This window comes from Bacteroidota bacterium, from assembly GCA_016194975.1.
Taxonomy (GTDB): Bacteria; Bacteroidota; Bacteroidia; order Palsa-965; family Palsa-965.
Genome location: JACQAM010000028.1, coordinates 1 through 51,439, shown reverse-complemented (window position 1 = coordinate 51,439; position 51,439 = coordinate 1). Strand labels below are relative to the sequence as shown.

Genomic DNA, 51,439 nt, shown 5'->3' with positions numbered 1-51,439 from the left:
TGTTATGCGCCATTTTTTTCCATCCTTCCCTGCCCGCCCACGCACGACCCATTTTCCTTTAGCAGGCGGGGTTGCATTTCTTGGTCGTAGTCGCTCCACTATGGCCTGCAAAATGCGTCTCGGCTGAACAAAAATGGCATCATAACAATTCCAAAAAATGAATTTTAAACATCCTCTAATGGTTTCTGATTTTTTCTCTCTCCAGGCAATTTCATTTTCCTGCAAGATATTTTTAAACGCAAAAAAAGAGGACACAAGGCCCTCTTTAAAAAAAAATAGTACGGGGATCAATGAGTAACGGTGAATTTTCCGCTCACTAATTGTTTTCCCGCTGTGTAACGATAGAAATAAATTCCGGCTTCCATAGAAGAAACATCAACAAGAGTGCGGTGTTCGCCGGCAGCGATAGTTCCCATATCCAGTGTGGAAATATTTTCTCCGAGCATATTGTAAATTTCAAGTTTCACATTTTTCTGTTCTCTCAGATCGAAATTAAAATTCACTTCATCATTCGCCGGATCAGGAAAGGGTTTATCGAATCCGGATGCACCAGCAAGATCATGAACGGAAACCGTTACCACTTCTTTGTCAAACATAGGAACGCCATGCGCGGAAATTCCTTCTGCATTCCAGGCAAGATTTGCAGCAGAATCATTTGCGCTCACAACGATCTGTGGTTTTGGAGCAGCGAGATTCGTCGTTACATCATTGTATTGTGAAGTGACGATCGTCCATGCGCTTGCTGAAGTAAGATTCAAACCTGTTTTCACAAGAAGAAGTTTAGCAAGAGAGGAATCGTAGTAAGTAACTTCAAACATGGAATTAGCAGTGGAGAATGTAACATCGCCTTCCACATCGGTATTCACCGTATTGTCAATATCAAGTCGATGCCAGTTGGAAAGTGTAGCATTCACAGAGATCGGAGAAATAAGAGACAGCGCATCCCAGTCGGTAGAAGAATATTTCCGGTCGACCGTGATCATGGAAACAACCTGTCCGCTATCTGCATTCACATTATCATTTTCGCAAGCGATATTCGGATAACGCATAAGGCCTCTCATTCCTGCATCTGCAGAATCGGGATAAATTGCAGTGGTGAAAGTTGTTGTCGGATCAGAAGAAGTATAAATGAAACCGACATTTCCGATATCGTCCGTTGACAAAACGCGCGATTCAAATGCTACAAAATAACGGCCGTTGTTCCGGTTCGGAGAATAGCCATAAGCAATATCTGCTTTGCGCAAATAAGCTAACGTTGCGAATGCAGCCTGCCGGTTAATGTAAGTTGTGCCGCTGTCAACCGAAACTGCATAGATAAGTGAATCGGCAGGAGCGGAAGTCCGTGTATAAATTACTGCAACGCTGTAACCGGTAGAAACAAAAGAGGGATTCACATAATCAGTTGCAAGAGCAATATCATACATCGTATTCGCGCTGCCTTCATTGAAATTTTCACCCATGAATGCTCCGGTATTTCCATTGAATTTATCAACCCATGCCGAATAGCTACCGCCATTATTAAGAATTCCGGCAATGTAAAATGAAATAGTTCCCACTGTATTTCCTGCAACAACAAGATCCAGTGAAGGATAATCAATTCCGGCAGATGTTACACCGAAGAAAGGTGTCCATGTGAGTCCTCCATCTGTTGATTTAGCTGCACCAAGTCCGCCACCTGTTGCATCATTCATGGAATACGCTGCGAAAAGCCATCCGTTGAATGCAGCAGCGATCTTCACATTCCTGAAATTCGTTGCCGGAATATTAGTGATGATCACATCTGTTGACAGCGGATCGAAAGGTGTTCTCAATGCACTTACATTGTGCTTGTTTGATTCGACGGGCCTTCCTGCAAAATAATTTATTGCAGAATGATTGGCGCGAAATGCAGAATTTGTAACCGTCTGCTCGTTGCTGTGCGGGAAAGAAGTGTTTCTTCCCAACTGTGAAAATGCGGGAGTAGCCAGCATCATAATAAATGTGAAAGAAAGTAATGATTGTTTCATTTTTTGTCAGGTTTTGGTTGCTGCAAATGTACTTCAAGAATTCCTGATGTTGCTGAGAACAGTCATAATTAAAAACGACAAGGCCACGGGAATGGGAAATATTTTTTGCAATGAATTATTTTTTTTCAATAGAGGTAAGTTGAATTTGTCATCAAAGATTATTCGATCGCATCGCCATTCAGCCATTTCACCATGGTCTCATCCGAATGCAAGAGATCACCAAGAACAAAAAATCCGTTATTCTTTATGATGGCAGATTCTTCCATCGGTTCGCAGATCACTTTATCGACGCCCGTTTCATAATCGGCATCCACGAAATTTATTTCATCTCCTTTTTTTACAAGAAAGCCCGTGTGATTGTCGAGGCCAATGAAATAAATGCCGTCCTCCTGCACGCGCATGTAATCGAAAACTTTTTTAGTCTGGTTATTGGTGATCGTTTTCACTTTTTCATCCGGGCAAAAAGTACGGATCATTACGCTTGATGCCTGTTGCGCAAGAAAATTTCTTTTGATGTTGAAACCCGATTGTTTTAAAACAGTGGTCACGAAATATCCGCAGGCAATATTTCCCTGTCGCGGACAAGTAGTGGTTCCGTTGAAATCCCACCCGGTGCCGTACCAGCAAATAAAAATACTATCGGATAAAGTGGTGAGCAATAATTGTGCGGCCTTACCGAGCAATGTGTTTTTTTCAGCATCGGTTGTAGCTGCGGCATATTTTTCAGCGAGCGCATATCTATTCTTGTCGAGGTGTGCGCAGATGTGCGTGTAAAGCGTGTCCACTTCTGCAACTTTCATTTTCGAAAGTTTTTTTTCAAATGCACTTCTGTTGTCTGAAACTGCATTTTCATCCGTATTATTTTTCGGGGCGCACGCAGCGAGTGCGAGGAAGAAGAGAAACATCCTGAGCATGGCTTTCGTATCTTTAGTGTATGATAAGAACGGCGCTTGCTGCATGTTTGGTATTTTTCTTTTGCGGGAAGTTACAATTAGCTGCTCAATGTGTCGACAGTTCGCTCATTCAGAACGGCGCTTATTGCGACCCACATTATGATCCCGTGTGTGCATGCGATGGAAAAACGTACCGCAACGATTGCTTTGCACGCAACAATGGAATTTCCGCTCAGAATTTTTCCTATGGAATTTGTGAACCGGTCGATTTTGATTTTACGCCGAATCCCGCTTACGATCTTATTTACGTGGATGCTTTATTGAAAAACCAGGGCGATATGAACGTGCAGTTGTTCGATCGTTTCGGAAGAATATTTTATTCCACCACTTTTCCGAATGTACTGCGTTACCAGTTCCAGGTGAGTGTGCAGGGATTACCGGCAGGAATTTATTACCTGAATGTGTATTGCAATGCGGGATTCAAAGTGAAAAAGATCTGTGTGCCGGGAGTTTGATGATTTCAGTTTCCCGTTTTCAGTTTTGTGTTTTAAAATTTCCTCTTCAAATTTTTTTTTTTATAATTTCAATAAAAAAACGCCCTTCATTTCTGAAGAACGTCTTCTTTTAACTGTCAACTGCCTACTGCTTACTCCCTTCCGCATTCTCATCACAATCATACCACCCGCACTTGCTCATTCCCATTTTAAATTTTTCGCGTTCTTCGGGAGTCATGTTCGCCATTTTATTTTCCCAGCGTTTTCTCCAGTAGCCATGACGGTGATTTCTCCACCCGCCTCCGCATCTTCCGCCCCAGCATCCGCCTTTGCGGAAACTTCCGAAGAGAATTTTACAGAGGATCAGCAATCCCATTGCGTGCCAGTAGTCGATCATGTGCCATCCTGTGAGTCCGGGAATGATCCAGTTCCACAAATGCATAGTTACCCATCCGAGTCCGAATATGAAGGCGGTTGCTACCAGCGCTACACATATTCCTTTGAAGATCCATTTCATGTTAGTTTGTTTTAATAAGGTTAATTTCTTTATTGAGTTTTATTTCTTTTTCAATGTTCAGTTGCACGGGTATTGAGGTATTAGGGTAATGAGGTATTTAGTCTGAAATTGTTTACCACGCTCCGAGTACCTTAATACCCTCATATCCCAATACCTTTTACCTGTTACGTTTTCAAATCACTGTACAATTCTTTCAATCGATCTCTTAAAAAAAGAACTGCATACCTTTTTCTCGAAAGCAAAGTGTTGAGCGGAATTCCCGATTCTTCAGAAAGTTCTTTGAAAGTTCTTCCTTCCACTTCATTCTCCCAGAAAATCCATCGCTGTTCTTCCGGCAAATCTTCCAGTGCTTCCATTATTTCACTCATCATCACGCGCCGCGCATATTCCGCTTCGGGCCCGGCCTCTGCAGAGGGTAAAAGGTCGTTCAACCCCAGGCCTTCTTCTCCTTCGTCGTTCAGTCTTTCATAACGCGCTTCGAGCGATTCCGTTCTGCGCCGGCGAAAGAGATCAGCAATTTTGTTGCGCGCCACACGATACATCCATCCCGAAACTCTTTCGATCACATTCTCCACTCGCAGATTCTCGGTTAGCTCTATGAAAACGTCCTGAACGATATCTTCAGCATCTTCATCTTCGGGAACCCGCTTGCGGATGAATTCGAACAGACGGCGTCTTTCGCGTTTCACTGTTTCCTCAAGAAACCTGTTTTGCTCTGCTGCCATCAGTATCGGAGTATGTGCCACTTGCTTCATCTATGAGGGAAGTCGCGCTGGCGGAAAAATTATTTTATCAAAGTTGGGAAAAAGTTTGCCAGTTGCCGGTTTTCAGTTGTCGGTTTTCAGTCCTGTATCTGCAAGAAAACGCTGAATTTAAATGACAACTGCAACTGCTCAAAAACTCTGCTTCAACCCGATTATTCCAACAAAGCTTCGTGCTAATCCATCACCAATATACGAGCGCTGCACAAGCGGTTTCGCAAGAATGAATGTAAGCTGAGTATTCTTACACAATGGAATGCTTCCGGCGATGTCAAGATTCAATGTCATTCCCTGAGAACCCACAGCTTTCACTCTTTCTCCAAACGCATTCGTGATATCATCATTCTGCATGTGATAGATGCAGAGCAATCCTGTACTGAACATCATTTTCTTTACGGTGTACTTTCTGTTCACACGGAAAACAGCATCATCATTTCTGCGGAGCTGATTCGATTCAAAATATTTATTGTAAGCAAGACTATCCGCCGAAAGATGATCGTGCAGATATTGATTTGAATTTCCATTGAAGGAATGCTGATATCCCAGCGAAAGATCCCATTTGTGAATAGCGATCCGCGTTCCGATGAGAAGATCCGTACTTCCCAAACTGGTCTGGTAAACCATTGGCAGCGGACGGCCATTGATGGATAAAGAAGAATTGTTGCTTGGAATTTTCACGCCGCCGGCAAGACTCCAGCTCGACTTTCCGTTATTGAAAGCGACGTAACTCATACTCAGTGTAACATCTCCCAATCCATTTGTGTTCGCCAGTTTTCCGTTGATGATGTAATAAGGAATTTTCGCTTGTGCAAAAAGTCGTTTTCTGATCCTGAAATTTCCTTCCAGCTGACTCACGTAGATCAACGTATGATCTTCAGCGCCGATCCCGAAATAGGAAGTGAATTCATAATTCGCAAGCACGCTAGTGGAAGTAGCATCATGAATATGATTCTGCGTGATTTGAACATTCGACCCGTTTGAAGGATGAGAAGAATTTGCAGAATCAACAATAACGTTTCCATAAATATCCACATCGTTCACATCCACTGTAGAAAGTTTTACTTCGTCATAAGGAATGCTCACGTAGCGCGATTCGAGAAGATTGAGAGAACCGAATGAACAAAGCCCGGCATCGCTGCATCCCTGGCTGTGAATTTTTCCGCAGTAAAAAATAATCACAGCAGTTAAAACCACCGCGAAAAATTCCGAACGCGTCAGATTGAATAGCGAAAAGATATTTTTGTTCAGTGCCAACTTTTAAATTGCAGGAAATGATTTATGCTGATTGACTAAAGTACACTTTTTTGGTTTGAAAATTCTTAAAAAAATCAAGAGACAATCTTCATACAATATTTTTCCGACGAAGTTTTTTTTAGCCAGGACTCGGTTGCTTTGTGAGAGAATATTGTCTGTAAATCCACCTGAATCTGTAATCTGTATTCCTGACAATCTGTAATCTTCCCATGCGCATAGCGAACAGGACTCGGTTGCTTTGTGGGAGAATATTGTCTGTAAATCCACCTGAATCTGTAATCTGTATTCCTGACAATCTGTAATCTTCCCATGCGCATAGCGAATTCTGGGTAAATTTGTACCTCCATGAAACGCTTCCTCAATAAAACGCTCACGGTAAAACAAGTCGCTGCACTTTTTATTATTCCGCTCGGAATTATTGGCGCCATGCTTTCTTTTTCAACCAATGGAACGCCACCCGTCAAACAAAAAGAAAATAAGATCATCCAGAAGAAAGACAGCACAGGAAAAATTGTTCTTGTCGATACTTCTTCACTCGGCCGTTTAAAATCTTTTCTCGATACAATGAACAATGATCCGCACATGCGCGGCGGCGGATGGAGTTTTTATCTCGCTGATGTGGATAGTGAAAAACCAATTTGCGCAATAGATATCGACCGCGGATTGCTTCCTGCTTCAGTGATGAAAATTGTAACAACAGGAACTGCGCTTTCTATTCTCGGGCCGGGATTCCGTTTTTCCACTACGCTGCAATACGATGGAACTATTGATGCCGGAACAAAAACACTCAACGGAAATATTTACATACACGGTGGCGGCGATCCCACACTCGGCAGTCCTACATTCGGCGGCAGTGTGGAAAAAGTAGTGAACGGTTGGGCGCTCGCTATAAAAAGATTGGGCATCGACAGCATTGCAGGTTGCGTGATAGGCGATGCAGAATCTTATGATCGTGATCCTGTTCCCGGCGGATGGACATGGAATGATATGCAAAGTGATTATGGTACGGGCCCGTGCGGACTGAACATCAACGAAAATATTTTCACAATGCAGATTTCTCCTTCGGGCGGAGGAACCAGCATCCGCATGTCGCCGTTCATTCCCGGATTGAAATTGTACAATAATGTGATCGTGAATTCCTCAATAGGAAAATCGTATGCGTATGTAATTGGCGCGCCGTTTCAGTTTGACAGAACAGCTGTCGGAGAAATTTCTGCTTATCATGAAGAGCGCGCTGCTATTCCCGATCCGGCTTTGTTCTGTGCGCAGACTTTGAGATCGTCATTGAAAGAATATGGAATTGGCATTCGCGATTCGGCAACCACTTTGCGTTTGATGCGATTGAATCATCTGAAGTCGGATGCAACCGAAGGAAGAAAAGTGATCACGTCGTGTTCATCCGCGAGTCTTGCTGATCTTGTTTTTCACACCAATCAGGTGAGCCAGAATTTTTATGCCGAAAGTATTCTGCGTGCGATCGCGTGGAAAGTGAACGGCTACGGAAGTACAACGAGCGCGGTGAATATCGTTTACAATTTCTGGCGCCAGAGAAATGTGGATCTGCGCGGAATATGCATGATAGACGGATGCGGGCTTTCGCGCATGGATGCGATCACCACGCACCAACTCGTGCAAATGCTGCGCACGTATGCGAAAGACACAGCAATGTTCCCTTCATTTTACAAATCACTTCCCGTCGCAGGTGAATCAGGAACAATACGCAAACTTGCCGACGGAACGGAAGCCGACGGAAATCTCCATGCAAAAAGCGGAACCATGTCGCGGGTAAAATCATACGCCGGTTATGTGAAAACACGCAGTGGAAAAATGCTTTGTTTTGCAATGATCGGCAACAATACCTTGTGGAGCGAAGATGAACTGCGCGATAAATTTGAAAGATTATTTATTTTAATGGCACAACTGGAATGAGTTATGGGTTATGAGTTTCACGAAGTGGAGGAAAAAGCTTTACTCAAAATCCACAACTCAAAACTCATAACCATTTCACAGAGGCCAAATCATTTCTCCCGAAGTTTCCTTGTATAGAAAAAGTGACCACCATCATCCTTTCATTTGACCGGTGTCATTATCATTTTGATTTTTCCGCAGCAATTTCGTTTCAATAATAAATCCGGAATAAAATGGCAAACGAAAAATCAGGCGAGAAATTCGCAACATTGCTTAGAAAAGCAGCAACCGGCATTGAAAATTTGCAGGTACAACTTTCGCTCGGTGAAGCAGAAGCCGCTGATAAATACGAAGAAGTGAAAAAGAAATTCAATTCTTTTCTTCACAATGCAAAAGCGAAGATCGGTACGCAGTCGCGCCGCGCGGCAAATGATCTTCGTGCCGAAGTGGATGAATTACAAGTGCAGCTTTCGCTCGGAAAAGCCGATAGCAGGGATAAATTTGAAGAGCAGAAAAAAAAGATCAGCAAATCGATGGACAAGCTTGAACGGAAAATCAAATCGGCGGAGAAAGCTTCCGGCTTTGAAGAAGAACTGTTGCATGAAATAGAAACCATGCGCATCAAACTGGAAGTGATCCGCATTCATTATGCGCTCGGGCAAATGGAAGCGCTCGAAGAGTTCGAGAATAAGAAACATGATCTTTCGGAAATGCTCGCGAAAACAAAAGCAAAAGTTGCTGTGAAGAAGGAGGAATTTGCGAAGAAACGCCAGCGCCGTTATGCGGAGATCAGGGAGTCTTACAAGCACCTGAAAAAAGCTTTTGTGAAAGCTTAACAAACGGACGAAAAGTTCCTGCTGGCTGTCGAAATTCACGTCCTTCGGCTACGTGTTTTTTTTAACTTTGTTTCTTCAAAAAACAAACCGCATTATGAAAAAAATATGTTTTCTCCTGCTGCTTACACCGTTCTGGTTCTCCTGTTCAAGCGACGGACCTGCAAAAGATCCGGTGAAAGACAGTCTTACCAACGCTAACGAAAATCTTAACGGCGTCAACTCGAAGCAAGCTGCTGCGCTCGATTCTTTTTTCCGCGCCATGAATGATATCCAGACTAATCTTGATGAGATCAAGAAAAAAGAAAAGATCATTACTGCTGATACGACTGGCGGAGATGTGAGCAGCCGCAAGGACCAGATCACGAATGACATTAGCGCCATTTACGATATGATGGTGAAAAACAAACAACGCCTTGCTGCCGCGAAAAAAAATCTGAAAAGTGCCGATCTGAAAATTGCTTCTATGCAAACCACGATCGACAACCTGACGAAAGAACTGGCCGATCGTGAGCAGGAGATCACCGAATTGCGCGACCAGTTGCAGGCGTTGAATCTCGAACTGAGTAATCTCTCGATGAATTACCAGGAAACGCAACAGCAGAATGATGCGATGACTACGCAACTTCACACCGCCTATTATGCTTATGGTAATTCGAAAACACTGACGAGCGAAGGCGTACTCACCAAAGAAGGCGGATTCATCGGTATTGGTAAAACACAAAAACTTTCGGATGACCTGAACACAAAATATTTTACGCAGGTCGATTATACCGAGATCAGTGAAATTCCGCTTGGAGGAGTGAAGAAAGCCACTCTCGCGACCACGCACCCGGCGAGTTCTTATTCTTTCACGAATGAGAATGGAAAGATCACGAAGATCGTGATCACGGATAAAGATAAATTCTGGAGCGTGTCGAAATACTGCGTGATCATTGTGGAATGATCCGGCGAAAAATAAAATTCAAAAAAAACCTCCTTGCATTGCATGGAGGTTTTTTTATTGATGATTTGATTAAAGTGATAGTGATGCGCCCGCCTGCCGAAGCACGGGCTTGCGTTTCGGCGGGCAGGCTCCTGAAAAATCTTAATGCAATTCATCTGCGAAACGATCCTACTTGTTAAAAACCGGCTGTGAATAACGAGAAGACACCATGGATCCAGTGATGAACAATTATCCTGATTTTGCAGAAGCAAATTCCGTATGCGAAATTTTCTTTTCCTTATTCCGGTCATGGTCCTTGCAGGTTGTAATTCAGCACAACCCAAGACAATTGCGCCGGCAATCGACAGCACGGCGATCATTTACAAACTGATCAACGGCGACCAGAAACATTCGCAGCTCGATACTTTTTTCCAGCATCGGTTCAAAGACGGCGTTTTCAGTGGTTGTGTGCTGGTCGCGCAGCGCGGAGTGGTGCTCTACGAAAAATCGTTCGGATGGCGCGATCATGAACAACGCGATTCACTTACACTCGATTGTTCTTTTCAACTTGCTTCTGTTTCCAAGCAATTCACCGCAGCTGCGATCATGTTGCTCAGGCAGCAGGGAAAATTGAAATACAGCGATTCGCCTGAAAAATATCTTCCGGGTTTTCCGTGGAGTGGAATTACCATTGAACAATTACTCACGCATCGCGCCGGGTTGGACAAGTACACGAACATCTGCGATAATTATTTTCGACAGCAGAAGATCGATGAACCGCCTGTGTACACGAACGACAGTGTGCTCGCGCTTATGAAGCGCCTGGATGTGCGAGCCGCGCATGCGCCCGGGGAAAAATTTGATTACAGCAATACCGGTTACGTAGTGCTCGCAAGTATTGTCGAAAAAATTTCGGGACAGAAATTCTGCGACTTTATGCAGGCGAATTTTTTCATTCCATTGAAGATGACGCATACGTGGATCAACACCGATGGAAAAGATCATCCCGGAAAAACAAAAGGATATTTCAAACAATGGAGCTGGTGGCAGGATAATTTTCTCGATGGAGTGGCGGGCGACAAAGGCGTTTTTTCTTCGGTAGAAGATCTTTTCAAATGGGATCGTGCGTTGAAGAACGGTAGCATCCTGAAAAAAGAAACGCTCGCGGAAGCATTCACCGGCCATAGCCCCGATTTGCTGAAAAAGAAAAATCAGGATTACGGTTATGGATGGAGAATACTTTCATTTGACGATGGAGCGAAATCTGTTTTTCATAATGGCTGGTGGCATGGATATACCTCGGCGTTCTATCGCGGAATTTCTGATGACGTGACGATCATTATTCTCTGCAATAAATTCAACAAAGGAATTTATTATCCGCGGCCCATTCTTGAAATTCTCGGCGCCCACGTGATGCCGTTGCCGGTCGATGAAAAAGATTCGGACAGTGTTTCAGAAGGCGGGAAGCCGTAGCTTGCCCGACGAATCCCGATTGCAAGCGGGAGCGGCGGGGTAGAAAGCAGAAAGCAGTAGGCAGTAGTTTTTAAGCGCCAGCGGCAGTCGTGTTTATCAGTAGTGAAGAATCAGTGATACGCATATTCGAGTTCATTCGTAATTCGTAACCGATGAAAAAGAACAAACTGATAACAGAAAAGACAGCGCGTTATTTTTCGCTCGGGGAATTGAACAGCGAAACGAAGCAGGTTTTATTTGTATTGCACGGGTATTCGCAATTGGCGGATGAGTTCCTGGAAAAATTTTCTTCATTGGTAAAAAAAGAATTACTGATCATTGCACCGGAAGGGTTGCATCGTTTTTATTCGAAAGGCCATGAAAAAGTTGTTGCGTCGTGGATGACGAAAGAAGACCGGCTCGATGATATCCGCGATTATGTTTTTTTTCTCGACTGTGTGCATGATGAGGTGTTGGGAGAAACGGAGCAGGAAATAAAAATTTCCGTTCTTGGATTTTCTCAGGGAGCTGCAACGGCTTCACGCTGGGCGGCGATGGGAAAATCGGGAATGGATGAACTTATTCTTTACTGCGGATTTTTTCCGCCGGATCTTTCTCTGGAAAAAATTCCGGATCGCACGAACGTGACAATTATTACGGCATCAAATGATCGTTACGTTTCTCCCGGGCAGGAAGAAAAACAAGTAGAGGAAATGAAAAAATTAAGGCCGGATCTGCGTCATATCCGTTTTGAGGGAGAGCATGAAATGGATGCGGAAGTGGTGAGGGAAATTTTGCGGTGATCACTCTGAAAAAATAAAACTGACAGTTGTTACTGCTTCGAATGATAAATTCATCACGACCGAAGAGAAGGATAGATTTTATAAGTGGTCAGTTCTAAAGCATAAGTGTAAAAGTCACAAAAGAGTTTAGTCAATCGAACTCGTTTGGACATGTATATTCTTGGGATATACTTGTTCTGATTTGCAAATAGTTTCCTCTAATTTTATTAGGCAGAATGAATCAAAGTTTTGCTTAAATCTAAAAAGATGAAAAAAATTAGTTCACTGCTCTTGTTCTTGAATTTGTTCGCTACGCTACAAGCCCAACACGTTTTTTACGGAATGACAAAAGACGGGGGAACATATAATAACGGTACAATATTCTCTTATGATCTTTCAAATGCGAATTTTTCTGTTTTATACAATTTCAATGATACCAATGGTAAATATCCCTACGGCTCTTTAGTTCAGGCAAATAATGGGAAATTATATGGAATGGCTGAACAAGGTGGAATTTCAAATGCAGGTACACTCTTTTCAATTGACCCTACAAATTTAGTTTTCACAAAATTACATGATTTTAATATGTTTGACGGATGGCTTCCAAGCGGGTCGCTTTTATTAGCGTCTGATGGAAAATTATACGGAATGACTAAGAATGGTGGATCATATACAAGCTCCTGCAATTGGGGAAATATTTTTGTATTTGATCCTTCAAACGGAATATTCACATATTTATATGACTTAGCACTTGGTTGGACGCACAAACCATTTGGTTCATTAATGCAAGCGTCTGATGGAAAATTATACGGAATGACTCTAAAAGGAGGAATTTATCATATTGGTGATATATTTTCATATGATCCCATTACCGGAATATGTTCTGGCGAATTTAATTTTTTACAGACTAGTGGAAAAGATCCTTATGGGTCACTCATACAAGGAAATGATGGCTACTTATACGGAATGACACAATTAGGGGGGGCTGACAGTTTAGGGAATATTTTTCTTTTCGATCCGCTTTATGGAACACTGCTCAATCTCCAAAATTTCAATGGAGCAAATGGGAAATGGCCCAGAGGATCATTAGTACAAAATGCTAACGGAATTTTGTTTGGTATGACCCAGAACGGAGGAGTATCAAACAATGGAAATATTTTTTCCTATGACCCCAATAGTTCAACATTTACAAACAGGTTTGATTTTAATGGTGTAAATGGAAATCAGCCTGAAGGAACCTTGATTATGACTATTGACGGAATCTTTTATGGAATGACACAACTGGGAGGTACAGATTCACTTGGTAATATTTTTTCTTATGACACAAATACTGGAGTTCTAACAGACTTGTTCGATTTTAATGGAATGAACGGAAGTCATCCCTATGGAGATTTAGTGGAATTGGGATTAACGAATACAAGTATTAATACTTTAACGAAAGAAAATACAATCAGCATATTTCCTAATCCATCAAACGGTGAATTCAGCATCGAAGGAAATTTTCCAACTGATTCAAGAATAGAAGTGTTTGATATGATCGGTCAAAAAGTTTGGGATGCAGAAATACCACAAGGAAATCAAGCCTTTCCGATTAAATTGAATTTGGCTTCTGCTGTTTATTCTTATCAAATAAGAAACTCTGATACAATTTTGAAGAGTGGGAAAATTATTATTGTGAAGTAGTGAGTAATAGCTTTCACATGTATAAGAATCCCCTTTTTAGATTAGTTACAATTTACTTCGACCGCTGCGGGCCCGGATGAAAAGTCTTCAGGTAAAAAGGTTCGAAGTAAGCGAGATCTTCAAATTTCTTTTCAGCAAAATATTTTTCGGCGAGTGAAGCTATATTCTTCGCGGAAGGCATTCCGGCTTCTGTGAAACGCGCATCCGGAATTTTCGAAAGAAGTTCTTTTGCTTTTGCCGCACCGTCACCGGAAAACCAAAGTGTACGGTGTTCATCTTCCATCTTCCATCTTCCCGTTAGATCAACTTCATCGAGGATCAATGGTGCAACAGCTTTGATCATGGTTGCATTGTGATCATACACTGAGCAGTAAACTTCCATTCTGCGTGCATCGATCATCGGGATGAGCAGATCATTTTCTTTTGCATCCACTTTCATTCCGTTCGCCATTGCATCCAATGTTCCGATCGCGATCAACGGTTTTTTCACCGCGTAACAAATTCCTTTCGCTGCAGAAACACCAATGCGCAAACCGGTGTAAGAACCGGGCCCTTTACTCACTGCCACCGCATCGAGATCGGAAAATTTTACCACTGCTTCCTTCATCACTTCATCAATGAACACGGTCAATTTTTCCGCGTGACAATTCAACTCATTCACTTCACGAAAAGAAATTAGTTGCCCCGCGTGCGTGAGCGCAACAGAACAGATGGAAGTGGATGACTCGAGAAGAAGGATCAATGAATTTTTGATTTTTGATTTTGCATTTTTGATTTGTCAGTATTCATTAAAAAACTGGTCAATCAATAATCAAAAATGAAAAGTGAAAAATATTTACTCCTCCACCACTGACAATTGTTCTTTGGAAACTTTTTCCACTTTCGCATTATTGAACAATTGCGTGCTGATCGCTTTGTAAGGAGCGGAGATCACTTCATCGCCTTCTTTCAATCCGCTGGTGATCTCGATGTACATATTGTCTTCGACACCTGTTTTCACAGGAATGAGTTTTACATAACCTTCGCGGTAAACAAAAACACATTCGGTAGCAACTTTCACTTCCTTTTTTTCTTTCGTGTCGCCCGAAACAATTCCCGGGTCATCTCCGCCACCGGAAGAATTTTCACCTGCATTTTCATCTACGCCATGTTTAGCAGCCGTATCTGTGCGCGTAGTCACCGATTGAATGGGAACAGAAACTACATTGCGCACCGACTTCGTTTGAATTTCAACTGTTGCCGACATTCCCGGGAGAAAAACATAACGATCCGGATGTTGTTTGTCAATGAGATCTTCGTACGACTCGCGCATGATGCGGATCTTCACCGGAAAATTCGTCACCTGGTCGGTGGTAGTTCCGGTTGTATTCGCAGAGTTTGCCACTTCCGTCACGATGCCTTTGAATTTCCTGTTGTTGTGCGCATCCACTTCAATGAGCGCCGTGTCGCCGGCTGTGACGCGCAGAATATCATTTTCATTCACATCCACCTGCACTTCCATTTCATTGAGATTTGCAAGACGGAGAATTTCTGTTCCTTCCATCTGCGCTGTTCCAACAACACGTTCACCTTTTCGTTTGTTCAGTTTCGAAACGGTTCCACCCACCGGCGCATAGATCGTTGTCTTCGCAAGATTATCATTCGCTTCCTTCAATGAAGCCATTGTACTTCCCACATTGAAATCGGAGCTCTTCACACTTTCACTTGCAGCATTCACATCGGCCTGGGCACTTTCATACGTTGCTTTGCTCTGTTCGAAATCGGCGTCGGAGATAGCGCCCTGGTCGTGCAGTTTTTTATTCCGGTTGAAAGCAGATTCTGCATTGGCAAAATTTGCCTGCGATTGCACCAAACGTGCGCTGCTATTGGCGAGTTGCGCTTTCGATCCGTTGAGTGTTGCATTCATGCGATCGACAGCCGATTGATAGATGACAGGATTGATGCGGAGAAGAAGATCGCCTTTTTTCACAGTGTCGCCTTCTTTCACCATGAGTTCAACGATCTCACCGGACACGTCGGAACTTATTTTCACTTCCACTTCGGGCTGAACTTTTCCGCTTGCAGAAACGATCTCGGTAATATCTCCGCGATGCGATTTTTCCGTCGCCACCTGCACCACATCATGCTTGTGCCCTTTTTTCACAACAGCAATGATGATGAGAATAAGAAGAAGTGATCCGCCGATCAGTAGGAAACGTTTCATGGATTAGAAGGTAAGTGGAACACCCTGGTAATAATCGAGCACTTTCATTCTGAAAATGTAATCGTACTTGGCTTGCAGGAGATCCGATTGTGATTTTGCAAGTTTGTTTTTTGCATTGTTGTAGTCAATGGAATTCGCAGCGCCCACATTGAATTTTTCTTCCACGTACTTGAACGATTCCTGTGCTGCACTCACCGCATCTTGCGACGCTTTGTATTTGAGCAATGCTGCTTTCGCATCGGCAAATGCCTGCTGAATACTTTTCAATAACTGTTGTCTCGAAAGATCGACACTGAGTTCTGCATTTTCCCTCTGAATTTTTGCTTTTGCAATGGAACTGTTCACCTGGAAACGATTGAAGATGGGAATGTTCATTTGTACGCCGAAACTTTTATTCACGTTGTTGTTGAACTGATCGGCGAAAGGAGTTGTGCTGTAGGTATTGGTATAACTTGGAATGAGCACATAATCTCCGCCGGTGGTTACACCAACGGTATCATTGCCCGCATAAGAAGAATTTGCAAGTTGTTTCGATGCGCCGGAATATCCTGTACCAATGGAACCCTGCAGCGTGATGTTCGGACTCAGTGAACCGTAAGCAACGGCCACGCCTTTTTCAGCACTCTGCAGATCGGTAAGCGATTTTTTTATTCCGGGCTGATTGTTGAGTGCAATTTGAAAAATCTGTTCCGGTGTTGTGTTGAGAATATTTTCATTGGGCAAAGTCAGATCAGGTTTTACAATATTGAATCCTACAGTGGAATCGAGGTTCATGGTCTGTTCAAGATTGAGATAAGCGATGTTGAGATTATTCTGCGCGGTTACAACGGAAACTTCTTCTGTTGCCAATTGCGATTGCAGATCAAGCAGTGTTCCTTTTGCCGATGCGCCTGCATCCACTAATTTCTGTGCACGCTCTACTTGCTTTTCGGTGAGATCATATTGCTGCTGCGTAACGGCAAGTTGTTCCTGCGCATACAACACTTGTAAATATTGTCCTGCCACATTCATCCCGATGTCATTCTGCGTTTGTTGCACCGCGAACATGCTCGACTGCACTCCGAATTTTGTTTGCTGAATGGTATTGTAATTCTGGAGTCCGTTGAAAAGTGTGACGTTGCTGCTGAGATAAAAATTTTCACTCAGCACCATGTTCGTCGCGAATGTATTGGTGAAACGATCGATCGTGCGCCCGTACTGGTACGTGTGCGAAGCAAATCCATTCACGCTCGGCAGCACATTCGCTTCGGCTTGTGTGAAATTCACTTTCGCCATTTGCACATTCAACTCCTGTTGCTGAACAGAAATGTTATGCACCTGCGCATACGCGATACATTGCTGCAGCGTCCACGGTTGCGAATTATCAGACGGAATGAAAATGGAATCGGACGCCACAAAAGTGTTTAAAGAATTTGCCGACGTGCCCACCTGCGCGCGCATTGAAGCGGCGAATGCAGATAGAATAAAAATAAAAAGAGGTCGTGATAGTCTCATTGGAGAATGCGGGAACAAAGGTATCAAAGGAGCGCGAATGTGAACAGGGAATTAAAGATTTTCGTACACGTTTTACCTTTTTAACAGGGAGCCGTTTTCGGGATGAAATTATTTTGTGTTTCTTGGATGGAATGAATTTTCTCGCCCATTTCTATCTCGCCGGTAACAAGGCAGGTTTACTCATCGGTAATTTCATTGCTGATGATGTGAAGGGAAAAAAATATCTTGACTACCCGGAAAATATTCAGCAGGGAATTCTCATGCATCGCGCCATCGATCATTTTACCGATACGCATCCTGTTACTTCGAAAGCGAAAGATCTGTTGCGTGAAGAATTCAATCATTATTCAGGCGTGATCCTCGATGTATTTTTCGATCATTTTCTTGCGAAGAACTGGAATGAATTTTCCTCTGAAACTCTTGCGGATTTTTCGCAGCGTACGTACGCATTCCTGGGCAAACACGCGCACACGTTTCCCGAACGCCCGCGCACGATGCTCCCGTATATGCGCGAGCACGACTGGCTGATGGCGTACGCGCACACAGAAGGCGTGCATCGCGTGCTCACGGGCATGTCGCGCAGGGTGAAATTCAATTCCGGAATGGAACGCGCAACGGCCGCACTCGAAAAAAATTACGATCAGTTTGAAAAATTCTTCCGTGAATTTTTTCCGGAGCTTGTGCAGCACACGGAGCATTTCAGGACTGAAGCGCGGTAGTGCGCGCATTCCATTTCGCAGCGATGCGATAAGCAGCATACGTGAAGGCCGGCGCAGTAATCACATCCACCACATAGTGCACACGTTGAATGATGATGAAAACACCAATGATGATTGATGCGGCAACAAAAGATATTTTCAGGAATTTATTTCTAACGATGAAAGCAAACATAAGCGACGTTGCCACGTGCCCGGAGAAAAAAAGATCTTTCAGGTTCGCTCTTCCATTGTAGAACGTGGCGTGCAGAAATGGATCGTTAAGCGGAATAATACCGGGCGGTGGATCGAGCGGAACGACTAACAATGTTATGCTGCGGAAAAACTGAAGCACTAAATAAGTTCTGATGAGCAGTAATGCGGTTCCCGGTTTTGTGAAACAGTAAATGACGCCGATGATCGCGGCAGAGTAGGTGAGTGAAAAAATAAAAACAGAAAGATCCTCCGGCGCACACATCGCAGTCCTCCAACCGCGTTCAATGATGAAGCCGTGACGCTTTTCTGCGAATGCAAGAATGAAAAAGAAAATCGCAAGAACAATGGAAAGTAAAATAACCGAAATGAAAATATTTTTCCGGTAATGCAGATCATTCAGTGAAGATTTCCACTCACATTTCATTAGCACATTAGCAATATTTTTTATTACAAACTCATCATCTCTTTCAGCTTCACCGCCTGCCTCCTGGAAATTTCCACCTGCTCGCCGCCTTTTAGTTTTACCAGCAGTCCGCCGTTGAACCAGCTCTCGATATTTTCTACCCAATGAAGATTGATGATATGTTTCCTGCTCGCGCGGAAAAAAGTTTTATTGTCGAGGCGTTCATCGAGATAATTAAGCGAACGCAGAATGAGCGGTTTCGAATTTCCGAAATACAAACGCACGTAATTTCCTTCCGATTCAAACAAACGGACTTCACCGAGTTTCACAAACCAGCAACGTTCACCATCCTTCACAAAAACCTGGTCGCCTTCAGTAAGCGCATTCGATTTCGCAGGAAGATTTTTATTTTCTGCAATACGTGTCATTAATTTTTTCACTGCATCTGACAGTCGCGCCGGTTGAACAGGTTTCAGGAGATAATCGAGCGCATTCACATCGAAAGCTCTTATCGCATATTCATCGTGTGCAGTTACAAAAACCACTTCGGGAACGAAAGTCAGTTCTTCCAGCAGATCGAAACCGGTTTTACCCGGCATTTGTATATCGAGAAAAATGACATCCGGTTTTTTGCTGTTCACATTTTCAATGGCGCTTTTCACATCGCCGCATTCTTCGAGAATTTCAATTCCCGGGTAAGTAGAAAGCATGTTGCGCAATTCCTGGCGCGCAAGCCGTTCGTCGTCGATAATGATCACTTTCATTTTTCTGAAATTTCTGGAATGATGAGTTCCGTTTTTACCAATGCGTTTTCTGTATTCGCGATCGTGAAAGATGCTTTTCCATTGTAAAGAATGGCCAGCCGTTCTTTCGTGTTGCGCAATCCGAAACCCGATTCAGGAATGGAATTCTCATTGTATTTGCCGGAATTAAAAATAAGAATATGGAGTTTACCCGTTTCTTTTTTTGCATTCACAAATAATTTTCCGCCTTCCGGAATTTTTGCAATGCCATGTTTTATTCCATTCTCCACGAGTGTCTGTATCATGAGCGGGGGAATTTCAAAGGAAAGACATTCATCCGGAATATTCAATTCCACTTTCAATCTTTCTTCCAGCCGCACCGATTCGATGGCGATGTAATCTTTCACCACTTCCATTTCCTGCGAAAGCGGGATGAATTTCTGTTTTCCAACCTGCAATGTATTCCTGAGCAAATTGGAAAATTGTGTGACCGCTTCTTTCGCCCGCGCAGGATTCTCGCCCACGAGCGCGCGAATGGAATTCATGGCGTTGAACATGAAATGCGGATTCAATTGCGATTTCAGTTTGTTCAGTTCTGTTTCTTTGATCGCTGCTTCCCATTTGAGATTTTCAATCTCCGCCCTTTTGTAATTCTCTACAATGTGCACGAGAAAATAAATGACCGACCAGAAAAAAAAGAAAAGTGAAAAATTCAGTGTGTCGAGCGAAACACGAACCGGATCGAAGTGATAATTATTTTCGGAAGAAAGTTTTTCCAAACCTGTTTTCATCAACGCAACAATTCCTCCCATCGCTATGATCATCACCAGCATCATCGGAACTGAACGCAGGCGTGAAATATTCAACCACCGAAAACGGATGATGACAGCGCGCAGCAATTGTGTGAGCAGGATGCCGGAAATGAAAACGGCCATGAGCAGGACCATTGCATCATTGTTGAGTTCTTTTTTCAGTGAAAGAAAAATTCCCTGCAGCAGAACGAAAAGCATCCATCCGCCCAACTGGAATGCCCAATAGAACTGATTCCTTTTCATTCCGTTTTTTTCCGTTGCTCTCATGCGCAAGGGCAATTTTAATTTCACTCCCAACTCCCTACTTATTGATCCACGCTTTCCTGATCTTCAATTGCTGATCCGTGGGATGGTCATAAGGAGTGAGTACATATTTTTTTGAAACCTGCACGGTGCGAAGTGTCCCTTTTAATTTTACTGTTTCAGTTTTTCCATTCACATTTCTCTTTACCACGAATTTTATTTTATCTCCCTCTTTCATTCCTGCGCGGTAATGATCCATCACTTCAGAAATATTTTCTCCGGTCACTTTTTTTCCATTGAAAGAAAGGAGCACATCGCCTTTCTGGAATTTCATTTCTCTTCCAAAATCATTTACGTTACCAGGGAACAAACGGAGTTTACCATCGGAATCATATCGAATACCATAACCACCCATCGGGTCAAGAACCTTCACCATGGCGCGGCGCTGGTACCCGATGCCCACAGCATCGAAAATAGAATCGAAAGGAAGCGGTTCTCCTCCTTCCACATATCGTTTGAAAAAATCACCGATCTCGGGATACGTGAGTTTTACAATATCGCTGAAAAGTGAATCATCATCGAACGAACGATCCTTGCCGTATTTTTTTGAAAGATCATTCATCAATTCCTGCGTTCCGTATTTTCCATCCGACAACTGGCGCAAACGAATATCAAGACATAAACCGATGAGCGCGCCCTTTGCGTAAACATTGTTGTACTGATCTTCATATTCATCCAGACAACCTTTGCTCATTTTTGTGAATGAAAGAGCATCATCGAAATTATCTGCGCTGATCATTTCATGCCGGATGTCCCTGAGATAATTATCGAGAGAGAGATCACCGTATTTTATCTGCACATGATGGGCCGCGTATTCCGTAAGCCCTTCATACATCCACAAATGTTCGCTCATCTTCGGAACATCGTAATCAAAATCGCCGATCTCTTTCGAATGAATACTGAGCGGCGTAACGATGTGAAAAAATTCGTGAGCAGAAACATCCTTGATGGTTTGCGCAATGAGTTCCGGTTTCATTTCGAGCAGAGTGTAAAGCGAAGAATAAGAATGTTCGAGTGCGCCGAAGGAATGCGAACGATATCCATCGGGGTTACCGGTGCAATATATTATGAATGCATAATTTTTTACGGGAAGCGTGCCGCCAAGATATTGCCGCTGCAGATCGAGCAGCAATCGAAGACTGTCGGCAATGAATTTTGCGGTAACGAGTTTGTGCGGAGAATAAACGGAAATAAGAACATCGGCTCCTCCAACAAGAATGTGCGCCGTATCGGGCCTGCAATACATAATGGGGCCATCTACCAACTGCATGTAATCGGGAACAGCATACGTATCCGTATTCATATCCTTGATCGTGGAAATGAGTCCGCTCGATCCGTAAAATCCATTCGGGTGAGCGATTTGAATTTCATAATTATTTTTTTTCATCCCGTCGAAATAACCGAAAATGGCATGATTGTTCAGAACGAAATTTGTGTCCTGCTGGAAATTTGTTCCCGCGGGTTCAAAGATCACTTCTCCCCTCTGGTTGCTGTCCCATGTGTCTTCCACGTCATAAGAAAGATGATCCAGTTTTTTTGCGCCCGGAATTTTCCACGTGTTCGCATCGCTGTGATAAGCATTCAGTTCATTCCCGCTTTTATCATAAGCATGAAAATTAAAAACGAAACGGCCGAAGTTGTAAATTTTATAAGTGCCGGGAACAATGGCAGGCATTCGGTAAACGGCGGTGTCGGTGGTGAAAGACGGCGTGATGAGATTCACCGTAAGCAGATCGTTGTGCAGTTTCGTAAGGTCGATCGAGAAATGATAAGTACTTAGATCATTCTGCGAAGAAATATTCCCGGCATGAAAAAGAAAAAAAAATACAGAAAGAAAAATTATTTTTTTCATTGGTATTTCCTGTAAAGTTTTTTCAGCTCCCATTTATTCACTTTCATCAGAATGAAAAACAGCAGCAGCAATTGAGCGAAAAGAAAAATATTATCACTCACCGGATACATTTTTTCTGCGGTCCAGATCGTGTTCGCCTGTATAGCGCTTGCCGAACTCGTGACGCCTATGGTGCCGAAAAGATTATTTGCAAAATGAATTCCCATCGTGCTTTCCAATCCTTCGTCGAGCGTGGCGAAGAGTGCGAAAAAAATTCCGGGAAGAAGATAAGCGGGAAACATGGTGAGTGCGCCGTAAGCTTTCACTTCGGGATTCGTCATGTGCACGAGCATGAATAAAAACCCGGTGATAAAAACAGGAATGATCGCGCTCTTAGTGATGGTGCCAATGCTCTGGAGAAGATAGCCGCGAAAAAAATATTCTTCGAACCAGGTTTGCACCGGGAGCATGAGTACGCCAATGAGAAGCGTGAGGAGAAAGGGCTGAAGATGAAAACAAACTTTGTAATTGCCGGGATAAACGAGCATGGAAATATACTGCCCTGCAAAACCGAAGATCATCCAGATGAGAAATGCGAATGCAAATCGTTTCCATCTTATCCGCGAAGCAGACGTGATGATGGAAGTGAATTTTTTCGAATGAAGAAAACGAACCACGATCCACAGACCGGCCATTGCAAAAAAGAAGATGAGCAATTCAAGAATGAGTTCAACATTGCTGTTGAGCCCGGTGAATGCGGGATCGATTATTTTTTCCTGGTTGTCGAGGATCTCTGCCAGTGTGTGGCCGTGTTTCAGTGCCGAACTGACCGCCATTTTCGCCAATGGAATTTCACCGACGATGTAGAACGCGGAAACAATTACAATTCCAAGCACGTAGCGCCACCAGTTATTTTTTCCGGATCTCCCGATCTGAAGAAACCTGTTGTAGAGCGGCGCCGCATGCGGGGGAATATTAGTTGCCTGTTCCATCACTGCAATGACCTGAATTAATTTTCGTGAATAACAATCTTGTCTATAGAATCACCCTGCCTGATGGAATCCAGCACATCAAGTCCTTCAAAAACTTTTCCGAAACACGTATGCGCACGATCGAGGTGCGCGGTTTGCGTGCGCGAAAGCACAACGAAAAATTGTGAGCCGCCTGTATTTCTTCCGGCGTGCGCCATTGAAAGAACACCTTTATCGTGGTACTGATTTCCACCGGAGGTTTCGCAATCAATTTTATAACCGGGTCCGCCGGTACCGGGAATTCCGGTTGCACCTGCGCGTGTGTTCGGGCACCCGCCCTGTATCACGAATCCGGGAAGAACACGATGCCATTTAAGTCCGTCGTAAAATCCGCTCTTCGCAAGTTTTACAAAATTAGCAACGGTGTTGGGCGCGTCGGCTTCGTAGAAGTTTGCTTTCATGGTGCCCTTGCTGGTAATGATCTCTGCTGTCATTTGAGTAGTTAGTTATTGGGATGTTAGTTATTAGCTATTGTACGAACTGCGAAATTAGCGAACTGCGAAGCACGAAAGGAAGAAGTTTTACGAAATTATCTTTCTTATAGGTCACGATTAGTTTTTTCGTAATACGAAATTCGTACAGCAGCGGTAACTGTGATTACCTCGCAAACTTCATCACCGCATGAAACATTTCTTCCGGCTGATCCGCGTGTATCCAGTGTCCCGCACCTGCGATCGTTCGTACCTGCGCACGCGGAAAAATATTTTTTATTTCAGTTTCATCTTTTGTGGAAATGTAATCCGATCTTTCACCGCGAAGAAAAAGCGTTTCAGTTTCATTCGGAAATGGAGCATCGGTCGCTTCAGAAACAATGGAAATATTTTTGCTGATCACTTCGAGGTTAAAGCGCCATGCGAGCTGTTGTTTATCATCAGTGCCATCTTTCCAGTAAAGATTTTTCAGCAGGAATTGGATCGTACCGTTTTCAGGAATGTATTGCGCTAAAATATTTTCCGCCTCTTTTCTTGAGGAAATTTTTTCCGGATTCACTTTCAGTAATGCATCCACTACCTGCTGGTTGTGCTCGTCATATTTTTTAGGGGCAATATCGCACACGAGGAGTTTTGAAATAATTTCCGGGCGATCGAGTGCAAGACGCATCGCAGCTTTTCCTCCCATCGAATGGCCGAGCAGCATCACATCTTCCAGTTTTTCATTCACAATTAATTCCATCACATCTTCAGCCATAACTTTATAATTCCATTCATCGTCCCACGGCGACTGACCATGATTGCGAAGATCCACTGCATACACGGTGAAAAATTCCGACCATTGCTTCGAGAGCGTAGCCCAGTTGTCAGAAATTCCGAAGAGCCCGTGGAGAATGATCAGCGGTTTTCCGGAGCCGGATTTTCTGTAGAATAATTTCATGCCTGTAGAAAAAGATTCAATAATTCAAAGATTCGATTGAGGAAATCCTTATTCGTAAATCCTTGAATCTTCAAATTATTGAATCTTTAAATTATTTCAATTGCCGCCTGTACATCATAATGGTATTCTCCAAACCGAAATAAAGTGCATCGGAAATGAGCGCATGCCCAATGGAAACTTCCATCAACTCCGGAATTTTATTTTTGAAGAACGCCAGGTTAGCGAGCGAAAGATCGTGCCCTGCATTGATGCCCAATCCTTCTTCTGCCGCAGCTTGTGCAGCAAGAACAAAAGGAGCGATGGCAAGATCGCGGCGGAATGAAAAATCTTTCGCATAAGATTCCGTGTATAATTCTATTCGGTCGGTGCCGGTGAGCGCAGCTGCTTTTACGAGCGCAACCACCGGATCGACAAAAATTGAAGTGCGAATTCCTTTTTCCCTGAATTTCGAAATGATATTTTTCAGGTAATCGCGATTAGCAACCGTATCCCATCCGTGATCTGAAGTGAGTTGTTTTCCTGAATCGGGAACAAGTGTAACCTGGTCGGGCTTCACTTCAAGAACAAGATCTATGAATGCCGGTTCACGGGGATTTCCTTCAATATTGAATTCTGTTTTCAGCAATGGGCGCAGCGTACGCACATCTGCGTAACGTATGTGGCGCTCATCGGGGCGCGGATGCACGGTGATGCCCTGTGCACCGAACCGTTCGCAGTTGAGCGCCACTTTTATCAGATCAGGATTATTTCCTCCGCGGCTATTGCGCAGCGTGGCGATCTTATTGATATTAACGCTCAGTCGTGTCATCATTCTCAATAACAAAACTACTGTTAAGTTCGAAAGAATGTTTCAAAATTATCAACTAAGAAAAGTCATTATAAAAAATTCACAGCATACCGGGTGCAAATGATGATATACCATTTAACTATAAACGGTAACATTCTTTTACCTCCTGCGTTATATATCAAAAGACCTATAACTTTGTTTCATGCTTGCAAAGGAATTACTCAATGACGATCTGCCACCGCTGAAGATCACCGACAGTGTCGATAAAGCGTTGGTGTGGATGGATGAATTTCATGTTTCTCATTTGCCGGTGATCGACGGAACGCAATTTGTGGGAATGGTTTCCGATGATGAACTTTTTGACCTCGATGATTCCGATGCAACTATTGCAACAAGTAAATTATCATTGGTAAAACCGTTGTTGCTGCCCAACCAGCATGCTTATGATGTGCTCAAGCTGATGGCGGAACTTTCGCTCGATGTAATTGCAGTGAGCGATGAACAGGGAAATTTTATTGGCTGTATCACGCTTCCATATCTCGCAGAACAGTTGTCGCGTCTTGCTGCTGTGCGTGAACCGGGCGGCATCGTTGTGCTCGAAGTGAACAATGTGGATTATTCGCTTTCACAGATTGCGCAGATCGTGGAAGGAAATGATGCAAAGATCCTGAGCGCTTATGTTGCCGCTTCGCCCGACTCGAATAAAGTGGAAGTGACGCTGAAAGTGAATAAGGAAGATCTTTCGGGGATACTGCAGACTTTCAACCGTTATAATTATGTGATCAAGGCAACATTTCACCGAAGCTCGAACGAGGGTGATCTCCGCCAGCGTTATGATGAATTCATGAATTACATCAATATGTAAGCGAAAACAGGGTACGTTCTTCTGACGTAACTTTGTTTCCCGATGATCATTCCTCAGAAAAATTTCACGATACTTTTTTTTATATTGTTTTTTTTTCCGGGAACACGGATCCTTTTTTCGCAGATACATTCCGACAGCAGCTCCATTCATTTTCCCAGGATACTTTCTACTCCCACAGAACTTTCAAAGATCGATTCGTTCCCGGAAGATTCTTCTCTGTATGTGATCAGTGCGCTGAATTTTTCTGGCAATAAAAAAACAAAACAATTCGTCCTCGAACGGGAAATGACATTTCACGCCGGTGATACTATTCGCGGATATGAATTACAACAACGCGCAGAAAGGTCGAGACAGAATCTGCTGAACACTTCTCTTTTCAATTTTGTGAATATTTATTATGCGTGTTCAAGAGATACTTCTGCCGTTCCCTGTCATTCGATGAACATCACGGTCAATGTAAAAGAGCGCTGGTATTTCTGGCCGGCGCCAATCTTTGATGTGTACGAGCAGAATGTGAATACGTGGTACAGGGACGGGCACAACCTGGATCGTGCGAGTTATGGTTTTTTTCTCTGGAAATATAATTTCCGGGGGAGAAAAGAATCGGTTGCGCTCATCTGTCGTTTCGGTTATTCCAAACAATTCGGCGGACAATACGCAATTCCATATCTCAATAAAAAAGGGACGCTCGGCGTCACGCTCACGGGAACGTACACGCGCAACCACGAAGTAGCTTATGAAACGCGGAATAATAATTTCGTTTATTACAAGGACAAAGAAAATTACCTGCGAACTGAAACCGCCGGAAGTGTTTTATTCGCGTACCGGAAAGGATTGTATGTGCGCCAGACGCTGGAAACCAAATACACGTTGCTCAGTGTGCGCGATACTGTTCTTGATCTGCAGCCCGATTTTTTTGTGGGAGGAAAATCAAGGATGGAATATTTTTCACTCTCGTATCATTGTGTGCGTGATGTGCGCGACATCAAAGCTTATCCGCTGAAAGGAAATTACGAGGAGATCGAATTCACGAAACACGGGATGGGAATTCTTCCTGATGAAAAACTGAATCTATTTCTCATTGCAGGATCGGTGCGCTGGTATGGAGAATTATTTCACCGGGTTTACGGAGCGGCAATGATCAGGGGAAGGTGGCTGCCCGGCGTTGTTCCTCCGTATTATCATCAGCGTGCAATGGGATTCGGGCCTTTCATTCGCGGATATGAATACTACGTGATCGACGGGCAGAGTTTTGGTTTGGCAAAAATGAGTGTACGTTATGAATTACTCAAGCCGCACATTTATCGTTTCGATTTTCTGCCGATAGAAAAGTTCAACACTTTTCATCTCGCTGTTTATCCCGGAATTTATTGTGATGCCGGTTATGTTTTCGATCATGTGTCCGTTCAGTCGGATCATAATTTTCTCGGGAATACATTGCTGCTTGGTTATGGCGCCGGTATTGATCTGGTTACGTATTATGATATTGCCATTCGCCTTGAATACACATTCAATCGCCTTGGTGAAAACGGATTTTTCCTGCACATGGGAACTGCGTTTTAAAACAGGAAGCAGCAGGCAGCAAACAGGAAGCAGCAGGCGGGAATTGAAATAATTATTTCGCTACGACAAATTTTTTCAAGAAATATTCTTTCCCATCCGTTTGCAGGCGAATGAAATAAATTCCGGGAGAGAATTCAGAAACATCAACCGTAGTCTTTGTTTCACCGGGAGAGCAGGAAAACTTTCGGCAATAAATTTTTTCTCCGAGCGAATTGAAAATTCCCAATTCCAATTTTTCATTTTCTGAAAAATTCATTTTAATGGTGAGCTGATCAGCAGCAGGATCGGGAAAAATACTCATCGTGTTTTCAGCAATGATTTCTTCCGTTGAATTCACATATCCGCATTGGGAAGTAAGAAAATCCAATGCATTTGTCGTTAGAAAACACCAGTGATCTTCGGTGGTGCCGAACGGATACGGGGAAACATAACCAACCGCAGCAATTTTATTTCCCGGAAGCATGCACAGGTCCATCATTATTCCGGGACCGGAAGTACACCACGTTTCTGCCTTACAAATTGTGTCGGGACTATAATTCAGAAAGTAAATATAATTTGTGCCGCCCGAATAAGCGCCGAGTGCGAGAAGCGTTGTATCAACTTCACAAATATTTACTGCATCAAGATCAAGCTGGGTTCTGCCAATGGTAATATTAGCAAGTACAGTACCTGCCAAATTCAATTTCCGGATATACGCAGCATCAAAATAATTCGGATTCGGTGGATAATGGAGCCAAACCGTTGAACAAATGAAAATATTATTGTTCGTCAGGATGAACGAGCGAAAAGAATCAAACATCGGATAGTTGTAAGCCCACGTGGTAGAATAATTCATTTGCAGATCATAAACATTGATAAATACCTGGCTGATGCTCTGGTTTCCTCCAACGAGAATCCTGTTGCTCCCATCCACCATCACCTGCGAGCCGAATCTTGAGGAATAAACAAATGAACGGTTGCCCACAATGTTTCCCAAAGTATCAGTTTTACTCAGCGAAATACTGTAAAGATTTGAATTCGTTGCAGAAGTCGTATTCGTCAGCAGCAGCAAAGTGTCTGATGAAAATGAAATAATACTTCTCGTATCGTTATATAAAGAGTCGCCGAAGAAACTGAAAAATAAACTGTCACCGTTGGAATCGAATTTCGCGAAAAAACAATCAGACTGGCTGGACGAGTCTGCTGTTGCATTTCCTGCTATATAGAAGGAAGAATTATTCTGTGCACACAAAGCAAATCCTTGCAGATATGAATATCCAGGGTAGAAATAATTTTTACTCCATTGGCGAATTCCCGTGGTATCGTAAAATGTAAGACTGGTGCCGCTTCTCCCCGATGAATCACTACAGTTTCCCAGGTAGAGTGCGCCGCTATTCCATGAAATGCATTTCAAGCCCATGTCGGCATTATTGGTAAAAACATCCACGCGGTCGTTGAAAAGATAATTCGGCTGCGCTTGAGAAAAACCGGTAGCCGCAATTGCAGGAAGCAATAAAAAACTCAGGATGTTTTTCATGGTGAGGTCGGGTTTACAACGAAAAGTTCCTGCAAAAATTGCAGGGAGCCAAACAAAATATTTGCATTATTAAACTCATTCAAAGTGAGCCGCTTTTTTAAGCGGCAGCGGTCAGAGGCAGTGCCCGTAGCAGCGGAAAAATTTTTTTAATAAAATTTTCTAACTGCCGCTGCTTCTTGCGGCCTTCCGCGTTCTGTCCACTGCTTCCTAATTTCGTACCTTCGGGCAACCAATAACCGTTTTTCCGTCTATAGAATGGAGGCGGTGAATTAACAGATCATGAAAGTTGCCATCTACGGCCGCATCAATGAAAAACCTCTTCCACCTGTTCTGCAGGGGCTCTTTGACAAGCTGGAAGAAAACGGTTCCGAAATACTGATCTCGCATTCCTATCACGATCACCTCTCCGCGCATTTTCTCATTGGGAAAAAAGTAAAGATCCTGGAAGATTTCAATGCCATACGCGGGCAGGCAGATTTCCTCATCAGTTTTGGCGGCGATGGAACGATCCTCGAAACTATTTCCTACGTAAGAAATTCCGGAATTCCCATTCTCGGTGTGAATACCGGGCGGCTGGGATTCCTCGCAGGGCTCACCGTAGAAGAAGCGGTGGATCATGCAGTGGAGCGATTGAAAGCAAAACAATTCGTGATCGATAAACGTTCGCTGCTGAAATTAGAAACGAAAGAAAATATTTTCGGCGACCTGCCTTATGCACTCAATGAAATAACGGTGCAGCGCAAAGAATCCTCAGCAATGATGACGGTGCATGTTTCCGTGAACGGAGAATTTCTGAATTCCTATTGGGCAGATGGTATTATTGTTGCAACTCCCACAGGATCCACGGCCTATTCTCTCAGTTGCGGTGGACCCATCATGACGCCCGACGCGAAAAGTTTTGTGATCACGCCGCTATCGCCACACAACCTGAATGTGCGCCCGATCATTGTTCCTGAAGATAGTGTGATCTCGCTCAAAGTGGAAGGTAGAAGCGAACAATATCTTGTTTCGCTTGACGCAAGAAATCACGCGTTCCCTCAATCCACTGAACTCATCATCCGCAAGGAAGATTTCAAAATAGCACTGATAAGGTTCAATGAGCAGCATTTTTTTCACACCATCCGGGAAAAACTCATCTGGGGTTATGATGCGAGGAACTGATTGAAAGAAAATAAATTCTTCAATTTTATAAATGGCGGTTTACAGTTGATAATCGTTGTTAAAATCAAAAGGAAAAAAGGAGCAAAAGGATTATCTTTGCAACTGTTCCGCAATCAACAATCTCCAGCTTAAATAGACCCCGTTCAGGACTGGAAAAACAAATTGAAAAGAACGGATGAAAAATTTTTTCTTCATACTCGCAGCGTTGCTGACACTGAACTGCGCCAGTGCCCAGAATTCCGACGAGATCGGCTTCTTCATCGGTGGAGGATATTACATTGGTGAATTGAATCCGACCACTCATCTCGGAAGTCTCACGCGTCCTGCAGCCGGAATCGTTTATCGTCACAATTTCAATTATCGGTTTGCTGTTGCCGGCGATCTTATTTTCGGAAGTGTGCAGGGAATTGATTCCCGTTCTACTTCTTACGAGCAGCAAAAAAGAAATCTCAGTTTCCGTTCACCCATCACCGAATTCGGCGGAAGAGCGGAATTCAATTTCATCGAATACAAGATCGGCGATGATAAATATCCATTCACTCCATTCATGTTTCTCGGCCTCGCAGTTTTTAATTTCAATCCGCGTGCGTCGTATGGAAACCAATGGGTGAATCTTCAGCCATTGAAAACAGAAGGACAATCCAAAGCATATCTCCGCACGCAACTCAGCATTCCGTTCGGTGTAGGATTCCGCGCGAACCTTGCCCAGCGCGTAGGACTTGTTGCCGAATGGGGAATGAGAAAAACTTTCACCGATTATCTTGATGATGTGAGTACCACTTATGCCGATCCTTCCGTGTTGCTTGCCAATGGAGGGCCGCTCGCTGTTGCCGTTGCAGATCGCAGCACCACTCCGAATGACGTAGGCCGCGAAAGAGGAAATCCCCGAAATAAAGACTGGTATTCTTTTGTCGGTCTCACTATCACGTTCCAGCTTGCTGGAAAACCCCACAAGTGTTCAAGCTATAATTACTGAACCGCATTTCCCCCGATGAGCTGGAAAGAAAAAATTGACAAGGATCGTTTGCCCCATCATGTTGCGGTGATCATGGACGGCAATGGACGCTGGGCACAACAGCAGGGAAAAGAACGCGTGTTCGGCCACCGGCATGGCGTAACAGCAGTGCGCGAAACAGCAGAAGCTGCAGCGGAGATCGGTGTAAAATATCTTACGCTCTATGCTTTCTCCACTGAAAACTGGAATCGCCCGAAGGAAGAAGTGGATGCGCTCATGCAACTGCTCGTGCACACGATAAACGAAGAAACAAAAACACTGAACAAGAACAGCATTCGTCTTGAAACGATTGGTGATACGGAAAGTTTACCGGAATCCTGCAGGAAAGAATTGTTTGAAGCCATTGACAAAACTTCTTCCAACAGCAGGATGTCACTCATTCTCGCTCTCAGCTACAGTTCACGATGGGAGATCATGGAAGCCACAAAAAAGATCGCAGAGAAAATGCGCGATGGAAAAATAAAAACGGAAGAGCTCGATGCTGAAAAATTCTCTTCCTTTCTCAACACCTCGCGTTTTCCCGATCCGGAATTACTTATCCGCACCAGCGGCGAACATCGCATCAGCAATTTTCTGCTCTGGCAACTCGCTTATGCAGAATTTTATTTCACCGAAACACTCTGGCCCGATTTCAACAAGGAAGAATTCTATAAAGCGATCGTCGATTACCAGGGAAGAGAAAGGCGTTTCGGAAAAACAAGTGCGCAGGTAGTGACGGCGTCACCGCTTGCTTCAGAAAAAAAATAAGAAACTAAATCCTGAAATGAAAAAGATCTACTCCATAATATTTTTTCTCTTTGCATTCGCTCCTGTGTTTGCGCAGAACAGCACCGGGCAGGTAGGCGGAGATTATGTTGTGGATTATTCAAATACAAAAGATTTCAATCTCGTTGCAGTTTATGTTCACGGTTGCCAGATCGTGGATTCGAATGTGGTGCGGCTTATTTCCGGATTGCCTATTGGCGATAAGATTACGATTCCCGGTGATAAAACGGGCGATGCCATTGACAATATCTGGAAAGAAGGTTTGTTCGATGATATCCGCATTGAAGTTGCGAAAGTGGAAGGCGATTACATTTGGCTCGATATCATCGTTGTTGAAAAACCGATGATCACGAAATACAAAATCGTGGGTGTGAAAAAGAGTGAGGACGAAGATCTTCGTGCTAAACTTCATCTCGGCGGAATGTTGCTTACTGATTTCCGTGCGCGTTTCATTACAGAAACAGTCAATGAACATTACCGCGCCGATGGTTATCTGAATTGCAAGACTACGCTTGTTCCGCATTACCAGGATTCAGCACACAGCCGTTTGTTGCTCGACATCGTGGTTGACAAAGGAAAAAAAGTGAAGATCTCCGATATTTTCATTGATGGAAATGTGGCTTTCTCCGATGGAAAGATCAGGCGCGCGATGAAGGACACCAAACAGAAACGCTGGTACCAGGTTTTCAAATCGGCAAAATATCTCGAAGACAATTACACGAAAGACAAGGACAATGTGATCGCCAAATATCACAAGAAAGGATACCGTGATGCGAAACTTGTGACGGATACCGTTTACAAAAAATCGCTCAACCGTGTTGTGATAGAAATGAAAATTGATGAAGGGCACGTATATCATTTCGGAACCATCACCTGGAATGGGAATACAAAATATTCGAGTGATAAACTCAGCCAGGTGCTCGGCATAAAACCCGGTGATCTTTACAACGAAGAATTATTGCAAACACATTTGTACCAAAATCCAACCGGTAATGATGTGAGTTCACTTTACATGGATGATGGCTATCTTTTTTTCCAGATCGATCCGGTGGAAGTAAATGTGCACGGTGATTCCATCGATTATGAAATGCGCATTTACGAAGGGAAACAAGCCACGATCAGGAATGTAATTGTGAGCGGAAATACAAAAACAAATGATGCAGTGATCATGCGCGAGATACGCACGCGGCCGGGACAGATGTTCCGCCGTTCCGATCTCATTCGCTCACAGCGCGAACTTGCGACGCTCGGCTATTTCGATCCGGAAAGAATTCAGATCAATCCGAAACCAGATCCTTACACAGGAACTGTAGATATAGAATATGTGGTGGTGGAAAAACCTTCTGACCAGGTGGAACTTTCCGGTGGATGGGGAGCAGGAAGAGTGGTAGGAACACTCGGTGTGGTATTCAATAATTTTTCCACGAAAAATTTCTGGAAAAAAGACGCGTGGCGTCCGCTTCCTTCCGGTGACGGACAAAAATTAAGTGTGCGCGCGCAATCGAATGGTTATTGGTTTCAATCTTACAATGCATCTTTCACAGAGCCATGGCTCGGCGGAAAAAAACCGAATTCACTTTCATTCACTCTTTATCATTCTGTACAATCGAACGGTTTGAAATTCACCGATCCGAACAGAACTTTTGTGAAGATCACGGGTGTTTCGGTTGGTTACGGAATCCGCCTGAAAAAACCGGACGATTATTTTACGCTTTATCTCGAAGCGAATTATCAATACTACGATCTGCATAATTTTTATTCTGTATTTGCTTTTGCGAATGGTTATGCAAACAATATCAACGCGCGTTTTACGCTCGACCGGAATTCTACCGACCAGATGATCTATCCGAGAAGCGGATCGGATATAAAAGTCATCGGAGAATTCTCTCCGCCCTATTCACTCTGGAACGGAAAAAATTATTCCACGCTCTCCACGCAGGAACGTTACAAGTGGGTTGAATTCTATAAATGGAAATTCACTTCTTCGTGGTTCACGCGCATTTCAGGAAATCTTGTTCTGAATACACGAATTGGGTTTGGTTATCTCGGCGCATACAACACGCGTACCGGAATTGCACCGTTCGAAAGATTTTATCTCGGAGGAAGTGGCCTCACCGGTTATGCGCTTGATGGAAGAGAAATTATTGCATTGCGCGGATACGACGATCAATCGCTCACCACGCATCGTACCGGTGCGCCAATCATTGCAAAATATACGTGGGAATTGCGTTATCCTGTTTCGCTTAATCCGAGCGCAACAGTTTATGGCCTCGCATTTGTAGAAGCAGGAAATACATGGGACACTTTCAAAGGATTCAATCCGTTCGATGTTTACCGTTCAGCAGGTGTGGGTGTGCGCGTGTTCCTGCCAATGTTCGGATTACTTGGCCTCGACTGGGGATATCGTTTCGATACGGTTCCTACGCAACCTTTCATGCAGCATTCGCAGGTGCATTTCACTATAGGAATGAATCTCGGGGAACTCTGAGCAATTACAAATTTGTACTTTAGCCCCGTTTTTCGGGAAAGGAACCAAAAAACAAAAGATCATGAAACGGAAAATTTTCTCCATCGTCATCGCACTTCTTGCAACGGCCGGTTTCACTTACGGACAGAAATTCTGTTTTGTGGATTCAGATTATATACTCGGACAAAGCCCGGCATACCAGCAAGCGCAAACACAATTGAATGATCTTTCTGTTCAATGGCAGAAAGAAGTGGAAGCGAAATATGCAGAGATCGATGCGTTGTATAAAAATTTCCAGCAGGAACAATTATTACTCACGGATGAATTGCGTCAGAAGAGAGAGGCGGAAATTGTAGAAAAAGAAAAAGAGGCAAAAGATTTTCAGAAATCAAAATTCGGTGTGGACGGAGAACTTTTCAAAAAACGCCAGGAGTTGGTGAAGCCCATACAGGATCAGATCTACAATGCAGTGAAGGAAATGGCGGAACGCGGCGGTTACGCAGTGGTGTTCGACAAAGCAAGTGATCTTACTATTCTTTATTCCAATCCTAAATACGATAAAAGCGACGACGTACTTGAGATCCTCGGCTGGAAAAAATCCGGAGGCAGCGGAGGCGGAGGCAGCAGTGGGAGCGGAGGAAAATAATTTTCAGAAAATTCCGGAAATAAATCAAATACACCAAACCAAAAATAAAAATGAAAAAATTATTGCGCATCGCGGTCATTGCCCTCATCAGTTTTGTTGCGCCGCTCAATGCAGGCGCCCAGAAGATCGCTCACCTCGACATGGATTCACTTTACAATATCTGGCCAAAGTATCAGAAAGTAAAAGATTCGCTCACGAAAGTCGGTTTGTCCTACCAGAAAACGCTCGATGCAATGGAGCAGGAGTACAGTTACAAATCAAACCAGCTCGACAGCCAGCGGAAATACATGACCGCACTCAACATTAAACTTGCAGAAAAACAATTGAGCGATATGCAGCAGAATTATGCGATCTATTCGCAGGAAGCGCAAACAGAACTCGCCGCCCTGCAGGATGCATTGCTTAAACCGCTCAACGCTGAAGCGAAAAAAGCAGTTGCCGATGTAGCGAAAAAGAACGGATACAAATATGTACTCGATAGTTCGGAAGCTTCCGATGTACTTTATTCCGAATCGACCGACGATATTTTTACACTGGTGATGGCTCAACTGAAAATTCCGGCACCCAAACCGGCAGTGGCTACCGGAACAGGCGGAGGAACAGTGCAACCACCTCCCGGAGGCGGACATTAATCAGTAGGCAGCAGCGGCAGTTTAAAGCGGCAGCGGCAGTAAAAAGTCCCAAATTCCAAAAAAAATAAATTGGAATTTGGGATTCGTTTTTTTTGGAACTTTAGATCATGAATTCAATTTCTCCAATAGGTATTTTTGATTCGGGCATAGGTGGTGTGAGTGTGCTGCGCGCGGTGCGCGAATTATTGCCGAATGAAAATATTATTTATTTCGGCGACAGCGCCAATCTTCCTTATGGTGAAAAAACAATGGAGCAGATCCGTGTACTGAGTGAACGCGTGGTGAAATTCCTTCTGGAAAAAAAATGCAGGATCATTGTCATTGCATGCAACACGGCATCGGCTGCCGCACTGAAATATCTTCGCGAAAAACATCCGGGTGTTTTGTTCGTGGGAATGGAACCCGCTGTGAAACCTGCAGCAGAGCAAACACAAACCGGCGTGGTGGGAGTGATTGCAACGACTGCAACTTTCCAGGGCGAATTATTTGCCAGCGTGGTAGAACGTTTTGCGCAAAATGTAAAAGTGATCAACCAACCCTGCCCGGGATTAGTGCAGCAAATTGAAAATGGAGAATTGGATTCGCCGGCGACAGAAAAAATGCTGCGCGGATGGCTGGAACCGATGAAAGAAAAAAATATTGATGCACTGGTTCTTGCGTGCACGCATTACCCGTTCGTGCGCCCGCTCATAGAAAAAATTCTGGGAGATAAAGTTCGCGTTATCGATCCGGCACCGGCAATTGCGAAACAGGTGAAAAAAATTCTTGAGGAGAGTGGAGGGCGGAGGTCAGAGGGCGGAGAGGAAAAACAGTTGTCAGTGCCAGTTGTCAGGGGAGAAACCATCTATTGCACCAGTGGAGATCCGCAAAAATTCAATGATATTTTTTTAAAGCTGACCGGGAAGAATGCGGATGTAGTGATGAAGCCGCAGTTGGATTGATACCAACGCCGGAAATTTGTCACGGAGCGCACTGATTTGCACGGATTGATCTCAAACTTTCTCGAATTGTTCGCAGTTAGTTCCCTATTTGAACCAACTCGAATACAGCACATAATTATTCGCGATCCTATCCACTTCACCTTTCTGTAATTCGGGAGAAATATCTTTTATTTTTTTCGCGGGAACTCCGGCGTAAACAGCATTCGCTTCGCATTTCATTCCTTCCGTCACTACTGCTCCCGCGCCGATGATGGTGTTGCTTCCCACGTGCGCGTTGTCCATGACGATCGCGCCCATGCCCACGAGTACATTATCCTCCAGCGTGCATCCGTGTACGAGCGCGTTGTGCCCGATGGAAACATGGTTACCGATATTCACTTTTGTTTTTTCGTAAGTGCAATGAATGACCGCGCCATCCTGCACATTTACTTTATTTCCCATGCGAATGGAATTCACATCGCCGCGCACAACAGCGTTGAACCAGAAACTGCATTGATCGCCGCAGACAACATCGCCAACAAGGGTTGCATTTTCAGCAATGAAACAATCGTTTCCGAATTTGGGAGAGATACCTTTTACCGGGAGTATTAATGGCATGGATTCAATTTTTCGGCGGATGGCAGCACTTCGGCAGTTCTTTCTGAGAGCGGTTATTTGCTTTCACATCGTCGGCATCGTAACCGATGTTGGAAATAGCTGTGCGGATATTTTCGGGTGAAATTTTTTTCGGATTGTATTCCACGGTGAGGATTTTTGTGGTGAGATCAAGATCGGCGCTCTTCACACCTTTCATTGCCCGCACTTCTTTTTCAATTCTTGATTTGCACATATCGCATTCGGCAGAAGTTTTGATCTTCACGGTTTGTGTTACATTGGCTGCCTGCGCATTCATTTTCAGCGGCGTAATGAATGCCATAAGAAATGCGCAGATTGAAACTTTCAGAATATTTTTCATGTTGGTGATTTATTGGATGAAGTTAATTATTGTTTTCATTTTCTTTCAAATGTGAACGGAATAAAAATATCTTGCATGATACTTAGGTTTAACGGCAAAATCCGAGCCGAAAAGTTAGTGCCAGTTGTCAGGGGCGGAAATTTCTTTTCTGCATACTGCCGCTGACCACTACTTCACCGGCGGATAATCCAATGAGTAATGCAACCCACGGCTTTCTTTCCGTTCTCTCGCTTGCTTAATGATGATGTACGCTACGTTGATGATGTTGCGCAATTCGCAAACGGTTTGCGAGAGCGTGATCTTTTTGTACAACGCTTCATTCTCGTGCCACAGAATTTCCAATCGATCGTGTGCGCGTTGCAAACGTAAATTACTTCTCACAATTCCCACGTAACTGCTCATGATGTTCTGTACTTCTTTCAGCGATTGCGTGATGAGTACCATTTCTTCCGGAGCTTCTGTTCCTTCTGTATTCCACGAAGGGATATTTTTTTCGAATGAAATATTTTTGAATTTAATAATTCCATCCTGACTTGCTGTGTGCGCATACACCACTGCCTCGAGCAAAGAATTTGATGCGAGACGATTTGCGCCGTGCAAGCCGGTGCAGGAACATTCCCCAACGGCGTACAAATTCAGAATGCTGCTTTGCCCGTTCTTATCTACTTTAATTCCACCGCAGAGATAATGCGCCGCAGGAACAACCGGGATCATTTGTTTTGTGATGTCAATGCCGATGCCGGAACATTTTTTATAAATATTCGGAAAATGTTTTTTCAGATCTTCCGCATCGAGATGTGTGCAGTCGAGATAAACAAAATCGTCGCCCGATGATTTCATTTCGTTGTCAATCGCCCTTGCAACAATGTCACGTGGTGCTAATGATTTGCGTGCATCATACTTCTGCATGAATTCTTTTCCCTGCCCGACTTTGTCATTCCCGCCCAAACTTGCGCGGGCAGGCAGGCGGGCGTCACGTGTGCGCAGAATTCCTCCGTGGCCACGCATGGCTTCGGTGATGAGAAACGAAGGGCGTTCGCCCGGATTGTAGAGTGACGTGGGATGAAATTGCATGAATTCCATGTTCTCTACTTTTCCTTTTGCGCGATACACCATTGCAATTCCGTCGCCTGTTGCAATAGTGGGATTGGTGGTGATCGCGTACACGTGCCCCGCGCCGCCTGTGGCCATAAGCGTGACGCGCGCGAGAATAGTTTCCACCTGATTTGATTTTGTATTCATCACATACGCGCCGAAGCACGTAATGTCGGGTGTGCGCGAATTCACTTCTATGCCGAGATGATGTTGCGTAATAATTTCTACTGCGAAATGATGATCGAGAATTTTTATGTTTGGATGTGAATGCACTTGTTCGAGCAGTGCGCGTTCTATTTCATAACCGGTGATGTCTTTGTGATGAAGAATTCTTTTTTCGGAATGCCCTCCTTCGCGTGCGAGCTCGTAATCGCCGGTGGGAGTCTTGTCGAAATTTGCGCCCCATTCTGCAAGTTCCATCACACGTTCGGTAGATTCTCCAATGACCATGCGCACAATTTCTTCATTGCACAATCCGTCGCCGCACTTCAGCGTGTCTTCAATGTGTTTGTTATAAGAATCGGGTTTGTAAAGAACCGCAGCAATTCCTCCCTGCGCATATTTCGTGTTCGACTCATCTTCATTTGCCTTGGTGATCATCATCACTTTTCCATGCGCAGCAACTTTTAAAGCATAAGTAAGTCCGGCGATTCCGCTGCCAATGATGAGAAAATCTGTTTGCTGTTGTGACATTAGGGAACAAAGATACAGTGGGGAGGATTACAGATATACAGATTACGGATTTTACGAAAATGCGAATTACCAATGAATGTGAATATACAAATAGTGAATTTGAAAATTTTGCGTGAGGGATAGGAGGGAGCTCCGCCGACCGGATAGCCCGGCCCGATCCTGAGCTTGTCGAAGGACGGGGACACGCCCAAAAAAATATTTTTCAACGTTATAGTGTGTTAAATAAATTCGGGAGTGGACAGAAAGTGAGAATGGAAAAGTAAAATAAAAGTTTACCTTTAATGTGCAAGGAAAAGTTCAGGCGCAGGTTTGACATGTGGGCTGCAATTCTATTCTTCCCCGATCCTATAACAGTTTATTTTTCCGCGAGCGGATGATTTTTTTTACCCTCGCTGAACTAATGCCCCAAAAAAGAAAAATGAAAACAATCCGGTTTATAGATAACGACAAGTTGCAGTTTGCAACGGCGGTGAGAAAAAATGTGAATGCTTATTTTAAAGAGAAAAAAATTTCAATGAAAGGCGGTGGAAGGATGCTTTTCAAATCGGCGGCGATGCTGAGTCTTTATCTTGCTCCTTTTGTGCTGATACTTTTTTTGCCGATGAGTGTGTGGATGCTGCTGCTGCTTGCCGTGGTGATGGGCGTGGGAATGGCGGGAACGGGAATGGGCGTGATGCACGATGCGATGCACGGATCATTTTCAAAAATGAACTGGATGAATAATTTATTCGGCAGCACGATGTACATGATAGGCGGAAATGTTTTTAACTGGAAAATGCAGCACAATATTCTGCACCACACATTCACGAACATAAACGGTTTTGATGAAGACATACGCTCGCGCGTGGTGATACGCATGAGCCACGAAGAGCCGCTGAAAAAAATTCACCGCTTCCAGCACATTTATGCTTTCTTTTTTTATTGCCTGATGACGCTGACTAAATTCAGCGGTGATTTTTTCCAACTGAGAGAATACAATAAAAAAGGAATTCTGAAAGATCAGAAGAAAAAACCGGCGCGTGAATTTTTCATTCTTATACTGAGTAAAGCAATTTATCTTTTTGTTGTGATCGGACTGCCAATGCTTATTGCACCATTTGCCTGGTGGCAACTGCTTCTCGTATTCGTTATTGTACATCTCACGGCAGGAATAATCATGAGCATAATTTTCCAGATGGCGCATGTGGTGGAAGGTGCCGAGCAGCCGACATTGAACACCGAAGGCAATATTGAAAATGAATGGGCTGTTCACGAAATGCACACAACTGCAAATTTTGCACGCAAGAGCCGATTGATGAGTTGGTTCATAGGCGGACTTAATTTCCAGATCGAACATCATTTATTTCCGAACATCAGCCACGTACATTACAAAAAGATATCACCGATAGTGGAACGCACTGCAAAAGAATTCGGTTTGCCCTACAATCAGAAACGCACTTTTTTCACGGCGCTGGCTTCGCACGTAAGAACGCTGAAGGTGTTGGGAAGAGAGAAAGCGATTCTTGATTGTTGATTTTAGATTGTTGAATGGGGAACGGAATTCGGAAAATGCGGACTTGCAGAATTGGAATCACCGGAAGAAGATCGGAAATTCCTTTCCACAGAAACTGCTTTTTGCAAACTTTCCGCAGATCCGCATCTTCCGAATTCCGTTCCAGCTTCGTACCTTTACACTATGGAAACCAAAGAAATTCCGGTGATCATTTACGGCGAGAGCACGCCCAACCCGGCGTCGATGAAATTTGTGGCAAACAGGATTCTGATTGCAGACGGCGCAACTGCGAATTACAGGAATGCGGGAGAAACTGCTCAAGCTCCGCTGCCGGCAAAACTTTTTAAATTCCCGTTCGTGAAAAATGTTTTCATCTCGGCGAATTATGTTTCCATTACCAAATCAGATTCTATAGGATGGGAAGATATCCTTGGCGAGATGCGCGAATTTCTCCGCGATTATCTGCAGAAAGGAAATTCTGTGATCGATGAATTGCCGAAAAAAAATATTGCCACCGATTCCACATTTGAAAATACCACTTCTGTTTTTACGGAGCACGCCGTTCCGCAGAATGAAATGGAAATGAAAATTGTGGAAGTGCTGGAACAATATATTCGCCCCGCAGTGGAGCAGGATGGCGGGCTCATCACCTTCGAATCATTTGAGAACGGAATCGTGCGCGTGCAACTGCGCGGATCGTGCCATGGCTGTCCTTCATCGACGATCACACTGAAAGCAGGAATAGAAGCACTGCTGAAAAGAATGGTGCCCGGCGTGATGGAAGTGGTGGCGGTGTAGTACGAAATACGAAAATTCTACTATAAGTTACGAAATACGAATCCATGCCAAAGGATCGCAACACTCAATTTTAGACAGCCTCTTAGTAGAATTTTCGTATTTCGTACTCCTAAAAAAACCGCGGCAGATTTCTCCACCGCGATTTGTTTTCTCTGAGCCCACTTGCCGCAACCTCTTGAGGCAAGTGATTTAATTCCGCTCGCTACTCAGAGAAGTTACTGAATGATGTAAACCATATCGGGGCAATGCAGTTTCACTCCGTCGGCGCCTATCGCAAAAACATTCGTGAACGATACGCGTGTTCCGCGTTTTGAATTCCGTATTGCTGATTTTGCCACTTCAGGAAGAACTTTTCCTGCGATTCCTTCTTTATCATATTTATCGCCCGACTTATCAGAGATATTCAGATCGAAAGAAACTACGTTCGCTTGTGCCGCGAAATTGAAATCGTCACCGTATTTACAAACGAGCCCGAGTGTATTTCCCATTTTTGTTGCGGAAATGCGTTGTGTTGTAACACCACTCGGATAAACGATAGGCGTTGGTAAATTCTTTACCCGGAATTCCATAGTGCCCATGCTCCGTGGTTTTCCATCCTGGTCGTCAACACTCACAGCCACCACACATTTTCCTGCTTTCAGATTTTTCACGGTGAATTTTCCGTTTCCGAGCGGCACTAATGTTCCGTTATTCACCGTCACGTGCGTTTTCTCATTGGCAAAACCGGGAACAGAAACCGTGATAGGGTTATCGAGTCCTGCATACATCACGTTCATTTTATCGGCACTCACGGTGAGTGCAGGACGTGCAACAATATATTCCTGTTCGAACGGATATTGACGGATCGCGCCCTTCGGAGTTTTCATATTGATCACGCCGCTGTATTTGAAAATTCCTTCGTCTGCCGTATTCACATTATAAATTCCCATTCCGTTCTGCACATGAAGCGAATCGTAAGCGCCCGTCATTTTTCCGGTTGCCGGATCGTACGTTCCAACGAGAATCTGTGGCGAAAGAGTTTTGTTGAATGCAGCGAGAAATATTTGCGCGTTGTAAGGTTCACCCTGTATCACATAATTTGTTTGTGCAATAACGCGTGCTGCAACGGTGTCGAAGGGAATGATATCGGAATCTGTTTCGCGGAGCAATGCATCCACCACATCGGCCTGCGCACCTTTCACATCATTCTGAATTTTGGAAAGAATCGTAATGTCGGCAGCGATGGGAGTGTGATAAAAACTTTTCATTTCCCACGTATGGAATTCTCCGCCATCAGTGGGATCCGGAGTTTCAAGATTCAGGTGCATGCTTTTCTGGTCTTCGGCGGTAAGCAACCCGATCATGTCACTTTTATATTTTGCGAGTTTTAAACGCAGATCATGCGCCGCGCCGTTGTTGCCGTCTTCAGCATCTCCGCAAAGAATATTTGTAGTCGCATCATATTTTTCTTTTCCGTCGAGGTTGGCAAGATTGAGTGTGTCTTCCTCGTGATTTTTGAATCCTTCACTTTCGCGAAGCAATCTCCGTTTCAGATTCACGAGATAGTCGTCGAGATCTTTCGACATTTTTTTTGCGTCCTGCGCTTTATTCCAGTTCGGCGTTACACGCGTTGGATCCACACTTTTCTTTTCGTCGAATTTTGCGTAAAGAGAATTGATGTCTTTATCAAAACTGCGGTTGGTGTGTTCAAGACCGTTGTTCACGGTTACGAATGCGTCGAGAATTTCTTTCGCTACATTCAGTGCAAGAAGTGCGGTGAGTACGAGGTACATCATTCCTATCATCTTCTGTCTCGGGGAAAGTGTTGCTGCTGCGGCCATGGTATTTTGTTTTTTAGCCCGTTGTTTTCCGGGCGATTTTACACTCCTAATGCCGCGCTTTTAAAAAAGATACAGGAGATTCAGAAATTCAAGATTCAAATTTTAACGAGGGCAGTTCATAGAGGGCGTGGTAATTTTGACCGGGGAAGTTCATTTTCAAATTTTCGAACACGGAATTTTTCAGGAGCGGCACTTCATCACTTCTTCATCGCTCTGTTCCCGCTGGTCGCGCAGCAGGAGCAGGCGCGCCATCGGGGCTACAAGGCACTGTTCGTCACATCAAATTTTTTCCGGCACTTCTCTGCACGGCCGGCTGATCAATCTGTGAAAATCAGTGAGAATCTGTGGCAATATTTCTACAGGTCAACTGATAAATAAAATATTCGGTAAAAAGGGTGAGCGAGAATCACTCTTTCACAACGGGAATCGTCATCGCAGAATTTTCCGTCATCACTTTCACAAAATAAATTCCGGGAACAGCATCTGCAATTTCATCGCAGGAAAAAATATGTTCCCCCGCGCCGATCGTCCCATAATTATTTTCAGAAATAATTCTTCCTGTAACGTCAGCGATTTCAATTTTCACTGCCGAAGAATTTTTCAGCGCAAAGGAAATATTGAATTGATCATTGAACGGATTCGGAAAAACAGATGCAGAAATTCCTGTAGAAATATTTTCATGCACCGATGAAATATCACGCAAACTTTTCAGGATCGTTCCCGCGTCCCCGCACACGTATGCAGAAGTATCGTGATCATAAGCAGCCGAATAAAGATTTTCATGAATGAAAGAAACGGTATCGTCGTACCAGCTGGTTCCGCCATCAATGGAAATGAAAATTGTTCCGTGATCTCCCACGATCAATCCGCCGAGGTCATTTCCGAAACGGACTTTGTTCAGATTGTAAGCAGTAGGAAGTGTTTGCGTATTCCACGTTATTCCTGCATCAGTAGAAAAAATCGATAGGCCATAGTCTCCCACGCAAAAAGCATTGTTCGTCGTTCCGGCATAATCGTATCCGTTCGCATTGAAAAATCCTCCGTAAGGTTGCGTGAAAAAAGTCCAGTTTGCACACGCATCGCCCGTCGCAGAAATGAATCCTCCATTACCACAAATGAATCCTGCTGATGAATTTATGAAATGAAGATCATTGATGTCAAGAGACGTTCCCGAATTGGTGATCGCCGCCCATGTTGCACCATCATCTGAACTCCGCATCAGCGTTCCATTCACCCCGGCGATGTAAATAGTTGCGCTCGTTGGAATATTAATGGAATAAAGATCTTCTGCAGTTACAGCGCTCACCGTATCCCAGTTCATTCCATTATTGGTCGTCTTCATCATCACGCCACTGTTGCCCACGGCCCATCCTTCCGTTGAAGAAAAAAAGCGAACCGCGTTCAGTCCCGGAAAATTTGCAGGAAACACAGGTTGTGTCCAAACACTACCCGCGTCCGTGGTCATGCGTATGTCAGCGTGCCCGGCCGCATCCGCGCCCACCGCGAAACCGGTATCGCGCGACACGAAAAAAATATCCCGGAAGTTGGTGGCGCAATTCGTTTGCAGTGTATCCCATTGTGCGGAAAGATTTGCGCCAATGAAAAGTAACGCACAGAGAAAAAGTTTTTTCATAAAGAAATCATTGTTTGATCACGGGCAGCGAATATTGTTTTCCACCCACATCAAAAGTAACGAGGTAAATTCCCGTTGAAAGTCCGAGTGAAGCGGCATCCACATCAAACCGATGTTGCCCTGCTGTTTCTTCTTCATCCGAGATCCGGATCACGCGGCCTGCCGCATCATGCAATTCAATTTTCACTTTTGAATTTTCTGCCAGTGAATAACTGAGCACGGTAGAATTGCTGAAAGGATTCGGTCCAGCAGAAACAGAAAATCCATTTGTGCCGAGCGAAGAAATTCCGAGTGTCAGATTGATGAGCACGCCATCGCTCGTAAAATTCTGTGTCACGAGTCCTGCGCCGTTTTCAGCACGCACAGAAAAATAATACCATTGTCCGTTAGCAAGAGAAAGATTCGAAAGAAAAGCAGAATCATTTCCAACGGTGTTCGTCCACATTACCACATCAGAATCTCCCGATGTTGATCCCAGCGCAAAATAATAAGTAGATACTCCGGAATTCGGATCTGTTGTAGCCGACCAGTTCGCATCAAGATTTGTTGCTGAAGTTGAAAGGTCAATGTCGGCAGCATTTCCATCGTTCACCTGCGGGATCGCCAGCGGAGTAGTCCAGTCCACATTCACATCCTGGTACGCGACGGAAGAAAGATTATTTGCAGAATCGCGCACAATGGATTTCACTCTTCCCGCCGGAGTTGCAGGATCGGGATTTTCATAACGCAGCATGCACGACGCGCAATTTCCAACTGAAATATTCTGTGGCGTGTTGGAATAACGCGAACGATAAATTTTGAAATTATCCACCTGCCAGTCGCAATTTCCACTGCGGAAAGAAATGTAATTTCCATTGGAGATCGGTGAAGGATCCGTCCAGCTTCCGACAAAAATATTATCCTGGTAAACGCCGATCTCTCCTGTCGTGCGATCGTAAATTACTTTCCAGTCGTACCATTGATTTGCATTCACCGTCATCGGCACAGAATGTTCGAGCGAGAAAACATCATTCGTCACTTTATACCATTCGCAAACCGATTGATCGACGCGGAACCACACAAAATAATTATTTCCGCGATTGGTCAATGTTGGCTGGTCCACGAAAAAATGTAATCCTGCACGGCGATTATTTCCTGTGCCGTCTATTTTTCCTGCCCAGTTGTATAAATATTGATTGGAAAGATTTTGTGTGAGCGGCGCATAAATATTCGTGTTCGTCAGACTCTGATCGGTTTGATTCAGGGCGCCGTTTGTCAATGTCCAAGTTCCGGTAACGCTGCTCCATTCTGAATTTATTGCAGCGAGATCGAAATTATCGGAGAAAAACCCCTGCGAATTATTTGCACGCCAATCTGCGCCATCATAATCGATTACCTGGAAAAAACTTTTTGCGAGACCACTTCCTCCGGAATTATCTGATTCAGAAAAATTGGTTGAGAAATCCTGTGTCTGCCATATTCCATTGACAGAAACAGAAGTTGTCGGCGCGATCGCATCGGCAGAAGCAATTTGTGTACTCGTCCACGTTGCATCCCATCCCGGATTATTTGTTGCGCAATCAGAACGGAATTCAAAAGTGAGCGAACCGCCGCTCGAAGTAATTGTTCCCGGCCCGTTCGTTCCAGTGTAATAACCGATGAGTGGCGCATTGATATCAGCGCCATCGTAAATGAAAAGATAATCCCACGTGTTCTCTACATCGAATGAATTAAAATTTATTGTGATCGAAGATGCGCTTGCAGGAGCAATCGTCCATATACTTCTTTCATTGTCAAAATAATTTGCAGAAGGTCCGCCGAGATCGTAAAAATTTCCGCTTGCAGTAGTGAGCATTCCAGCAGCGGGCGGATTGTTGTTGATCAATTCATAATAATATTCCCAATCCCAATTTGGTCCCGGATCATTATGTGTTTGATTGGGAAAATGCTGATGGCCTTTGATCTTCGTGCACGCTCCGGGAATTCCGCTCTGGTTATAATAAGTTGTTGCGAGCCACGGCCACCATCCGCAGCGAAGCGGATCAATGCTGTTGCTTGCGCAGATGTCGCGCACGAGCGCAGCCGACTCCGTGTACATGGCGTTCGTGTACCAGCCCGTTTGCGACGCGTAACCTTCGTGTTCAATTCCGATCGTGTAAGGATTTTCTGTTCCAACGTGCCATGCTTTATTTGCTTCGAGTACCATTTGCGTTATTTGTCCGTCGGATGAACGCACCACGTAGTGAGCAGAAACCTGTGCGGCACAATTCTGAAACCAGGAAATTGCTCCGGCATAACTTCCTTCGATGTCGTGAATGGTTACAGCGGAAATCGCTTGTGTTCTGCCTACAGTATAGTTGCATGAAGCAGCAGGATTCCAGATAGCCGGAGGATAATCGGCGGATTGAATTTCATTGGAAGAATTATCCTGCCGAAAATTATTTCCGTTTTCGTCGGAGATCACATCGCGTGAAATAGAAACATGTTTGGAAGAAAGAATTTTAAAATTATCCGTGCCGAATAAATTATTCAGATCTACATTCCATTTCGGAAAATTGTAAGTGGAAGAATAATTAGCATCGTTGAGAAAAGTGAAAATATCGTAGAGCCAGGTGTCCTGAACGAAGTCTTTTTGTTTCGAATCAATACTATCATTGCTTTCTGCAATCGGTAATTCATTCAGAAGCATGATCGATAATTTTACACTTTCCTCTGTGGAATAAATTTGTCGATTACCACCACAATGATCATAGTGCATATTCGTACACATGGAATAGAAATGATGAAATGCTTCAGCATAAGCAAGAATACTTTTCCGCGGATCAGTTTTTATTTCCTGCGAAGTGTAAACTGAAAAAGAATCAACTACTGCCAGATTATTCCTGAACCAGTTCTGTCCGTTTTCCATCAGTCCCATCACCGAAAATTTCACTGGCATTCCCATGCAGCCGATCTCATTTCCGGTGAGCTGGTTGAATTTTGTATTGGTGAATGCAACCGCTTCGAGTATGCCGCGCGGAATATCAGGATAGGTTGCGTAAGCTTCTTCAAAATACGTGGTGTAATTATTTTTAGGAAGTTGTTCTTCTCGCGAAAATAAAATTCCGGGAAGAAAAATAATGATGCAGGTAAAAAATTTTCTCATGGGTTTGAGTGATTTTTTTGGAAAGCGAAGTTAGACTAAATCAGTATTCACTTCTGGGATTTCTCATCCTGTTTTTTCCACAATTACATTCCCACAGCAAATCCTGCCCGTATCACCAATGGAGAATTATAAGCCGACTCGGCGAAATTCAGAACGTAGAGTACAAGCACATAAGTTGATAATCTTCCATTGAATTCGCGATAACCTCCCCCGAGAAGGTAGCTGTTCCTGTAATCGCGATAACCGGGATGGAGATAAGGATCCCACTCTCCATTGAGCGTTTCGGCTTCACCGTGAACAAAAATTCTTTCCAGCAAATAATAGCGCGCCCAGATGCTGCCACCGTAATAATAAGTTGAAACCGGAGTATAACCTGTGAAATGGAATTTGGTGTAGTAATAAGAAAAGCCGATTCCCGGAACGAAACGTTCGGTGACTTTGTAACCAACGATTGGGGATGCACCAATGGTGGTTACATTGCCGAAACTCAGTCCGATATTCCCGCCCCACACAATTTTTTCGCGCATTGAAGAAACGGAATTCATTTTATTGAGAGAATCCTGTGCAGCGACATGTGTGCTGAAAACGCAAAATGAGATAATGATAAAAAAGGCACGATATTTCATCGCAATAAAGTTAATAGCTTTCGATGCTATTTATTTTTGTTTTGTGTTAATTTGCCAGTATGAATATTGTAATTACCGGGGCGAGCCGCGGAATAGGATTTGAAACTGCAGTTGAATGCTGCAGAAGAGGTCATCATGTAATAGCGCTGTCGAGATCGGCGCCCGGATTGGAAAAGCTGGAAGAGGAAACGCGGAAGATCGGGGTGTCGGAAAAACTTTTTATTTCCGGGACCGATATTACGAATGAGAAGGAATTGCAGGAGATGATTTTCAGAATTTCCAGACTGCATGATCGGATAGATGTGCTTGTCAATAATGCAGCGACATTTATAAAAAAACCATTTGAAAAAACAGGATTGGATGAATTGAGAAGTATTTATGAATCGAATGTTTTTGCGGTATTCAGGCTTACACAACTTCTTTTGCCAATGATGGGAGGAAATCAATTAAGTCAGATCGTTAACATTGGAAGTATGGGTGGCGTTCGCGGCAGTAAAAAGTTTGCCGGGCTTGCTGCATACAGTTCGAGTAAATCGGCGCTTGCGGGACTTACAGAAATTATGGCGGAGGAATTCGCGGGTCGGAATATTCATGTTAATTATCTTGCCTTAGGCTCAGTTCAAACAGAAATGTTCACCGAAGCTTTTCCACAGATAAAAGCTGCATCAAGTTCTTCAGAAATGGCTAAATGGATAGTCAACTTTATCGTCGAAGGCGGCAATCTCATTAATGGTAAAATAATTGAAGTTTCTAGTGGTACCCCCTGAAAATTATTCAGTCTGATTATCAAATATTTATCCATTATTCATTCATTATTTATGGTAGGGTGTTAAAAGTGTCAATTCCGCTGTTACATTTGCACCCCCGTTGATAGAGGTTTGTTCTTTTCTGAATAAATGAGAAGCCAGGATTTTTCTGGAATTTCATTTGGCTTTTCAGGTGAATTTGGAAATGATCACTTTTTTTCCACATTCTTTGGAGATATGAAAACAGGTTGTAATTTTGCAACCCGTTTTACAAATTTCGTTTAACGGATGTTCTTTTTTGAAACTGATTTTGCCGCTAACCGTGAAGGAATAAATGCGGCTTGAATAATAGATCAGAAGTTCTTTGAAAATATTGGGAAAGGCCAGATAAGCAAGACCATCCTTTCCAGACCGAGCGTCTGGATCGAGTATCAGATAATTATAAAATCGTCCCGACACCCCGTCGGGACACCAGATCAAAACTTACAACGGAGAGTTTGATCCTGGCTCAGGATGAACGCTAGCGGCAGGCCTAATACATGCAAGTCGAGGGGCAGCGGGAGTAGCAATACTTGCCGGCGACCGGCGCACGGGTGCGTAACACGTTTGCAATCTACCTTCAACTGGGGCATAGCTCGGAGAAATCCGGATTAATACCCCATAGAATTATAGAAAGGCATCTTTTTATAATTAAAGTTCCGACGGTTGGAGATGAGCACGCGTCCGATTAGCTAGTTGGTGAGGTAATGGCTCACCAAGGCAACGATCGGTAGGGGTACTGAGAGGTTACACCCCCACACTGGTACTGAGACACGGACCAGACTCCTACGGGAGGCAGCAGTAAGGAATATTGGACAATGGTCGCAAGACTGATCCAGCCATGCCGCGTGCAGGATGAATGCCCTATGGGTTGTAAACTGCTTTTGTACGGGAATAAACCCTCCTACGTGTAGGGGGCTGAATGTACCGTAAGAATAAGGGTCGGCTAACTTCGTGCCAGCAGCCGCGGTAAGACGAAGGACCCAAGCGTTATCCGGATTCATTGGGTTTAAAGGGTGCGTAGGCGGATTGATAAGTCAGTGGTGAAATCTCCGGGCTTAACCCGGAAACTGCCATTGATACTGTTGATCTTGAATATGGTTGATGTGGGCGGAATATGACATGTAGCGGTGAAATGCTTAGATATGTCATAGAACACCGATTGCGAAGGCAGCTCACAAAGCCATTATTGACGCTGAGGCACGAAAGTGCGGGGATCAAACAGGATTAGATACCCTGGTAGTCCGCACCGTAAACGTTGATCACTCGCTGTTGGCGATACACTGTCAGCGGCTAAGCGAAAGCGTTAAGTGATCCACCTGGGGAGTACGACCGCAAGGTTGAAACTCAAAGGAATTGACGGGGGCCCGCACAAGCGGTGGAGCATGTGGTTTAATTCGATGATACGCGAGGAACCTTACCAGGGCTTGAAAGTTAGCGACTGATGCTG

44 protein-coding genes and 1 rRNA gene are annotated in these 51,439 nt (G+C 44.0%); 21 read left to right on the top strand and 24 right to left on the bottom strand.

The window, feature by feature from the left end:
* Nucleotides 1–287: 287 nt before the first annotated feature.
* Together HY064_17465 and HY064_17460 are read right to left on the bottom strand one after the other, a co-directional pair.
* Nucleotides 288–2,006 carry a T9SS type A sorting domain-containing protein gene (locus tag HY064_17465; protein MBI3512452.1) on the bottom strand — a complete coding sequence of 573 codons (1,719 nt, stop codon included), beginning with the start codon at nucleotides 2,004–2,006 and terminating at the stop codon, nucleotides 288–290.
* 158 nt (nucleotides 2,007–2,164) lie between these two features.
* Entirely contained in the window at nucleotides 2,165–2,911 is a 747-nt protein-coding gene (locus HY064_17460; protein ID MBI3512451.1) for a hypothetical protein, read from the bottom strand.
* 29 nt (nucleotides 2,912–2,940) lie between these two features.
* On the opposite strand from HY064_17460, the gene HY064_17455 reads away from it, so the two are divergent.
* Nucleotides 2,941–3,414: a T9SS type A sorting domain-containing protein gene (locus HY064_17455; protein MBI3512450.1), complete on the top strand. Its 474-nt coding sequence runs from the start codon at nucleotides 2,941–2,943 to the stop codon at nucleotides 3,412–3,414.
* 124 nt (nucleotides 3,415–3,538) lie between these two features.
* Here the strand turns inward: HY064_17455 and HY064_17450 are convergent, their stop codons facing one another.
* From HY064_17450 to HY064_17440, 3 genes are all read right to left on the bottom strand, one after another.
* Nucleotides 3,539–3,910 carry a hypothetical protein gene (locus HY064_17450; protein ID MBI3512449.1) on the bottom strand — a complete coding sequence of 124 codons (372 nt, stop codon included), beginning with the start codon at nucleotides 3,908–3,910 and terminating at the stop codon, nucleotides 3,539–3,541.
* Nucleotides 3,911–4,074: 164 nt separating this feature from the next.
* Nucleotides 4,075–4,635: a sigma-70 family RNA polymerase sigma factor gene (locus HY064_17445; GenBank protein MBI3512448.1), complete on the bottom strand. Its 561-nt coding sequence runs from the start codon at nucleotides 4,633–4,635 to the stop codon at nucleotides 4,075–4,077.
* Nucleotides 4,636–4,803: 168 nt separating this feature from the next.
* The gene (locus HY064_17440; protein MBI3512447.1) at nucleotides 4,804–5,850 is read right to left on the bottom strand and encodes a hypothetical protein; all 1,047 of its coding nucleotides are present in this window, start codon (nucleotides 5,848–5,850) and stop codon (nucleotides 4,804–4,806) included.
* A gap of 420 nt (nucleotides 5,851–6,270) precedes the next feature.
* On the opposite strand from HY064_17440, the gene dacB reads away from it, so the two are divergent.
* The 6 genes from dacB (at nucleotide 6,271) to HY064_17410 (ending at nucleotide 13,508) form a co-directional block, all read left to right on the top strand.
* The gene (dacB, locus tag HY064_17435) at nucleotides 6,271–7,854 is read left to right on the top strand and encodes a D-alanyl-D-alanine carboxypeptidase/D-alanyl-D-alanine-endopeptidase (protein MBI3512446.1); all 1,584 of its coding nucleotides are present in this window, start codon (nucleotides 6,271–6,273) and stop codon (nucleotides 7,852–7,854) included.
* A gap of 212 nt (nucleotides 7,855–8,066) precedes the next feature.
* Nucleotides 8,067–8,669 (top strand): hypothetical protein, encoded by a 603-nt coding sequence (locus tag HY064_17430; GenBank protein MBI3512445.1) that lies wholly within the window; start codon nucleotides 8,067–8,069, stop codon nucleotides 8,667–8,669.
* 94 nt (nucleotides 8,670–8,763) lie between these two features.
* Complete coding sequence (locus tag HY064_17425; protein MBI3512444.1) at nucleotides 8,764–9,612, top strand: hypothetical protein; 849 nt, start codon at nucleotides 8,764–8,766, stop codon at nucleotides 9,610–9,612.
* A gap of 258 nt (nucleotides 9,613–9,870) precedes the next feature.
* Entirely contained in the window at nucleotides 9,871–11,064 is a 1,194-nt protein-coding gene (locus HY064_17420) for a beta-lactamase family protein (GenBank protein ID MBI3512443.1), read from the top strand.
* Between the two features lie 152 nt (nucleotides 11,065–11,216).
* Nucleotides 11,217–11,846, top strand: coding sequence for a hypothetical protein (locus HY064_17415; GenBank protein MBI3512442.1), 630 nt, complete (start codon nucleotides 11,217–11,219; stop codon nucleotides 11,844–11,846).
* A gap of 246 nt (nucleotides 11,847–12,092) precedes the next feature.
* Complete coding sequence (locus HY064_17410; GenBank protein MBI3512441.1) at nucleotides 12,093–13,508, top strand: T9SS type A sorting domain-containing protein; 1,416 nt, start codon at nucleotides 12,093–12,095, stop codon at nucleotides 13,506–13,508.
* Between the two features lie 52 nt (nucleotides 13,509–13,560).
* Here HY064_17410 and tsaB read toward each other — a convergent pair whose 3' ends face one another.
* The 3 genes from tsaB to HY064_17395 all read right to left on the bottom strand — a co-directional run bounded on the left by tsaB (nucleotide 13,561) and on the right by HY064_17395 (nucleotide 17,205).
* Complete coding sequence (gene tsaB, locus HY064_17405; GenBank protein ID MBI3512440.1) at nucleotides 13,561–14,262, bottom strand: tRNA (adenosine(37)-N6)-threonylcarbamoyltransferase complex dimerization subunit type 1 TsaB; 702 nt, start codon at nucleotides 14,260–14,262, stop codon at nucleotides 13,561–13,563.
* 81 nt (nucleotides 14,263–14,343) lie between these two features.
* Nucleotides 14,344–15,711, bottom strand: coding sequence for an efflux RND transporter periplasmic adaptor subunit (locus HY064_17400; protein ID MBI3512439.1), 1,368 nt, complete (start codon nucleotides 15,709–15,711; stop codon nucleotides 14,344–14,346).
* Between the two features lie 3 nt (nucleotides 15,712–15,714).
* Nucleotides 15,715–17,205 (bottom strand): TolC family protein, encoded by a 1,491-nt coding sequence (locus tag HY064_17395; GenBank protein MBI3512438.1) that lies wholly within the window; start codon nucleotides 17,203–17,205, stop codon nucleotides 15,715–15,717.
* A gap of 131 nt (nucleotides 17,206–17,336) precedes the next feature.
* Between HY064_17395 and HY064_17390 the strand changes: the two genes are divergently transcribed.
* Nucleotides 17,337–17,924 (top strand): DUF479 domain-containing protein, encoded by a 588-nt coding sequence (locus HY064_17390; protein ID MBI3512437.1) that lies wholly within the window; start codon nucleotides 17,337–17,339, stop codon nucleotides 17,922–17,924.
* Here HY064_17390 and HY064_17385 read toward each other — a convergent pair.
* The 8 genes from HY064_17385 to HY064_17350 all read right to left on the bottom strand — a co-directional run bounded on the left by HY064_17385 (nucleotide 17,905) and on the right by HY064_17350 (nucleotide 25,418).
* Nucleotides 17,905–18,540, bottom strand: coding sequence for a hypothetical protein (locus tag HY064_17385; protein MBI3512436.1), 636 nt, complete (start codon nucleotides 18,538–18,540; stop codon nucleotides 17,905–17,907). The genes HY064_17390 and HY064_17385 overlap by 20 nt on opposite strands.
* Nucleotides 18,541–18,563: 23 nt before the next feature.
* Nucleotides 18,564–19,283: a response regulator transcription factor gene (locus HY064_17380; GenBank protein MBI3512435.1), complete on the bottom strand. Its 720-nt coding sequence runs from the start codon at nucleotides 19,281–19,283 to the stop codon at nucleotides 18,564–18,566.
* A complete protein-coding gene (locus HY064_17375; protein MBI3512434.1) occupies nucleotides 19,280–20,317 on the bottom strand; it encodes a histidine kinase in 1,038 nt (345 codons plus the stop codon). Before HY064_17375 ends, HY064_17380 begins: the two co-directional genes overlap by 4 nt.
* A gap of 58 nt (nucleotides 20,318–20,375) precedes the next feature.
* Entirely contained in the window at nucleotides 20,376–22,229 is a 1,854-nt protein-coding gene (locus HY064_17370) for a peptidase M61 (protein ID MBI3512433.1), read from the bottom strand.
* The gene (locus HY064_17365) at nucleotides 22,226–23,200 is read right to left on the bottom strand and encodes a CPBP family intramembrane metalloprotease (GenBank protein ID MBI3512432.1); all 975 of its coding nucleotides are present in this window, start codon (nucleotides 23,198–23,200) and stop codon (nucleotides 22,226–22,228) included. Before HY064_17365 ends, HY064_17370 begins: the two co-directional genes overlap by 4 nt.
* 17 nt (nucleotides 23,201–23,217) lie before the next feature.
* Nucleotides 23,218–23,673 (bottom strand): peptidylprolyl isomerase, encoded by a 456-nt coding sequence (locus HY064_17360; GenBank protein ID MBI3512431.1) that lies wholly within the window; start codon nucleotides 23,671–23,673, stop codon nucleotides 23,218–23,220.
* A 163-nt stretch (nucleotides 23,674–23,836) separates the two neighbouring features.
* Nucleotides 23,837–24,610: an alpha/beta fold hydrolase gene (locus tag HY064_17355; GenBank protein ID MBI3512430.1), complete on the bottom strand. Its 774-nt coding sequence runs from the start codon at nucleotides 24,608–24,610 to the stop codon at nucleotides 23,837–23,839.
* 91 nt (nucleotides 24,611–24,701) lie between these two features.
* Entirely contained in the window at nucleotides 24,702–25,418 is a 717-nt protein-coding gene (locus HY064_17350; protein ID MBI3512429.1) for a pyridoxine 5'-phosphate synthase, read from the bottom strand.
* Nucleotides 25,419–25,599: 181 nt separating this feature from the next.
* Here HY064_17350 and HY064_17345 point away from each other — a divergent pair, with 181 nt between their 5' ends.
* Together HY064_17345 and HY064_17340 are read left to right on the top strand one after the other, a co-directional pair.
* Complete coding sequence (locus HY064_17345) at nucleotides 25,600–26,262, top strand: CBS domain-containing protein (GenBank protein MBI3512428.1); 663 nt, start codon at nucleotides 25,600–25,602, stop codon at nucleotides 26,260–26,262.
* Between the two features lie 42 nt (nucleotides 26,263–26,304).
* Nucleotides 26,305–27,825 (top strand): hypothetical protein, encoded by a 1,521-nt coding sequence (locus tag HY064_17340; GenBank protein MBI3512427.1) that lies wholly within the window; start codon nucleotides 26,305–26,307, stop codon nucleotides 27,823–27,825.
* Between the two features lie 52 nt (nucleotides 27,826–27,877).
* Here the strand turns inward: HY064_17340 and HY064_17335 are convergent, their stop codons facing one another.
* Entirely contained in the window at nucleotides 27,878–29,341 is a 1,464-nt protein-coding gene (locus tag HY064_17335) for a T9SS type A sorting domain-containing protein (protein MBI3512426.1), read from the bottom strand.
* A 279-nt stretch (nucleotides 29,342–29,620) separates the two neighbouring features.
* On the opposite strand from HY064_17335, the gene HY064_17330 reads away from it, so the two are divergent.
* From HY064_17330 to murI, 7 genes are all read left to right on the top strand, one after another.
* Nucleotides 29,621–30,502: an NAD kinase gene (locus HY064_17330; protein ID MBI3512425.1), complete on the top strand. Its 882-nt coding sequence runs from the start codon at nucleotides 29,621–29,623 to the stop codon at nucleotides 30,500–30,502.
* 175 nt (nucleotides 30,503–30,677) lie between these two features.
* Nucleotides 30,678–31,478: an outer membrane beta-barrel protein gene (locus HY064_17325; protein MBI3512424.1), complete on the top strand. Its 801-nt coding sequence runs from the start codon at nucleotides 30,678–30,680 to the stop codon at nucleotides 31,476–31,478.
* 15 nt (nucleotides 31,479–31,493) lie between these two features.
* Nucleotides 31,494–32,264 (top strand): isoprenyl transferase, encoded by a 771-nt coding sequence (locus HY064_17320; GenBank protein MBI3512423.1) that lies wholly within the window; start codon nucleotides 31,494–31,496, stop codon nucleotides 32,262–32,264.
* A gap of 16 nt (nucleotides 32,265–32,280) precedes the next feature.
* On the top strand, nucleotides 32,281–34,770 hold the full coding sequence (gene bamA, locus HY064_17315; GenBank protein MBI3512422.1) for an outer membrane protein assembly factor BamA: 2,490 nt from the start codon (nucleotides 32,281–32,283) through the stop codon (nucleotides 34,768–34,770).
* A gap of 61 nt (nucleotides 34,771–34,831) precedes the next feature.
* Entirely contained in the window at nucleotides 34,832–35,395 is a 564-nt protein-coding gene (locus HY064_17310; GenBank protein MBI3512421.1) for an OmpH family outer membrane protein, read from the top strand.
* Between the two features lie 50 nt (nucleotides 35,396–35,445).
* On the top strand, nucleotides 35,446–36,027 hold the full coding sequence (locus tag HY064_17305) for an OmpH family outer membrane protein (protein MBI3512420.1): 582 nt from the start codon (nucleotides 35,446–35,448) through the stop codon (nucleotides 36,025–36,027).
* A gap of 107 nt (nucleotides 36,028–36,134) precedes the next feature.
* Nucleotides 36,135–36,968, top strand: coding sequence for a glutamate racemase (gene murI, locus HY064_17300; protein MBI3512419.1), 834 nt, complete (start codon nucleotides 36,135–36,137; stop codon nucleotides 36,966–36,968).
* A gap of 84 nt (nucleotides 36,969–37,052) precedes the next feature.
* On the opposite strand, the gene HY064_17295 is transcribed toward murI, so the two are convergent.
* The 3 genes from HY064_17295 to nadB form a co-directional block, all read right to left on the bottom strand.
* Nucleotides 37,053–37,565: a gamma carbonic anhydrase family protein gene (locus HY064_17295; GenBank protein MBI3512418.1), complete on the bottom strand. Its 513-nt coding sequence runs from the start codon at nucleotides 37,563–37,565 to the stop codon at nucleotides 37,053–37,055.
* A 4-nt stretch (nucleotides 37,566–37,569) separates the two neighbouring features.
* Nucleotides 37,570–37,884, bottom strand: coding sequence for a heavy-metal-associated domain-containing protein (locus HY064_17290; protein MBI3512417.1), 315 nt, complete (start codon nucleotides 37,882–37,884; stop codon nucleotides 37,570–37,572).
* Nucleotides 37,885–38,091: 207 nt separating this feature from the next.
* Nucleotides 38,092–39,711, bottom strand: coding sequence for an L-aspartate oxidase (gene nadB, locus HY064_17285; protein ID MBI3512416.1), 1,620 nt, complete (start codon nucleotides 39,709–39,711; stop codon nucleotides 38,092–38,094).
* A 418-nt stretch (nucleotides 39,712–40,129) separates the two neighbouring features.
* Here nadB and HY064_17280 point away from each other — a divergent pair, with 418 nt between their 5' ends.
* Both HY064_17280 and HY064_17275 read left to right on the top strand, forming a co-directional pair.
* Entirely contained in the window at nucleotides 40,130–41,224 is a 1,095-nt protein-coding gene (locus tag HY064_17280) for an acyl-CoA desaturase (protein ID MBI3512415.1), read from the top strand.
* A gap of 162 nt (nucleotides 41,225–41,386) precedes the next feature.
* A complete protein-coding gene (locus tag HY064_17275; GenBank protein ID MBI3512414.1) occupies nucleotides 41,387–42,001 on the top strand; it encodes a NifU family protein in 615 nt (204 codons plus the stop codon).
* A gap of 215 nt (nucleotides 42,002–42,216) precedes the next feature.
* Here HY064_17275 and gldM read toward each other — a convergent pair whose 3' ends face one another.
* The 4 genes from gldM to HY064_17255 all read right to left on the bottom strand — a co-directional run bounded on the left by gldM (nucleotide 42,217) and on the right by HY064_17255 (nucleotide 49,204).
* Nucleotides 42,217–43,821, bottom strand: a complete 1,605-nt coding sequence (gene gldM / locus HY064_17270; protein ID MBI3512413.1) for a gliding motility protein GldM — start codon at nucleotides 43,819–43,821, stop codon at nucleotides 42,217–42,219.
* Nucleotides 43,822–44,227: 406 nt separating this feature from the next.
* Entirely contained in the window at nucleotides 44,228–45,454 is a 1,227-nt protein-coding gene (locus tag HY064_17265; GenBank protein ID MBI3512412.1) for a T9SS type A sorting domain-containing protein, read from the bottom strand.
* 7 nt (nucleotides 45,455–45,461) lie between these two features.
* The gene (locus tag HY064_17260; protein MBI3512411.1) at nucleotides 45,462–48,578 is read right to left on the bottom strand and encodes an N-acetylmuramoyl-L-alanine amidase; all 3,117 of its coding nucleotides are present in this window, start codon (nucleotides 48,576–48,578) and stop codon (nucleotides 45,462–45,464) included.
* 83 nt (nucleotides 48,579–48,661) lie between these two features.
* The gene (locus HY064_17255) at nucleotides 48,662–49,204 is read right to left on the bottom strand and encodes a hypothetical protein (GenBank protein ID MBI3512410.1); all 543 of its coding nucleotides are present in this window, start codon (nucleotides 49,202–49,204) and stop codon (nucleotides 48,662–48,664) included.
* A gap of 59 nt (nucleotides 49,205–49,263) precedes the next feature.
* Here HY064_17255 and HY064_17250 point away from each other — a divergent pair, with 59 nt between their 5' ends.
* On the top strand, nucleotides 49,264–49,971 hold the full coding sequence (locus HY064_17250) for an SDR family oxidoreductase (protein MBI3512409.1): 708 nt from the start codon (nucleotides 49,264–49,266) through the stop codon (nucleotides 49,969–49,971).
* Nucleotides 49,972–50,434: 463 nt separating this feature from the next.
* Nucleotides 50,435–51,439 (top strand): 16S ribosomal RNA (locus HY064_17245); the annotation flags it as partial.

Coding starts and splice junctions, on each gene's coding strand:
- HY064_17465 (MBI3512452.1), bottom strand. CDS start 2,006: ATGAAACAATCATTACTTTCTTTCACATTTATTATGATGCTGGCTACT.
- HY064_17460 (MBI3512451.1), bottom strand. CDS start 2,911: ATGTTTCTCTTCTTCCTCGCACTCGCTGCGTGCGCCCCGAAAAATAAT.
- HY064_17455 (MBI3512450.1), top strand. CDS start 2,941: ATGATAAGAACGGCGCTTGCTGCATGTTTGGTATTTTTCTTTTGCGGG.
- HY064_17450 (MBI3512449.1), bottom strand. CDS start 3,910: ATGAAATGGATCTTCAAAGGAATATGTGTAGCGCTGGTAGCAACCGCC.
- HY064_17445 (MBI3512448.1), bottom strand. CDS start 4,635: ATGGCAGCAGAGCAAAACAGGTTTCTTGAGGAAACAGTGAAACGCGAA.
- dacB (MBI3512446.1), top strand. CDS start 6,271: ATGAAACGCTTCCTCAATAAAACGCTCACGGTAAAACAAGTCGCTGCA.
- HY064_17430 (MBI3512445.1), top strand. CDS start 8,067: ATGGCAAACGAAAAATCAGGCGAGAAATTCGCAACATTGCTTAGAAAA.
- HY064_17425 (MBI3512444.1), top strand. CDS start 8,764: ATGAAAAAAATATGTTTTCTCCTGCTGCTTACACCGTTCTGGTTCTCC.
- HY064_17420 (MBI3512443.1), top strand. CDS start 9,871: ATGCGAAATTTTCTTTTCCTTATTCCGGTCATGGTCCTTGCAGGTTGT.
- HY064_17415 (MBI3512442.1), top strand. CDS start 11,217: ATGAAAAAGAACAAACTGATAACAGAAAAGACAGCGCGTTATTTTTCG.
- HY064_17410 (MBI3512441.1), top strand. CDS start 12,093: ATGAAAAAAATTAGTTCACTGCTCTTGTTCTTGAATTTGTTCGCTACG.
- HY064_17400 (MBI3512439.1), bottom strand. CDS start 15,711: ATGAAACGTTTCCTACTGATCGGCGGATCACTTCTTCTTATTCTCATC.
- HY064_17395 (MBI3512438.1), bottom strand. CDS start 17,205: ATGAGACTATCACGACCTCTTTTTATTTTTATTCTATCTGCATTCGCC.
- HY064_17390 (MBI3512437.1), top strand. CDS start 17,337: ATGAATTTTCTCGCCCATTTCTATCTCGCCGGTAACAAGGCAGGTTTA.
- HY064_17385 (MBI3512436.1), bottom strand. CDS start 18,540: ATGAAATGTGAGTGGAAATCTTCACTGAATGATCTGCATTACCGGAAA.
- HY064_17380 (MBI3512435.1), bottom strand. CDS start 19,283: ATGAAAGTGATCATTATCGACGACGAACGGCTTGCGCGCCAGGAATTG.
- HY064_17375 (MBI3512434.1), bottom strand. CDS start 20,317: ATGAAAAGGAATCAGTTCTATTGGGCATTCCAGTTGGGCGGATGGATG.
- HY064_17370 (MBI3512433.1), bottom strand. CDS start 22,229: ATGAAAAAAATAATTTTTCTTTCTGTATTTTTTTTTCTTTTTCATGCC.
- HY064_17365 (MBI3512432.1), bottom strand. CDS start 23,200: ATGGAACAGGCAACTAATATTCCCCCGCATGCGGCGCCGCTCTACAAC.
- HY064_17360 (MBI3512431.1), bottom strand. CDS start 23,673: ATGACAGCAGAGATCATTACCAGCAAGGGCACCATGAAAGCAAACTTC.
- HY064_17355 (MBI3512430.1), bottom strand. CDS start 24,610: ATGAAATTATTCTACAGAAAATCCGGCTCCGGAAAACCGCTGATCATT.
- HY064_17350 (MBI3512429.1), bottom strand. CDS start 25,418: ATGACACGACTGAGCGTTAATATCAATAAGATCGCCACGCTGCGCAAT.
- HY064_17345 (MBI3512428.1), top strand. CDS start 25,600: ATGCTTGCAAAGGAATTACTCAATGACGATCTGCCACCGCTGAAGATC.
- HY064_17340 (MBI3512427.1), top strand. CDS start 26,305: ATGATCATTCCTCAGAAAAATTTCACGATACTTTTTTTTATATTGTTT.
- HY064_17335 (MBI3512426.1), bottom strand. CDS start 29,341: ATGAAAAACATCCTGAGTTTTTTATTGCTTCCTGCAATTGCGGCTACC.
- HY064_17330 (MBI3512425.1), top strand. CDS start 29,621: ATGAAAGTTGCCATCTACGGCCGCATCAATGAAAAACCTCTTCCACCT.
- HY064_17325 (MBI3512424.1), top strand. CDS start 30,678: ATGAAAAATTTTTTCTTCATACTCGCAGCGTTGCTGACACTGAACTGC.
- HY064_17320 (MBI3512423.1), top strand. CDS start 31,494: ATGAGCTGGAAAGAAAAAATTGACAAGGATCGTTTGCCCCATCATGTT.
- bamA (MBI3512422.1), top strand. CDS start 32,281: ATGAAAAAGATCTACTCCATAATATTTTTTCTCTTTGCATTCGCTCCT.
- HY064_17310 (MBI3512421.1), top strand. CDS start 34,832: ATGAAACGGAAAATTTTCTCCATCGTCATCGCACTTCTTGCAACGGCC.
- HY064_17305 (MBI3512420.1), top strand. CDS start 35,446: ATGAAAAAATTATTGCGCATCGCGGTCATTGCCCTCATCAGTTTTGTT.
- murI (MBI3512419.1), top strand. CDS start 36,135: ATGAATTCAATTTCTCCAATAGGTATTTTTGATTCGGGCATAGGTGGT.
- HY064_17295 (MBI3512418.1), bottom strand. CDS start 37,565: ATGCCATTAATACTCCCGGTAAAAGGTATCTCTCCCAAATTCGGAAAC.
- HY064_17290 (MBI3512417.1), bottom strand. CDS start 37,884: ATGGCATTCATTACGCCGCTGAAAATGAATGCGCAGGCAGCCAATGTA.
- nadB (MBI3512416.1), bottom strand. CDS start 39,711: ATGTCACAACAGCAAACAGATTTTCTCATCATTGGCAGCGGAATCGCC.
- HY064_17280 (MBI3512415.1), top strand. CDS start 40,130: ATGAAAACAATCCGGTTTATAGATAACGACAAGTTGCAGTTTGCAACG.
- HY064_17275 (MBI3512414.1), top strand. CDS start 41,387: ATGGAAACCAAAGAAATTCCGGTGATCATTTACGGCGAGAGCACGCCC.
- gldM (MBI3512413.1), bottom strand. CDS start 43,821: ATGGCCGCAGCAGCAACACTTTCCCCGAGACAGAAGATGATAGGAATG.
- HY064_17265 (MBI3512412.1), bottom strand. CDS start 45,454: ATGAAAAAACTTTTTCTCTGTGCGTTACTTTTCATTGGCGCAAATCTT.
- HY064_17260 (MBI3512411.1), bottom strand. CDS start 48,578: ATGAGAAAATTTTTTACCTGCATCATTATTTTTCTTCCCGGAATTTTA.
- HY064_17255 (MBI3512410.1), bottom strand. CDS start 49,204: ATGAAATATCGTGCCTTTTTTATCATTATCTCATTTTGCGTTTTCAGC.
- HY064_17250 (MBI3512409.1), top strand. CDS start 49,264: ATGAATATTGTAATTACCGGGGCGAGCCGCGGAATAGGATTTGAAACT.